The sequence below is a fragment of the Mesorhizobium sp. W016 genome (assembly GCF_054719485.1).
The window spans coordinates 6088192-6144222 of the sequence record NZ_JBTTIF010000002.1 but is presented as its reverse complement, the minus strand read 5'-3'; the positions used below and the strand labels follow the sequence as shown (position 1 = coordinate 6144222).

Annotated in this window: 52 protein-coding genes and 1 pseudogene (2 of these 53 cut by a window edge); 27 read left to right on the top strand and 26 right to left on the bottom strand. The window is 64.7% G+C overall.

Annotation, left to right across the window (positions count from 1 at the left end; translation table 11 throughout):
- The 3 genes from kdpB to ACYG9V_RS30030 form a co-directional block, all read right to left on the bottom strand.
- Positions 1-1262: the 5' portion of a potassium-transporting ATPase subunit KdpB gene (gene kdpB / locus ACYG9V_RS30040; protein WP_352762607.1), read on the bottom strand. The gene continues 832 nt to the left of window position 1, outside the view; the window shows 1262 of its 2094 coding nt (coding positions 1-1262); it begins with the start codon at positions 1260-1262; the stop codon falls past the left edge of the window.
- Positions 1263-1494: 232 nt separating this feature from the next.
- Positions 1495-3198, bottom strand: a complete 1704-nt coding sequence (kdpA, locus tag ACYG9V_RS30035) for a potassium-transporting ATPase subunit KdpA (protein ID WP_352762606.1) — start codon at positions 3196-3198, stop codon at positions 1495-1497.
- Positions 3199-3216: 18 nt separating this feature from the next.
- A complete protein-coding gene (locus ACYG9V_RS30030; RefSeq protein ID WP_023669708.1) occupies positions 3217-3306 on the bottom strand; it encodes a K(+)-transporting ATPase subunit F in 90 nt (29 codons plus the stop codon).
- Between the two features lie 402 nt (positions 3307-3708).
- Between ACYG9V_RS30030 and ACYG9V_RS30025 the strand changes: the two genes are divergently transcribed.
- Complete coding sequence (locus tag ACYG9V_RS30025; RefSeq protein ID WP_352762604.1) at positions 3709-5499, top strand: flavin-containing monooxygenase; 1791 nt, start codon at positions 3709-3711, stop codon at positions 5497-5499.
- A 154-nt stretch (positions 5500-5653) separates the two neighbouring features.
- Here the strand turns inward: ACYG9V_RS30025 and ACYG9V_RS30020 are convergent, their stop codons facing one another.
- Both ACYG9V_RS30020 and ACYG9V_RS30015 read right to left on the bottom strand, forming a co-directional pair.
- Positions 5654-6880, bottom strand: a complete 1227-nt coding sequence (locus ACYG9V_RS30020) for an amidohydrolase/deacetylase family metallohydrolase (protein ID WP_023726473.1) — start codon at positions 6878-6880, stop codon at positions 5654-5656.
- Between the two features lie 102 nt (positions 6881-6982).
- Complete coding sequence (locus tag ACYG9V_RS30015; protein ID WP_023707576.1) at positions 6983-7348, bottom strand: RidA family protein; 366 nt, start codon at positions 7346-7348, stop codon at positions 6983-6985.
- 175 nt (positions 7349-7523) lie between these two features.
- Here ACYG9V_RS30015 and ACYG9V_RS30010 point away from each other — a divergent pair.
- Positions 7524-8004, top strand: a pseudogene (locus tag ACYG9V_RS30010) (hypothetical protein).
- Between the two features lie 133 nt (positions 8005-8137).
- Here the strand turns inward: ACYG9V_RS30010 and ACYG9V_RS30005 are convergent.
- Entirely contained in the window at positions 8138-8368 is a 231-nt protein-coding gene (locus ACYG9V_RS30005) for a hypothetical protein (RefSeq protein ID WP_023726475.1), read from the bottom strand.
- Between the two features lie 146 nt (positions 8369-8514).
- Here ACYG9V_RS30005 and ACYG9V_RS30000 point away from each other — a divergent pair, with 146 nt between their 5' ends.
- From ACYG9V_RS30000 to ACYG9V_RS29990, 3 genes are all read left to right on the top strand, one after another.
- Complete coding sequence (locus ACYG9V_RS30000; protein WP_023750095.1) at positions 8515-9156, top strand: glutathione S-transferase family protein; 642 nt, start codon at positions 8515-8517, stop codon at positions 9154-9156.
- A 137-nt stretch (positions 9157-9293) separates the two neighbouring features.
- Positions 9294-10796 carry a helicase HerA domain-containing protein gene (locus ACYG9V_RS29995; protein WP_023683100.1) on the top strand — a complete coding sequence of 501 codons (1503 nt, stop codon included), beginning with the start codon at positions 9294-9296 and terminating at the stop codon, positions 10794-10796.
- Between the two features lie 128 nt (positions 10797-10924).
- Complete coding sequence (locus ACYG9V_RS29990; protein WP_023683101.1) at positions 10925-11890, top strand: hypothetical protein; 966 nt, start codon at positions 10925-10927, stop codon at positions 11888-11890.
- 70 nt (positions 11891-11960) lie between these two features.
- Here ACYG9V_RS29990 and ACYG9V_RS29985 read toward each other — a convergent pair whose 3' ends face one another.
- Entirely contained in the window at positions 11961-12404 is a 444-nt protein-coding gene (locus ACYG9V_RS29985; RefSeq protein ID WP_460222058.1) for an SRPBCC family protein, read from the bottom strand.
- Between the two features lie 393 nt (positions 12405-12797).
- Between ACYG9V_RS29985 and eglC the strand changes: the two genes are divergently transcribed.
- From eglC to ACYG9V_RS29970, 3 genes are read left to right on the top strand one after another with little or no spacing between them, the layout of a single operon-like run.
- Entirely contained in the window at positions 12798-14222 is a 1425-nt protein-coding gene (eglC, locus tag ACYG9V_RS29980) for an endo-1,3-1,4-beta-glycanase EglC (RefSeq protein ID WP_023669698.1), read from the top strand.
- On the top strand, positions 14223-15983 hold the full coding sequence (locus tag ACYG9V_RS29975) for a type I secretion system permease/ATPase (protein ID WP_023707581.1): 1761 nt from the start codon (positions 14223-14225) through the stop codon (positions 15981-15983).
- 3 nt (positions 15984-15986) lie between these two features.
- The gene (locus tag ACYG9V_RS29970; RefSeq protein WP_023710839.1) at positions 15987-17306 is read left to right on the top strand and encodes an HlyD family type I secretion periplasmic adaptor subunit; all 1320 of its coding nucleotides are present in this window, start codon (positions 15987-15989) and stop codon (positions 17304-17306) included.
- On the opposite strand, the gene ACYG9V_RS29965 is transcribed toward ACYG9V_RS29970, so the two are convergent.
- The 3 genes from ACYG9V_RS29965 to ACYG9V_RS29955 form a co-directional block, all read right to left on the bottom strand.
- Complete coding sequence (locus tag ACYG9V_RS29965; RefSeq protein WP_023669695.1) at positions 17293-17607, bottom strand: type II toxin-antitoxin system RelE/ParE family toxin; 315 nt, start codon at positions 17605-17607, stop codon at positions 17293-17295. The two genes, ACYG9V_RS29970 and ACYG9V_RS29965, sit on opposite strands and share 14 nt — an antisense overlap.
- The gene (locus ACYG9V_RS29960; RefSeq protein WP_023669694.1) at positions 17604-17885 is read right to left on the bottom strand and encodes a type II toxin-antitoxin system ParD family antitoxin; all 282 of its coding nucleotides are present in this window, start codon (positions 17883-17885) and stop codon (positions 17604-17606) included. The genes ACYG9V_RS29965 and ACYG9V_RS29960 overlap by 4 nt, the downstream gene beginning before the upstream one ends.
- Before the next feature lie 68 nt (positions 17886-17953).
- Positions 17954-18949: a GlxA family transcriptional regulator gene (locus ACYG9V_RS29955; RefSeq protein ID WP_023710840.1), complete on the bottom strand. Its 996-nt coding sequence runs from the start codon at positions 18947-18949 to the stop codon at positions 17954-17956.
- 235 nt (positions 18950-19184) lie between these two features.
- On the opposite strand from ACYG9V_RS29955, the gene ACYG9V_RS29950 reads away from it, so the two are divergent.
- The 4 genes from ACYG9V_RS29950 (at position 19185) to ACYG9V_RS29935 (ending at position 22116) form a co-directional block, all read left to right on the top strand.
- Positions 19185-19604 carry a hypothetical protein gene (locus ACYG9V_RS29950; RefSeq protein WP_352762601.1) on the top strand — a complete coding sequence of 140 codons (420 nt, stop codon included), beginning with the start codon at positions 19185-19187 and terminating at the stop codon, positions 19602-19604.
- 28 nt (positions 19605-19632) lie between these two features.
- Positions 19633-20781 (top strand): amidohydrolase, encoded by a 1149-nt coding sequence (locus ACYG9V_RS29945; RefSeq protein ID WP_023747058.1) that lies wholly within the window; start codon positions 19633-19635, stop codon positions 20779-20781.
- 88 nt (positions 20782-20869) lie between these two features.
- Positions 20870-21229, top strand: coding sequence for a protein kinase family protein (locus tag ACYG9V_RS29940; RefSeq protein WP_023747059.1), 360 nt, complete (start codon positions 20870-20872; stop codon positions 21227-21229).
- Between the two features lie 446 nt (positions 21230-21675).
- Entirely contained in the window at positions 21676-22116 is a 441-nt protein-coding gene (locus ACYG9V_RS29935; protein WP_023686526.1) for a lipid-binding SYLF domain-containing protein, read from the top strand.
- Between the two features lie 289 nt (positions 22117-22405).
- On the opposite strand, the gene ACYG9V_RS29930 is transcribed toward ACYG9V_RS29935, so the two are convergent.
- The 8 genes from ACYG9V_RS29930 to ACYG9V_RS29895 form a co-directional block, all read right to left on the bottom strand.
- On the bottom strand, positions 22406-23386 hold the full coding sequence (locus ACYG9V_RS29930) for an ABC transporter permease (protein ID WP_023733566.1): 981 nt from the start codon (positions 23384-23386) through the stop codon (positions 22406-22408).
- Positions 23387-23648: 262 nt separating this feature from the next.
- Positions 23649-24620 carry an ABC transporter permease gene (locus ACYG9V_RS29925; protein WP_023669686.1) on the bottom strand — a complete coding sequence of 324 codons (972 nt, stop codon included), beginning with the start codon at positions 24618-24620 and terminating at the stop codon, positions 23649-23651.
- The gene (locus ACYG9V_RS29920; protein WP_023714099.1) at positions 24617-26167 is read right to left on the bottom strand and encodes a sugar ABC transporter ATP-binding protein; all 1551 of its coding nucleotides are present in this window, start codon (positions 26165-26167) and stop codon (positions 24617-24619) included. The genes ACYG9V_RS29925 and ACYG9V_RS29920 overlap by 4 nt, the downstream gene beginning before the upstream one ends.
- Before the next feature lie 277 nt (positions 26168-26444).
- Positions 26445-27479, bottom strand: a complete 1035-nt coding sequence (locus ACYG9V_RS29915) for an ABC transporter substrate-binding protein (protein ID WP_023704174.1) — start codon at positions 27477-27479, stop codon at positions 26445-26447.
- A gap of 78 nt (positions 27480-27557) precedes the next feature.
- Complete coding sequence (locus ACYG9V_RS29910; RefSeq protein WP_352666658.1) at positions 27558-28472, bottom strand: sugar phosphate isomerase/epimerase family protein; 915 nt, start codon at positions 28470-28472, stop codon at positions 27558-27560.
- A 23-nt stretch (positions 28473-28495) separates the two neighbouring features.
- Positions 28496-30031: a mannitol dehydrogenase family protein gene (locus ACYG9V_RS29905; RefSeq protein ID WP_023751382.1), complete on the bottom strand. Its 1536-nt coding sequence runs from the start codon at positions 30029-30031 to the stop codon at positions 28496-28498.
- Positions 30028-30810, bottom strand: a complete 783-nt coding sequence (locus tag ACYG9V_RS29900) for an SDR family oxidoreductase (protein WP_023744114.1) — start codon at positions 30808-30810, stop codon at positions 30028-30030. The genes ACYG9V_RS29905 and ACYG9V_RS29900 overlap by 4 nt, the downstream gene beginning before the upstream one ends.
- Positions 30811-30889: 79 nt before the next feature.
- On the bottom strand, positions 30890-31777 hold the full coding sequence (locus tag ACYG9V_RS29895; protein WP_023744115.1) for a MurR/RpiR family transcriptional regulator: 888 nt from the start codon (positions 31775-31777) through the stop codon (positions 30890-30892).
- Positions 31778-32078: 301 nt separating this feature from the next.
- Here ACYG9V_RS29895 and ACYG9V_RS29890 point away from each other — a divergent pair, with 301 nt between their 5' ends.
- Positions 32079-33263 carry a Gfo/Idh/MocA family protein gene (locus tag ACYG9V_RS29890; protein WP_023737575.1) on the top strand — a complete coding sequence of 395 codons (1185 nt, stop codon included), beginning with the start codon at positions 32079-32081 and terminating at the stop codon, positions 33261-33263.
- Between the two features lie 6 nt (positions 33264-33269).
- On the opposite strand, the gene ACYG9V_RS29885 is transcribed toward ACYG9V_RS29890, so the two are convergent.
- Genes ACYG9V_RS29885 through ACYG9V_RS29875 form a run of 3 tightly spaced genes read right to left on the bottom strand, consistent with a single transcriptional unit; the run spans position 33270 to position 36312 of the window.
- Positions 33270-34133 (bottom strand): carbohydrate ABC transporter permease, encoded by an 864-nt coding sequence (locus ACYG9V_RS29885; protein WP_023710857.1) that lies wholly within the window; start codon positions 34131-34133, stop codon positions 33270-33272.
- Complete coding sequence (locus tag ACYG9V_RS29880; protein WP_023698623.1) at positions 34130-35020, bottom strand: carbohydrate ABC transporter permease; 891 nt, start codon at positions 35018-35020, stop codon at positions 34130-34132. The genes ACYG9V_RS29885 and ACYG9V_RS29880 overlap by 4 nt, the downstream gene beginning before the upstream one ends.
- Positions 35020-36312, bottom strand: a complete 1293-nt coding sequence (locus ACYG9V_RS29875) for an ABC transporter substrate-binding protein (RefSeq protein WP_023698622.1) — start codon at positions 36310-36312, stop codon at positions 35020-35022. The genes ACYG9V_RS29880 and ACYG9V_RS29875 overlap by 1 nt, the downstream gene beginning before the upstream one ends.
- Positions 36313-36628: 316 nt before the next feature.
- On the opposite strand from ACYG9V_RS29875, the gene ACYG9V_RS29870 reads away from it, so the two are divergent.
- Genes ACYG9V_RS29870 through ACYG9V_RS29840 form a run of 7 tightly spaced genes read left to right on the top strand, consistent with a single transcriptional unit; the run spans position 36629 to position 42943 of the window.
- Positions 36629-37903, top strand: a complete 1275-nt coding sequence (locus ACYG9V_RS29870) for an extracellular solute-binding protein (protein ID WP_352762596.1) — start codon at positions 36629-36631, stop codon at positions 37901-37903.
- Between the two features lie 48 nt (positions 37904-37951).
- Positions 37952-38884, top strand: a complete 933-nt coding sequence (locus ACYG9V_RS29865) for a carbohydrate ABC transporter permease (RefSeq protein ID WP_031196540.1) — start codon at positions 37952-37954, stop codon at positions 38882-38884.
- Complete coding sequence (locus ACYG9V_RS29860; protein ID WP_352762594.1) at positions 38881-39738, top strand: carbohydrate ABC transporter permease; 858 nt, start codon at positions 38881-38883, stop codon at positions 39736-39738. The genes ACYG9V_RS29865 and ACYG9V_RS29860 overlap by 4 nt, the downstream gene beginning before the upstream one ends.
- The gene (locus ACYG9V_RS29855; RefSeq protein WP_031195993.1) at positions 39735-40475 is read left to right on the top strand and encodes a PIG-L deacetylase family protein; all 741 of its coding nucleotides are present in this window, start codon (positions 39735-39737) and stop codon (positions 40473-40475) included. The genes ACYG9V_RS29860 and ACYG9V_RS29855 overlap by 4 nt, the downstream gene beginning before the upstream one ends.
- Positions 40472-41347, top strand: a complete 876-nt coding sequence (locus ACYG9V_RS29850; protein WP_352562645.1) for an ROK family protein — start codon at positions 40472-40474, stop codon at positions 41345-41347. The genes ACYG9V_RS29855 and ACYG9V_RS29850 overlap by 4 nt, the downstream gene beginning before the upstream one ends.
- A complete protein-coding gene (locus ACYG9V_RS29845; protein WP_023683130.1) occupies positions 41344-42114 on the top strand; it encodes a GntR family transcriptional regulator in 771 nt (256 codons plus the stop codon). Before ACYG9V_RS29850 ends, ACYG9V_RS29845 begins: the two co-directional genes overlap by 4 nt.
- A gap of 37 nt (positions 42115-42151) precedes the next feature.
- Positions 42152-42943, top strand: a complete 792-nt coding sequence (locus ACYG9V_RS29840) for a sugar isomerase domain-containing protein (protein WP_023686509.1) — start codon at positions 42152-42154, stop codon at positions 42941-42943.
- A gap of 60 nt (positions 42944-43003) precedes the next feature.
- Here the strand turns inward: ACYG9V_RS29840 and rsgA are convergent, their stop codons facing one another.
- Positions 43004-44017, bottom strand: coding sequence for a ribosome small subunit-dependent GTPase A (rsgA, locus tag ACYG9V_RS29835; protein WP_352762593.1), 1014 nt, complete (start codon positions 44015-44017; stop codon positions 43004-43006).
- 186 nt (positions 44018-44203) lie between these two features.
- Between rsgA and ACYG9V_RS29830 the strand changes: the two genes are divergently transcribed.
- A complete protein-coding gene (locus ACYG9V_RS29830) occupies positions 44204-44341 on the top strand; it encodes an endonuclease/exonuclease/phosphatase family protein (RefSeq protein ID WP_023691904.1) in 138 nt (45 codons plus the stop codon).
- A gap of 459 nt (positions 44342-44800) precedes the next feature.
- Here ACYG9V_RS29830 and ACYG9V_RS29825 read toward each other — a convergent pair whose 3' ends face one another.
- The gene (locus ACYG9V_RS29825) at positions 44801-46396 is read right to left on the bottom strand and encodes a GMC family oxidoreductase (RefSeq protein ID WP_352762592.1); all 1596 of its coding nucleotides are present in this window, start codon (positions 46394-46396) and stop codon (positions 44801-44803) included.
- Between the two features lie 305 nt (positions 46397-46701).
- Between ACYG9V_RS29825 and ACYG9V_RS29820 the strand changes: the two genes are divergently transcribed.
- The 4 genes from ACYG9V_RS29820 to ACYG9V_RS29805 all read left to right on the top strand — a co-directional run bounded on the left by ACYG9V_RS29820 (position 46702) and on the right by ACYG9V_RS29805 (position 51396).
- Positions 46702-47772 carry a sugar ABC transporter substrate-binding protein gene (locus ACYG9V_RS29820; protein ID WP_352762591.1) on the top strand — a complete coding sequence of 357 codons (1071 nt, stop codon included), beginning with the start codon at positions 46702-46704 and terminating at the stop codon, positions 47770-47772.
- Positions 47773-47931: 159 nt separating this feature from the next.
- Positions 47932-48915, top strand: a complete 984-nt coding sequence (locus ACYG9V_RS29815; RefSeq protein WP_352762590.1) for an ABC transporter permease — start codon at positions 47932-47934, stop codon at positions 48913-48915.
- Positions 48916-48920: 5 nt separating this feature from the next.
- Positions 48921-50423, top strand: a complete 1503-nt coding sequence (locus tag ACYG9V_RS29810) for a sugar ABC transporter ATP-binding protein (protein WP_352762744.1) — start codon at positions 48921-48923, stop codon at positions 50421-50423.
- Between the two features lie 4 nt (positions 50424-50427).
- Positions 50428-51396 carry an ABC transporter permease gene (locus tag ACYG9V_RS29805; RefSeq protein ID WP_023683139.1) on the top strand — a complete coding sequence of 323 codons (969 nt, stop codon included), beginning with the start codon at positions 50428-50430 and terminating at the stop codon, positions 51394-51396.
- 74 nt (positions 51397-51470) lie between these two features.
- Here the strand turns inward: ACYG9V_RS29805 and gloA are convergent, their stop codons facing one another.
- Positions 51471-51881 (bottom strand): lactoylglutathione lyase, encoded by a 411-nt coding sequence (gene gloA, locus ACYG9V_RS29800; protein WP_019856614.1) that lies wholly within the window; start codon positions 51879-51881, stop codon positions 51471-51473.
- Between the two features lie 161 nt (positions 51882-52042).
- Here gloA and ACYG9V_RS29795 point away from each other — a divergent pair, with 161 nt between their 5' ends.
- Positions 52043-53479, top strand: a complete 1437-nt coding sequence (locus ACYG9V_RS29795; RefSeq protein ID WP_352762588.1) for an FAD-binding oxidoreductase — start codon at positions 52043-52045, stop codon at positions 53477-53479.
- Between the two features lie 3 nt (positions 53480-53482).
- On the top strand, positions 53483-54277 hold the full coding sequence (locus ACYG9V_RS29790; RefSeq protein WP_023671079.1) for a FadR/GntR family transcriptional regulator: 795 nt from the start codon (positions 53483-53485) through the stop codon (positions 54275-54277).
- A 322-nt stretch (positions 54278-54599) separates the two neighbouring features.
- Here the strand turns inward: ACYG9V_RS29790 and ACYG9V_RS29785 are convergent, their stop codons facing one another.
- Entirely contained in the window at positions 54600-55484 is an 885-nt protein-coding gene (locus ACYG9V_RS29785; RefSeq protein WP_031197736.1) for an AraC family transcriptional regulator, read from the bottom strand.
- 270 nt (positions 55485-55754) lie between these two features.
- Positions 55755-56031: the 3' portion of a hypothetical protein gene (locus tag ACYG9V_RS29780; RefSeq protein ID WP_023728487.1), read on the bottom strand. 269 nt of this gene lie beyond the right edge of the window; 277 of the gene's 546 nt are visible here — the last part of the coding sequence; its start codon lies off the right edge, out of view; its stop codon occupies positions 55755-55757.

Here is a 56031-nt window from a genome sequence, read left to right as displayed (position 1 = left end):
ACGGTGTCGCTGCCGGGGCGCGTGCCGTGAGTGGCCGATGTCGACTGGCTGACATAGGCGAGAACCGAATCGACGGCGCCCTTGCGCACCGACGAGCCATCGATGTCGACGCCGCTCATCCGGGTCTGCGCGGTGAAGGGCACGAAACTGGCATGCAAGGTTGCCATGTCACGGGCGCGGATGGCGTATTTCTCCTTGGCCAGCACGACGATCGAGCGTCCCTCAGGCGTCTCGTCGGCGAGCGAGGCGAGCTGCGCGGCATCGGCCAGTTCCTGTTCGGTGACGCCCTTGACCGGCCGAAATTCGGTGGCCTGGCGGTTGCCGAGCGTGATGGTGCCGGTCTTGTCGAGCAAAAGCGTATCGACGTCGCCCGCCGCTTCCACGGCGCGGCCGGACATGGCCAGCACGTTGAAGCGCACCAGGCGGTCCATGCCGGCAATGCCGATGGCCGACAGCAGGGCGCCGATGGTGGTCGGGATCAAGGTGACGAACAGCGCGACCAGCACCGTCACCGGGATATAGCCGCCGGAATAGGAGGCAAAGCTCGGGATCGTGGCGGTGGCCAGCACGAAGATCAGCGTCATGCCGACGAGCAGGATGTTGAGCGCGATCTCGTTGGGCGTCTTCTGGCGCGAGGCACCCTCGACCAGCGAGATCATGCGGTCGAGGAAGGTGTGGCCGGAGGCGGCTGATATGCGCACGCGAATCCAGTCGGACAGAACCTGCGTGCCGCCGGTGACCGCCGAACGGTCGCCGCCGGATTCGCGAATGACGGGTGCGGACTCGCCGGTGATTGCCGCCTCGTTGACCGAGGCCACGCCTTCGATCACTTCACCGTCGGACGGGATGATGTCGCCGGCTTCGACCAGCACGATGTCGCCAACCTTCAGGCTGGTGCCGGGCACCAGCTTGAACCTGGAGCGGTCTTCGCCGGCAAGCAGCTTGGCCTGGGTTTCGGTGCGCGCCTTGCGCAGCGAATCGGCCTGCGCCTTGCCGCGGCCTTCGGCGACGGCCTCGGCGAAGTTGGCGAACAGCACGGTGAACCACAGCCAGATGATGATCTGCAGCGTAAAGCCGAAATCGCCGCCGCCGGTGGCGAGATCCTTGACGAACAGGACCGTGGTAAGAAGCGAGACGATGGCGACGACGAACATCACCGGGTTCCTGACCAGCGTGCGGGGGTCGAGTTTCCTGAAGGCGCCGCCGATGGCCGGCCACAGGATGCGGGCATCCATGATGCTCGCGGATTTGGACTGGCTCATTTGGTGGCTCCAGTATCTGAACTGTTGGCCGGCACCGACCGATCGGATGCCGAAAAGAGGGGCGGCGGACCATAGGCCAGCAGCCAGATCACGATCATGACTGCCGCGAGGCCGAGGAAGGTAGATACGCTGGGGAAGGGAGGGGGCGTTTCCTCCCCCTCATTGCCGGCTCGTGGGCCGGCTCGCGGCCGGGCCTTCATGCGTTTTGGGTAGAACCAGGACATGACAAGCCTCAGAATGTCTGGCCGTTGATGGCAGCCAGGTGCTCGACGATCGGTCCGATCGCCAGTGCCGGGAAGAAGGTCAGGCCGACGACGATCAGGATGACGCCGACGAGCAGGCCGACGAACAGCGGGCCGTCGGTCGGGAAGGTGCCGGCGGAAGCCGGAACCGTCTTCTTCGTCGCTAGCGAGCCGGCAATGGCAAGCGCTGGAATGATGACGAAGAAGCGACCCACCCACATGGAGATGCCGAGCGTGATGTTGTACCAGGGCGTGTTGCCGGAAAGGCCGCCAAAGGCCGAGCCGTTGTTGGCCGCCGCCGAAGTGTAGGCATAAAGAACCTCGGAGAAGCCATGCGGACCGCCATTGGCTATCGAGGCGACGGCGCTTGGCAGCACGACCGCTATTGCCGTGAAGACCAGCATGACCAACGGCAGAGCGAGGATGGCGAGCATTGCCATCTTGACCTCCTTGGCCTCGATCTTCTTGCCGAGATATTCGGGCGTGCGGCCAACCATCAGGCCGGCGACGAACACGGTGATGACGATGAACATGACGATGCCGTAGAAGCCGGCGCCGACGCCGCCGACGATGACTTCGCCGAGCTGCATGTTGAGCATCGGGACCAGGCCGCCAAGTGCTGTGAACGAGTCATGCATGGCGTTCACCGCACCGCAGCTCGCAGCCGTGGTGATGACGGCGAATAGTGCCGAAGCGGCAATGCCGAAGCGGCTCTCCTTGCCTTCCATGTTGGCGCCGTCGACGCCCAACGCATGGACCAGCGGATTGCCCGCGGCTTCCGCCCAGTAGCAGATAACGACGCCAGCGATGAACAGCACACCCATCGTGGCCAGGATCGCCCAGCCCTGGCGCTGGTTGCCGACCATGCGGCCGAAGACGTTGGTGAGTGCAGCACCCAGCGCGAAGATCGTCACCATCTGGATCATGTTGGAGATGGCGTCGGGGTTTTCGAAAGGATGCGCGGCATTGGCGTTGAAGAAGCCGCCGCCATTGGTGCCGAGCATCTTGATGGCGACCTGCGAGGCGACCGGCCCAAGGGCGAGCGTCTGCTTGGCGCCCTCCAGCGTGGTGGCGTCGACATAAGGCCCGAGCGTCTGCGGCATGCCGAGCCAGACATAGACAAGGGTGAGCACGATGCTGAGCGGCAGCAGGATGTAGAGCGTGCAGCGGGTCATATCGACCCAGAAATTGCCGATCGATTTGGCCGAGGCGCGGGCGAAGCCGCGGATCAGCGCCACCGCAATGGCAATGCCGACGGCGGCGGACATGAAGTTCTGAACAGTCAGGCCCGCCATCTGCACGAGGTAGGACAACGTGCTTTCGCCGCCGTAATTCTGCCAGTTGGTGTTGGTGACGAAGCTGACGGCAGTGTTGAAGGCGAGATTGGGTTCGACCGATGCCATCCCGGCCGGATTGTAAGGCAGGACGCCCTGCAGGCGTTGCAGAAAGTACAGCACCAGGAAGCTGGCAAGGCTGAAGAAGATGATTCCTGCCGCGTAGGTCGTCCAGTGCTGCTCCTCGCGCTCGCTGGTTCCCGAAATGCGGTAGAGGCCGCGCTCAACGGGCCCGAGTATGGGCGAGAGAAAGGTGCGATCGCCATTGAAGACGCGGTACATGTAGCCGCCGAGCGGCTTCACCAGCAAAACGACGATCCCGCAATAAACCAGGATCTGTATCCATCCGTTGAGTGTCATGGGTTTCCGTGCCTTGCTTCAGAAGCGTTCTGGGCGAACGAGGGCGTATGTCAGGTAGACGAGCAGGAACAAGGTCACGCCGCCACCGAGGATGTAATCGACAAGCATGGTGCGATCCTTCCGCTTAAAGAGCGTCGCAAGCTTTGATGTAGGCGAGGGAAAGACCGAAGAACAAAACCTCGATCCCGATGACGACGATGTCCATTTGTGTTGGTCCTTGCTTCTGCTTGTATTTGGCGCCAGCGACTGGCGAGCCAGAAATTCCATGAGAACGGCCCGCCGTAACTCTGGGGTCACGGCGTCCGCAGCGTTTTGCTCGAGATGGAATATGGACCCGATCGCCATAAAGGTTCGAGACGGGGCCGGGAGGAAAGATATAAAATTCCTATAAAGATTTCCGGGAGATGGCTCCGTTCCGGGCCGCTAGAAACCGACGCCATGATATCGCGACCCCTCTTGCGGCGGCTCCGTCTTTCGAAACAATGGGAACGCAAAACGAGGGAAAAACAGATGCTCGACATGGCACCATCGAAACAGGCGGCGACATGGCTTTGCGCGCTTGCACGGGCGCTGGAAGCTGATGACGCCGAGGCGGCCGCCAACCTGTTCGTCGAGGATTGCTACTGGCGCGATCTGCTGGCTTTCACCTGGAACATCACCACGATGGAAGGCCGCGATGAGATCCGCGACATGCTGCAAGCGACGCTGGCGGAAACGAAGCCCTCACACTGGACGCTGTCCGGCGAGGCGACCTCGGATGAGGGCACCGTCGAGGCCTGGTTCACGTTCGAAACGGCGGTCGCGCGGGGCGAAGGGATTGTGCGCCTTACGGACGGCCGCTGCCGGACCTTGTTCACGGCGGTGCGTGAGCTCAAGGGGTTCGAGGAACAAAAGGGACCGGCGCGGCCGCTTGGTATCCGTCACAAGGCCGATCCGAAGCGCGAAACCTGGGCGGAGGCGCGGGCGCGCGAGACGCGCGACCTCGGCGCCACCGAGCAGCCCTATTGCCTGGTGATCGGCGGCGGGCAGGGCGGCATCATGCTCGGCGCGCGGCTGAGGCAGCTCGGTGTGCCCACCATCATCATCGAGAAAAATGCGCGCCCCGGCGATTCCTGGCGCAACCGTTATCGCTCGCTCGTGCTCCACGATCCGGTCTGGTACGACCATCTGCCCTACATTCCGTTCCCGGAGAACTGGCCGGTGTTCACGCCCAAGGACAAGATGGGCGACTGGCTGGAGATGTACACCAGGGTGATGGAGCTCAACTACTGGGTCGCCACCAATTGCCTCAGCGCCAGCTATGACGAGGCCGAGAAGGTGTGGACTGTGGTGGTCGACCGCGTCGGCCGGCAGATCACGCTGAAGCCGAAGCACATTGTCTTTGCCACCGGCGCCTATGGCCCGCCACGCCAGATCGCGCTGCCCGGCGCCGAGACCTTCAAGGGCGAACTCCTGCATTCCAGCCAGTATGCAAGCGGCGAGAAATTCCGCGGCAGACGTGTCGCTGTCATCGGCGCGGCAAGCTCGGGGCACGATGTCAGCGTCGACCTCTGGGAGAGCGGCGCAGACGTCACCATGATCCAGCGGTCGCCGACGACAGTGGTGAAATCCGACACTCTGATGGAAGTCGGCTTCGAGATCTTCTCGGAAAAGGCTTTGGCGCGCGGCATCAGCACCGACAAGGCCGACCTGATCGTCGCGTCCACGCCGTTCGCGCTTGTACCCAAGGGCCAGCGGGATCTTTACGAGGTGATCAAGGCACGCGACGCAGACTTCTACGACCAGCTACGCGCCGCCGGCTTCGCCATCGATTTCGGGGAGGACGAGACCGGGCTGTTGATGAAGGCCTACCGCACCGGCTCCGGCTACTACATCGATGTCGGCGCCTGCGAACTGATCATCAATGGCGAGATCAAAGTGAAGAGCGGCGTCGGCATCAGTTCATTGACGCCGACCGGCATCCTGTTCGACGACCGCAGCGAGCTGGCCGTCGATGCGATCGTCGCCTGTACCGGCTACCAGTCGATGAACGAGACCGTGGCGGCCATCGTCTCGCGCGAGGTCGCCGACAAGGTCGGGCCATGCTGGGGCCTCGGCTCCGGCGTCAAGGGCGATCCCGGTCCTTGGCAAGGCGAGCTGCGCAACATGTGGAAGCCGACGGCGCAGGACGCGCTGTGGTTCCACGGCGGCAATCTGGCGCTGTCGCGGTTTTACTCGAAATATGTGGCGCTGCAGATCAAGGCGCGGATGGAAGGGATTGCGACGCCGGTGTTTGGGGCGGTGAGTAACGCAGGGCGCTAGCGATCTCCTCCCCCCTCGAGGGGGAGATGTCGCCGAAGGCGACAGAGGGGGTCGCCGCGCGTGGAGCGCTGACCTCCAGCTGCCGCGAGGAGCTTGCGTCCGGTCGAACCGACCCCCTCTGGCCTGCCGGCCATCTCCCCCTCAAGGAGGGAGATTATCCACGCCCGAAATGCCGTGCCGCGACCTCGACATGCGTATGTGCCGCATGCGGCTCGAAGCGCTCGGTCTCGTTGTGGTCGGGCGCCTCGTTCGGCCACCAGACACCGCCGATAACAATGCCTTCTGAGACCAGCCGCTGATCCGCGATCAGCGCCGCACCGACCGCATCGACGAAGGTAAAGCGCCCGGGGCGCAGTCTCAGCACCGCGACATCGCCGACACCGCCAACTTTCAGCGTCCCAAGCTCCGGCCTGGCGATCGCCTCGGCTGGCCTTTGCGTGGCGGCGCGCAGCACCTCGACCAGCGGCATGCCCAGCGCCATCAGCTTCGACATGCAGACCAGTATGTCGAAGGCCGGACCGTCGACGCAGTAGAGATGCACGTCGCTGGAGATGACGTCGGGCGCGAGGCCCTCGGCCAGCATCGCTTTCGCCACGGCGAAGTCGAACGATCCCATGCCGTGGCCGATGTCGAAGATGACACCGCGTTCGCGGGCCAGCCGCATGTCCGGCCGCACCGCGCCGGAAGCGAACACCGGCGCGTTGGGGAATGGCCGAAAACAATGGGTGAGGATGTCGCCGCGGCGCAGCCGTGGCAGCACCTCGGAACGGCCGGGCGGCGGCTCGTCTATATGCGCCATCAGCGGCAGACCGACCTGGTCGGCGGCTTCCAGCGCAAGATCGACCGGGGCGATGCCGCTGGCGCCGCCGGCATGCTTGCCGGAGCGCACTTTTACCCCAACGACGACATCGGCGTGCTCGCGCACCGCGGCCACCGTCTCGCGTGGCTCGCAGAGCCTGAGATCGCTGCATTCGCCGACCGAGACGCTTTGCGAGAAGCCGAATATGCCGGCAAAGGAGATGTTGACGTAGGCGAGAATACGCACCTTCGAGCGCTCGATGACATGGCGGCGAAAGCCCAGAAAATTGCCGGCGCCGGCGCTGCCGGCATCGATGAAGGTGGTGGTTCCGCTCTTGGCCGCCAGCCGGTCGGCGTCGACGCCCAGCGAGGTGCCGCCCCAATAGACATGGCTGTGCAGGTCGATGAGGCCGGGCGTGACGATGCAATCCCTGGCATCCACGACCTGCGTAGCATGCTCGGCGTCGATGGCAGTCTCGATGGCCGCGACGCGACCGCCCGCAACGGCGACATCGCGCGGCGCGTCCAGGCCCGAGGCCGGATCGATCAGGCGGCCGCCCTTGATCAGGAGATCGAACTGCATCGGCGCCTGCCTCTCTTCGTTTTGGGGCATGATCTCTGGACAAAACGGTTTCCGTTTGTCCGAGAAAACCGGTTTCCACTTTCGGGATCATGCCCCGACTGGTCAAACTGGCCGGTAGGCGACGGCTTCGACCTCGATCTTGATGTCGATCATCAGCCGCGATTCGACTGTGGTGCGGGCCGGCGGATTCTTCGGGAAGTGCTTGGCATAGACGGCATTGAAGGCGCCGAAGTCGCGCGCGTCCTCGAGCCAGACCGTGGTCTTGACGACATCGTCCATGGTGCAACCGGCCAGCGCGAGTGCCGCCTTCACATTCTGCAGCACCTGCTCGGTCTGCTCGGTGATGCCGCCCTTGACCACGATGCGGTCGCTGTCGACCGGCACCTGACCTGAGATGTAGACGAAATCCCCGGCGCGCACGGCCGGCGACAGCGGCACGTGGGATGTTCCAAAACACTCTTTAGGCAAAGGAAACTCCTGTTCAGAATGGCGGGCCGCGTCCCGTTTTCGCCGACCGCTCTACGCCTGTCCCGGTGATCCTCATAGGGGGCTTTTTGGAAAGCAGCATTTTTCCAAACGCGTGTTGCTTTATCGCAGGCTCGCCAGCATCTTGCGCGTCGCATTTTCCCGACAGGAGATTTCAATGACCTTCGACAAGAACCCGTTTCCAGAGGGCGATGCCGATCGCCACGCGCTCTGGGAAATGTTGGTGCGACATCGACGCCTTTATCCGTCAGGACTGGTCGATGGTCGAGGATGATTTCCTCGCCGACAGCTTCTTCGGCATGCATGCGCATTTCCTCAGCGATGCCGACGCCTGGCGTCTGCAATTCCCGAGCCTTGCCGTCTATCGCGACGAATGGCTGCGCCAGGCCAAGGAGACGGCGGCGGCCAAATTCGCCGAGCCGCTGCGCGAGGCGCTGTTTCGCGTCACCAACATGCGCGACATCGATGTCGATGGCGACCGCGCCGTGCTGCACAAGAAGTTCAACGGCTCGGTGGCCAAGGCCGATGGCAGCGTCGACAAGCTGAAATGGCAGACGCTGTATTTTTGCAGGAAGGTGGCGGGCCACTGGAAGATCGGCGGCTTCGTCGGCTACATGCCGCATCCCTTGGGGATCTGAGTCTTGCCCGCTTATGCTATTGCCGGCCTTCGCGCACGAAGACGTGCGCCTCCCGGGCTGCAGTTGTAAAAGCTCGCCAACCGAATCCACTCGAGCTCAAGCGAGTTGAACGGCACAGGTTCGTCCCACAGGGCTAGCGGGAGCGGTGGTCGAACACGACCGCCATGGTCTTACCAATTGCCGCCATGACGACGAGCTCGACGAGATCGTCGTCGCTGTCGACACAGGTTGGATCCATGCGGCGGATAGCGTCGAGCGCCGCCCTGGTCGAGACGGTATCGCCGGCGCGGAATCTGGAAAGCGCAGAGGAAACAAGGTTCTGGGTTGTCACGTCGATGACAGGTACGCTCTGCACTACGTTCATGGCTTCCTCCTGCCAAGAACCCTCTCCCGAAGGAAATAATACGCCGAACGACGGCGTGTGCCAGCGGAATCGTGGTCCGACCAGATTGCCGAGATGGCACGTTTGCGTGTTTGATAGGATCGAGCCCACAGCATCCAGGATCGGACATGAAACTGTACTTCAGCCGCAATCCCAATCCGCGCCTCGCGGTTGCAACGGCACGTCATCTGCAGGCCAAGGTCGAGTTTGAGTTTGCGGCACCCATGGCGCCCGGGCAGGCTGAGCGGTTTCGTCAGCTCAATCCCAATCTTACCCTGCCGATATTGGCATGGCCGGGCGGCAGCCTGTGGGAAGCCGACGCCATAGCCTGCCTTCTGTCGCGCGAAGCGGGTTCGGATTTCTGGCGCGGCGGCGGCGACCAACCCGACATGATCCGCTGGCTGAGCTGGGGCAAGGAAAATTTCGTCCGGGCCTGCGACACCGTGCATTTCGAGCGCGGAACCAAGCAGCGCTACGGGATTGGGCCTGTCGACCAGGGCAAGGTCGAGGAGGGGCTGGCGGAGTTCCGCATCGCGGCAGCGATTCTCGAGGCGGAGCTCGCCAAGCGGCCATGGCTTGTGGGCAAGTCGCTTTCCTATGCCGATTTCCGCATGGCGACTTTTTTGCCGTTCAACGATGCAGCCGGCCTGCCGCTGGCGGACTATCCCTATGTTCTGGGTTGGTATCGCCGGCTCGAAGCCATCGATGCCTGGCGCGATCCCTTCGACGGGCTGGACGCGCCGCTTCTGCCGCCGGTCAACTCCGCTTGACGTGCCTTCCCTTTGGGCAGATGGGCTGATGTGTGGCGCTTTGGCAGCATAGGTGTGGAACAGCGGGCGAGTTGCCATGGCGCGCTCGACGGCTCGCGGCCGGGTTGATAAGCCCTGTCCGCAAGGAGAGTCGTGACATGACCGTAGCCATCGAGATGGGACAGACGACGGCGGGTGCGTCGGCGGCGCTCGACCTTGAGGAGCTGCTGGCCACCCGGCTTCTGGTGCAGGGCAATTCCGGCTCCGGCAAATCGCACCTTTTGCGCCGGCTACTGGAGCAGAGCGCGCCCTGGGTGCAGCAGACCATCATCGACCCGGAAGGCGATTTCGTCTCGCTGGGCGACCATTACGGCCATCTGGTCATCGATGCCGAGGAGCATACGGAGCGTGGCCTGCAAGCAGCCGGCGAGCGGGCGCGCATCCATCGCGTCTCCACCGTGCTCAATCTCGAAGGGCTCGATGCCGAGAACCAGATGCGCCGCGCCGCTGCCTTTCTCGGCGGGTTGTTCGAGGTTGCCCGCGAGCATTGGTATCCGATGCTGGTGGTGGTCGACGAAGCGCAGCTGTTCGCGCCCGCCGTGGCAGGCGAAGTGTCCGACGAGGCGCGAAAGCTCTCGCTCGGCGCCATGACCAATCTGATGTGCCGCGGCCGCAAGCGCGGCCTTGCCGGCATCATCGCCACGCAGCGGCTGGCAAAGCTCGCCAAGAATGTCGCGGCGGAGGCGTCCAACTTCCTCATGGGCCGTACCTTCCTCGATATCGACATGGCGCGCGCCGCCGACCTTCTGGGCATGGAACGGCGCCAGGCGGAGGCGTTTCGCGATCTGGAGCGCGGGCACTTCATGGCGCTGGGACCGGCGCTGTCGCGCCGCCCGCTCGGCGTGCGCATCGGCCAGACCGAGACCAGCCCGCGCAACGGTACGCCGCGGCTGATGGCAATGCCGGAAACAGCGCTCGAGGACGCACGGGCCATCATCCTGGCAGCGCCGCCGCCCGAGACGATGCGCGCGCCGCGCCGGATGGCGTCGCCCGATTTGCTCGACCAGCTGATGGCGGCGAAGTCTGCGGCGATGGAGATCCGCCCGGAACCTGCGGAACCGGCGGTAAGCGCCGAGGATATCGCCGACCGGCGAGAGCGGGTGGACCGTGTCCTGCGCGCCATCCTGGCGCAGCCCGATGCGGGTTTCCGCGTCATCGGCGTGCTTTATCAGGAGTTCGTCGTCCGCTGCCGCATCGAAGGCCTCGCTTCGGTGGTGCCGGACCTCTCAGAATTCCGTCGCATGCTGACGCGTGCCCGCGCCGGGCTCGGCGCCGACATGGCAGGCGATGACGCCTGGCAGGACGTTTCCGTGCGCGCCTCGCTGCTGCCCGAGGACATGCAGGGCGTGTTCATGATGATCGCCCGCGCCGCCAAGGAGGGCTGGCCGTGCCCGAGCGACGCGGCGATCGCGCGCGCCTACGGCTCGCATTCGCTGCGGCGCGCCCGGCGGCTGCTCACCTATATCGAGGAGCAGGGCCTCATCGTCTGCCAGCTCGACGGCACCGGCCGCCGCACGGTGACGCTGGTCGAGCTCGCCTGGGCGACGGCGCCGGGCGACCCCAATGCCGCGGAGGCGGAACAGGGCAGCCTGGCGCTGTGAAAGGCGAACAGGCAGCTACCTGACTTGCTTGCGCGGTTCTGAACAAGATGTGTTTCGCCGATCGGCGCGCGACGATTTATGATGGGTTTCCGAGAATCGCAGAACGGTTCGGGCGGGAGGGTTGTCCGGTGCGGTTGAAATCTCTGGCTGTCTTTGTCTTTGGCCTCCTCGCCGTCGCCGGCATCGCCTTGACGATGTCTGCCCGGTCTTTTGCCGCGTCCTCCGATATACCGGCCTGGCTGCAGGCCCATGTCGGCAATGACGACGGCGAGATTTCGCAAGTGGTGCTGGAGCGGGCGCGCGCGCTTTACCTGAAGAAGGTCGCGCAAGGCGCGGTCCACAATGGCTGCTATTTCGCCATGGATGCGACTCGCCCCGGCGATCTCGGCAATGGCGTGCTAGGGCGGCGCTACTACGTCATTTGCGAGGCCAAGCAGTCGTTCAGGGCGATCTCGTCGGGCCATGGCGGCGGCCGCAATTTGAAAGGCGTGGTCGATTTCTCCAACGGCAAACGCTGCGCGAAAAACTTCGGCAATGCCCTGGACTCGTCCTTGACGACCGGTGGCGCCTATATGACCGGCGAGGCAAAGATCTCATTCAAGGGTTTTTACCGCATCGGCGCAAAAAAGGACCAGGCGCTGCTGCGCACCTTCATCCAGTTCGACGGTGAGGGGGAGACGGCGAATGCCAGGCAGCGGGTGATCGGTGGCCACGCGGCGCGGCTGTTGCGCGGCATGTGCCTGCGCAAGAACCCGAACAGCTCCTATGCCGACCATGACGGCTTCGTGCCATACGGCAAGCTGGTGGATTATGCCGGCGGCCGCAGCAATGGCTGCACCAGCTGGTCGCCGTCCGACGCCGACCAGATCATTTCGATGGTGAAGGGCAATCCGACGACGCTCTATATCTACCCGGAATCGCGCGACATCACCGCCGTTGGTAAATCGGGCGCCTATTGGAATGCGTCCTGCCTGAAGGAGATCGGCAAGCCGAAATTCTGGCCGCGAAAGAGCCTTGAGCCGATCATCGCGCAATACGCCAAGGACAACCCGCCACCGCCGCCACAACCGTTGCCGATCTGCACCGGGCCGTGAGGGATAAGTCCTCGGCTCGGCATTGTCGGCGGCGCGGACTGGCTGGGCGGCGCCGCCGATCCGATGGGCTCTACTGATTGATCTCGGGTTCGACGAGCTTTGCCAGATTGCGCAGCAACTCCTGCCAGCCGAGATAGCAGGCTTCGGCCGGAATAACGTCCGGAATGCCGGCCTGCGTGATGTCGAGTTCCGTGCCGACCGACACTTTCTTCAGGAGCACGGTCACTTCGATCTGGCCGGGCAAATTGGGGTCGTCGAACCTGTCGGTGTAGCGCAGGCGCTCGCCGGGAACGAGTTCGAGATATTCGCCGCCGAAGGAATGGCTGCCGCCCGTCGTGAAGTTTCGGAACGACATCTTGAAGGCGCCACCGACTTTCGCGTCGAAGCTGTGCACGGTGCAAGTGAAGCCGTTCGGCGGAAGCCATTTCGCCAGCGCGTCGGCTTCTGTGAATGCGCGGTAGACCTTCTCCGGGCTGGTCGTCAGAACGCGGTGCAAACGTACGGTGCTTGGCATCTCTTCGGTATCCTTTGTGGTTTCGTTGTTCGATGCCCCAAGGACGGGTGAACCTCACCCGGTCCGACATAGCCTGTCAAATTTTCTTGAGCCCTTTGCCGGCAGCCATCCGCCCGCGACTTCGAGTCGCCGCCTCAGGCAGGCGGTCGTGTCGCGTCATTGCCTAACCTTTCGGCGCGGATCTCACAATTTATTAAAATTGTAAGTCTCTCCTACAAAGTTGTATTAGGATCAGCTTAACGCCTTCGGCATTATCTATTAAATGATGGGCGACGATCTCCTTGGTGTACTATAGAATGATTCCCTGGAACGACGGATCAATTTAAGAGTTGATCCGAATGGTCGCTCGAAGGTTGTCGAACGACCAAGGCAGCACGCGCAAGGAGTGTCGGAATGACCACAGTCCTCAACGCCAAAGGCATTCCACTTCCCTATACCGGCGCTTCCACCCATTGGTTCTCGGCGACTGGAGGCGCGCCTTACCGCTACGGCACCTCGGGCAACGATTCCTTCTGGGGCGACACCAACGTCAAGGTCACCATGTATGGCGGCGCGGGCGACGACTATTACCATCTCTATTCGACGATCAACAAAGCGGTCGAGAACTACGGCGCGGGCGTCGACACGATCGATACCTGGATGAGCTACAAGCTGCCCGCCAATTTCGAGAACCTCGTCGTCACCGGCGACGGCCACTATGCCTTCGGCAATGCTCAGGACAACATCATAACGGGCGGCGCTGGCAGCCAGACGCTGGACGGCGGCAAGGGCAATGACGTGCTGATCGGCGGCGCCGGCGCCGACACCTTCATCATCACCAAGGGCAATGGCAGCGACCTTATCTCCGATTTCGGCGCGACCGACACGGTGCGCCTCAACGGCTATGCCTTCACCTCGTTCGAGGCCGTCCACGCCAATATGGTCCAGGTGGGATCGAACGTGCAGCTGAACCTCGGCTCGAGCGAGGTGCTGGTGTTCCACAACACCACGATCGACAAGTTTCAGCCCGGCCAGTTCGAGCTGCCGATCGACAAGACCGGCATGACGCTGTCGTTCAACGACGATTTCAACACGCTGAGCCTGTGGAACGGCCAGAGCGGCATCTGGGATTCCAATTTCTGGTGGGGGGCGCAGAACGGCAGCTCGCAGCCCCAGAACGGCGAGCTGCAATGGTATATCGACGCCAATTATGCGCCGACCAGCTCGGTCCATCCGTTCAGCGTCGCAAGCGGCGTGCTCACCATAACCGCGGCGCATGCGCCCGACGACATCAAGCCGCTGATCAACAATTACGAATACACTTCCGGCATACTGACGACGCACGACACCTTCTCGCAGACCTATGGCTATTTCGAAATGCGGGCCGATCTCCCGGAAAATGCCGGCGCGTGGCCGGCCTTCTGGCTTCTGCCCGAAGACGGTTCATGGCCCCCGGAACTCGACGTGATCGAAATGTATGGGCAGAACCCGAATGCGCTTCTCATGACCGCGCACACAAATGAGACGGGAACCCACACCACGGTCGGGTCGACGGTGAATGTCTCCAACACCGACGGCTATCACACCTATGGCCTGTTGTGGACGCCGGACAAGCTGGTCTGGACCTATGATGGCGTCCAGGTCGCGGAAGCGGCGACGCCGTCCGATATGAACAAGCCCATGTATATGCTGGTCGACCTTGCGGTCGGCGGTCAAGCCGGCGCGCCGCCCGACCATCTGGCGACGCCCGCGCAAATGAAGATCGACTATATCCACGCCTATACGCTGAACGATTTGCAGCAGAGCCATCTGAGCACGACAGCCGAGCACGCGGTTTAGATGTCACGGGACCGCGCGCCACTCAGGGATGCGGCCATCGGCCTGCGCCCGGTTTTCCTGCGCGGCATCGCCGATATCGGCATCTTTTCGTTGCTGATCAACATCCTGCTCCTGGTGATCCCGCTCTATCTGCTGCAGGTCTATGACCGGGTGTTGCCGTCCTCCAGCGTCGAGACGCTGCTTTATCTCTCGGCCATGGCGGTCCTCGCGCTCGCCTTCCTCGGCCTGCTGGACGCGGTCCGCGCCATCTACGCGCAACGTGTTGCGGCCACCGTCGACCAGAAACTGGGCGCGCGGACATTCGCCGCCTCGCTTGGCGCCAGACATGCCGGCAGCGGGCTGTCGCCGCTGAACGACCTTGCCACGACTTGCGCCTTCATCAGGTCGCGCGGCGTGGCGGTGTTGTTCGACCTGCCGTTTGCGCCCGTCTTCCTGGCCTTGCTCTATTTCATCCATCCCGTCCTGTTCTGGCTGACGCTCGCCGGCGCCGTGCTGCTGTTTCTCCTGGTCGTGGCCAACCAGCTTGCCATCGGCAGGAACGATGCCATGTCGGCGGAACGCTCGGCGGTGGCCAGCCAGGCGGAGCAGGCCTTCGCCCGCAACACCGACACGCTGCGCGCCATGGGCATGGTGCAAAATGCCGCCGCGGTCTGGGGACAGCACGTTGCTGAGGCGCTGACCCTGCATGACCGTTCCGGAAGCGCCAATGCGATCTTCAGCGCGACGTCGCGGGCGCTGCGCATGATGCTGCAACTGGCGATCCTCGGCGCCGGCGCGTGGCTGGTGCTACAAGGGCAGATGACCGCCGGCATGATCTTCGCTTCGTCGCTGGTGTCGTCGCGCGCGCTGCAGCCGCTCGACCAGCTGATCGGATCCTGGCGGCAGATCGTCGACGCCAAGCGATGCTGGAAGCGGCTGGACACCGCCCTTGCGGCGCAACCAGCGCAGGGGCGCAAGCTCGCACTGCCCGATCCATTGGGCGCGATTTCGGTGCAGGATCTGTTCTTCATCGCGCCGACTGCGGCTTTCGGCACGGAGCCCATCCTCAAGCGGTTGAATTTTGCCATCGGCGCCGGCGAAGCGGTGGCGATCGTCGGCCCGAGCGGGGCCGGCAAATCGACGCTGGCGAAATTGCTTGTGGGCGCGCTGCAGCCGACCGGCGGCGCGGTCAGGGTCGACGGCGCCGACCTGAGGAGCTGGGACGAAACCCAGCTTGGCAGGCATATCGGCTATCTCGCGCAGGAGGTGGAGCTTTTCCCGGGATCGATCGCGCAAAATGTCGCCCGCTTCGAACCCGACGCCGATGACGCCGCGATCGTCGAAGCGGCCAGGCGCGCCGAGGCGCATGAGCTGATTCTCACGCTGCGCGACGGCTATCAGACCATGATAGGCCCGTCGCATACCGTGCTGTCGGGCGGCGAGCGCCAGCGGATAGGGCTGGCGCGCGCCTTCTACGGCAAGCCACGCATGCTGGTGCTGGACGAGCCCAACGCCCATCTCGACGGCAGTGGGGAGGCGGCGCTCGAAGGGATGCTTTCGGCCGCGCGAAGTGTAAGCGTCACGACAGTCGTCATCACGCATCGCCCTTCGATCGCCGCGGCCTGCGACCGCGTCATGGTCCTGCGCAACGGCATGGTCGAAGCTTTCGGCCCTGCGAGCGAGGTGCTGAGGCAACCGGCGGCCGGCAAGGCCGGGAGCGCGGTGGTGACAGGCTCGTTCGTGCCGACCGTGCGCCCGCACAGCGTCCGCTTCGGGTCATAGACGATGATGCAGCAGAGCCTCGCCTTCGAAGGTCGACCGCGCACCGACTTCCGCCGCATGGCCGTCGTCGGCTACGTGGCCATAGCGCTCTTCGTCGGCTGCTTCGGCTATTGGGCGGCGAACGCGCCGCTCTCCGGCGCGGTGATCACCTCCGGCACGATCTCGGCGACGGGCGGCAACATCCTCATCCAGCACCCCGAGGGCGGTATCATCGAGCAGTTGCTGGTGCATGAAGGCGACCGCGTGCAACAAGGCGAACCGCTGGTCCTGCTCGACCGCAGGGCGGCCGAGACCGACCTCAACCGGCTGACCAGACAGACGATCGCGCTCAGGGCAAGTGCCGCGCGACTTGAGGCCGAGCGCGACGGATCGGACAGGCTGGCGCCGATCGCCGAAGCAGCACCCGCGCCGTTCCAGCGCGATTTCGACAATCTGGTGCACGAACAGCAGAAGGAGTTCGAGGCCAGGCTCGCCCGGTTCCGCTCCGAGCAGTCGATCCTGGCGCAGCGCGTCGCCATGCATCGTGAGTCGGCGCTGGGACTGGAGGCGCAGAAACTCGCCATCCAGCAACAGGCCGAGATCGTGAAGAAGGAACTCGGCATCAAGACCGGCCTGCTCGACAAGGGTCTCACCAACCGCAGCGAATATTCGCAGCTTCTGCGCAGCGAGGCCGATCTGGTCGGCCAGGCCGGCGCGCTGGAGGCGGATATCGCAGCGACCAAGACGCAGATCGTCGAAGCCCAGGCGCAGGTCGAGCGCGCGACCACGCAGCGCGTCGAGGACGCGCTGACCAAGCTCGACGAGGTTCGCACCAGCCTGGCCGACATCGGCGAACAGATCACCGCAGCCGAGGCGGTGCTGGGGCGCACGACGATCAAGGCGCCGGCAGCCGGCATCGTGGTATCCTCGATCTACAACTCCAAAGGCAGCGTGATTGCGCCGGGGCAGAAGATCATGGAGATCCTGCCGACCGCGTCGGGCCTCATCGTCGACGCGAAGCTGCGGCCGAAAGACGTGGACCTGGTTCGCGTCGGCCAGCCGGCGAAGCTCAGGCTGTCCGCCCTGAACGCGCGCCTCACCCCTGAGGTCCCGGCTACGGTGATGCAAATTTCCGCCGACCGGCTGATCGATGAAACCACGCATGAGGCGTATTTCCGCGCCAGGCTGAAGATCACCGACACGCTGCCGCAGGGCGTGAAAGCCGAGCAGCTTTACCCAGGAACGCCGGTCGAGGCGTTTATCAGCACCGGCGACCGAACCTTCCTCGAATATCTGGCGCGGCCGATGCTGGACTCGTTCGCGCGGGCGTTCACGGAGCGATAGGCGCCAACTCGTCCTCCCAGTTGACGCCGCCGTAGAACACCCTGAGAATCACCACCTGGTCGCCTTCTACGGTGAAGGCCACAGTCAGGCGGCGCTCGAAGCCAACGATGCGAAGCCCCGGCCGCACATCATCCCTTAGGGTTCCGCGTTCCGAGGCATAGTCGAGACCCAGGCAAAATCGCTCGATCCGCTCGATGTAGCGAAGGGCGGTGAGGTTGCCGGATGCGTGAGCGACCGTATCGTATATCCATAACAGATCCGTCTGGGCTTCCGGCAAAAGGACAACATGCCGGCGCTTCACACGTTCCCCTTGAGGCGAGCTGCGTGATGTGCGCGAATGCTGTCAAAAGACTTGTCGGCCGGGATGGCCTGGGAGGGGTCTGCCTTCCACCTATCATAGGTTGGCGCGACCTCCTCACGCAGCCAGCGCTCCACGGCGGCGTCGCGTTCCTGCAATGCGCGAAGACCGGCGCGGATCACTTCACTGCTGGTCGCGTATGTGCCGGACCGAACGAGCTGGTCGATGAAAGCAGCCTGCTCGGCCGGCAGGCTGAAGGTGCGTTTTTCGGTGGCGGACATGGATCCCTCCTATCAGGTTGGTATGATATTATCATACCAACGGCGAGATCGCACGCCCCAATATAGGCTTAGGGACCGCTCCCCTTGCCGTCGGCAAAGACACCGGACATTCGGTTCGGATGCCTGAGATGGGTCGGCGTGATACCGGTCTGATGGCGGAAGACACGGCTGAAATGGCCGGCATTGGGAAAACCGCAGCGGTAGGCGATGTCGCCGATTGCCAAGTCGCTCCCCTCCAGCAGCGACTTGGCCTGATGTACGCGCAGCGCAAGATAGGCGGCCATCGGGCCGATGCCGAGCTCGGCGCCGAACAGCCGCTCAAGCTGGCGCCGGGATAAATGCAACCGGCCCGCGATCTCGGCGACCGACAGCGTCTCCTGGAGATTGCTTTCCATCAGAAGCAGCGCCCGTTTCACCGCTCGGCTCGACGCGGCCGGAAAGAGATCGCCGACGGGCTGCACATCCAGGCTTGAGCGGATGCGGTCGAGCACGAGGATCTTGGCGGCTTTTTCCGCAGCCTTGCGGCCGATGAACTGCGACACGAAATGGCCGGCAAGGTCGGCCGCACCCGTGCCTCCGGCGCAGGTCGAGCGGCCCCTATCGACGGAAAACAGGCTGTCGGCATGGGCGTTCACATCAGGGAATTGGCTGCGGAAATCCTTGATGTGAAACCAGCTGACGGCAGCACTGTAGCCATCGAGCAGACCGTAGCGCGCGAGCACGAAGCTGCCGGTGCAGAGTGCCGTCAGCGGCACGCCCCTTTCGGCCGCCCGCAACAGGAAGGCCTCCTTTTCGGAGCTGAGGCTGCGGTTGGTGTCGAGCAGGCCGCCGACCACGACGACATTGTCGAACTTCTGCGGATTGCCGATCGCCTTGGTCGGCAGCAGCTCGACACCGCAACTCGCCCGGATCGGCAGGCCACGCTCGCCGACGATCTCCCAGTCGAACTCGATCCGGCGGCTGCGGTCGCCTTCATCGCCGGCGAGCCGCAGCGTGTCGATGAACAGCGACAGCGGCGACAGCGTGAAGTCGCGAACCAAGAGAAACGCAAACCGCCTGGCCATTGTTGCTCCGAAACCGTTCCTTCGGGTGGATGGAGCCTAGTTGCTGAAGATTGGCACGGACTCGAGCACCATGCCCCTCAGGATTGGCCGCCAGATGTCGGAGATGAGTTTGACGACCTTAGTGTGCAACCGGTCGGCCATCTCTTTTCCAATGTTTCGAGAATAGGTCCAAAAGAGCTTTGACCGATTGTTGGAGCCGAATGTAAGGATGATCTTCGGTTAGGCGGGAGGGAGCATGGGTCTCGACTTGGCGGTTTTTAAAAGCGTTTCGACCATGGAGCGGGAATTCCCCGGCTATCGCTTTCAGCGGGATCCGGAAAACGGCGAATGCGAGGTGACCCATCCCGAAGACGTGACTCTCACCTGGGACGATGTCACAACGCGTGACTGGCGTGTCGGAAACATAGCCCACATTGCGGCGCTCGGGGAGCTGATTGCCGGTCTTCTCGGCGAAGGGTCAGCGCTGGAACGGATGGTCCTCCTTTCAGCCAGCGGTGTTGGAGACGTCATCGAGGAGCCGAGCTTCGGCGAGCTTGAGCGCGAATTGCGACTGATCGAATCCAGCACCGACCCATGGGTTCGGGAATTTGCCGATGGACTAGTGGAATTGATCAGTATGGCACGGCGTGAGAAAAACCCTATCGTGTTTGTGTAACCTGCAGCACCAAAGCGGAGCCCAAGCCATGACCCTGACCAATCGCGATATCATCGAGCTGACGGCATGGCGCCGCAAGCTGCACCAGCAGCCGGAAATCTCCAACGAAGAGGAAAAGACCGCCAAGGAGGTTGTCGACTTTCTCGCCGATACCGGGCCGGACAAGGTGCTGACCGGGCTTGGCGGCCATGGTGTGGCAGCGGTGTATGACAGCGGCAAGGCAGGGCCTACGGTGCTGTTCCGCTCGGAAATCGATGCGCTGCCGATCGAGGAGCTTTCGGGCGTCGACCATGCCTCGCAGGTGCCGGGCAAATCGCATATGTGCGGCCATGACGGCCATACCGCGATCCTGGCCGCACTCGGCCGTCAGCTCGGGCGTGAACGGCCGGCGCGCGGCCGCGTCGTCTTGATGTTCCAGCCGGCGGAAGAGACCGGCAATGGCGCGGCCGGCGTCGTCGCCGATGCGCGCTTTGACGAGATCGCGCCGGATTTTGCTTTCTCCCTGCACAATCTGCCGGGCGTGCCGTTCGGCGAGGTTCGCCTCAAGCCCGGCGTGGTCAACTGCGCCTCGCGCGGCATCCGCATCGTGCTGGACGGCAAGACCGCGCATTCGTCCATGCCCGAAACCGGCGTATCGCCGATGCTGGCGGTGAGCGAGCTCATGCCGCTGCTGCCGGCGCTCGGACGCGGCACCTTTGCCGACGATGATTTCAGCATGGTCACCGTCACCCATGCGACGATGGGCGAGGCCGTGTTCGGCATCGCGCCCGGCTACGCCGAGGTGTGGGCGACGCTGCGTACAAGGCGCGACGAGCGCATGGCGGAACTGGTCGCGGCGGCGGAAGCGTTGGCCACCAGGATCGCGGCCGAGCACCGTCTTTCCGTGCACTGCGATTATCATGAGATTTTCGTCGCCAGCGTCAACGCGCCCGATGCGGTGGAGCATCTCAACCGCGCGTTGGACGAAGAGGGTGTGCCGCGCAGCGAGGAAGCCCTGCCGATGCGCGCCTCGGAGGATTTCGGCATTTTCGGCCACAAGGCGAAGTCGGCGATGTTCTTCCTCGGCGCGGGCGAGCGCACCCCGTCATTGCACAATCCCGACTATGATTTTCCCGACGATCTGATCCCGATCGGCTCGAAGATCTTCATGCGCACGGCGCGCAACCTGCTGGGGTGAGCGGCCCTGCAAAATCCGCATCCTGAAGCTGCCTTTTTCCCGCTGGAATCGTCTTGTAGTCGCCTCCTACATTAGGAGGGGCTTGCGGATGAGAATTGCAATGGTCGTCGCGTTGACTGCGACAGTGGCAGGGTGCGTATCGTCTCCGGTCCAGTATGGAGCCTCGCTCTCGCCGCAGGACCCGAAATGGGCGACGCCGGAATGCCAGCAGGCCCGCACGGATGCCTTGAACTACGACCGGCGCGAGAAGGAGCATCCGGGATGGGCCGCCGGCGTCGTGCTGGGGCCCTACAGCATGGGTCTCGTGGCGGCGATCAAGGAGCATGAGCAGCAGCAGCGAAGGCTGTTGGCGCGCCAGATGCATCTGCAGTGCTCGAGCCTGCCGCTGCCGAAGGATTTGGACTTCGATCCGCAAATCTACGCACCAAAGCCGGGGAAATATCCGTAGGGCTGGGATTGGTTTGCACAGGGACCATAGCGGAGGCTTGCGCCCTACGAATACCCCCGCCCTCAATCCCTCCCAACAAGGGGGAGGGAGACTAGGTTGGCGCTGATTTCCGCAAAACCGTCTAAGTCGACTTAAAAAAGGGCTGGGCGTGCGGCAGCGTTCCCTCCGCCTTGTGAGGGTCCGAAGGACGGGCGAAACCCTGGCTCGCCCCGGCAAGTTAGAGTGGTGGTCCTCTTCGTACAAGCTCATATGCGATAGCCCTTGCCCCGAGGCATTGGCATTGCCAGCTCTGTATGAAGCGCTCCTCCGCTCTCCCCACCAGCTTTGCGCCTTGACCCACCGAGGGCTCTCCCTGGAACCAAATCCAAGCCTAAACTGTTCAAGTTGGTTACGACGCCGACGAGCCCTGCCGGTTGGGTGAGCGGCGCACTTGAGGAGCTCCCACCATGACCATCTCGTCCAGCTTTCGTTCGCTCGCGGTTGCGGCCATCACAACTGTGTCCGTCAGCGCTGCCAGCGCCGCGCATGCCGATAGCGGCACGATCCGCTTTGCCGTCTACAAGGCGGCCTTCTTCGTCGGCGGCTCGGGCGGCGAGGGCACGCTGACCTTCCATGGCCGCTCCTATCCCATCACGATCGGCGGCGTTTCGGGCGGCTTCGCGTTCGGGGTTTCCAAGACCTATTTCCGGGGCACCGTGCGCCATATCCGCAGGGTGCGGGATGCGACCGGCGTTTATGGCGCGGCCGGCGGTGGCGGCGCGCTCGGCAAGGGGGCGCAGGTGATCGTCATGACCAACGACAAGGGCGCCCAGCTCGAGCTTACCGGCCGGCAGGTGGGCCTGCAGGTGAATGCGGATCTGAGCGGGATGGCGATTTCGTTGAAGTAAGGGGCGTTGCGTCTGGGTGGGCAAGGTCGCCCAGGATGGTGGCAACCGCATAGGGTGCTCCCCCACTCCGTCTCGGCTTCGCCGAGCCACCTCTCCCCCACATCCGTGGGGGAAGAGGAAACGCTAATCTCCGAGGTCGCGGCCTTCAAAAGTTTGGGTGTCCCTCTCTCTCGAAAAGCTTGGGTTCCTCCACGCCAAAAAGCTTGGCATTTCCTCTCCCCACGGACGTGGGGGTAGAGGGGGCTCGGCGAAGCCGAGAGGGAGTGAGGGCTGGCGCTGGCCTCGGCCCCTACCGCTCCTCCACAATCCGCAAATATGCCGCCGTCACGAACAGCACGATCAGCCCGAACAAGATCCGCCGTGCCCCCTCCGGCATCTGCAGGATGGTCAGCAGTGTTGTCAGCACGGTCAGGATCAGGGCGCCGATGATGGTGCCGGTGTAGCCGCCGCGGCCGCCGAAGATGGAGGTGCCGCCGATGACGGCGGCGGCGACCGAGGGCAGCACCAGCGGTTCGGCGAGCGACAGCGACGGCGCCTTGATCAGGCCGATATAGAGCAGGCCGGTGATGCCGGCGAGCACGCTAGAGGTGACGTAGAGCGCGGTGATGACCTGCCAGTATTGCACGCCCGACAGGCGGGTCGCGCGCTCATTGTCGCCGACGGCGTAGAGCAGGCGGCCGAAGCCGGTCCGGGCGAGCGTGAAGACGATGAGGGCGGCGAGCGGCACGAACAAAAGCAGCGCGTTGGGGAAGCCCCATGTCACGCCGGTGCCGAGCCAAGCCAAGAAGTCGGGGATTTTTGCGCCCGACGCGATCACCGTGCGCTGGTAGACCTGCAGGCAGCCGGTGCCGATCAGGCTGGTGCCCAGCGTCATGATCAGCGGGTGGACGCGGAAGACACCGACGCCGATGCCGTTGACGAGGCCGATCAGCACCGCCGGCATCATCGCCAGCAGGAACGCCACCGCCGGGTCCTGGTTGACCACTTGCGTCGCCATGATGAAGGCGCTCATCGTTGCCACCGTGCCGACCGACAGGTCGATGCCGCCGGTCAGCATGGTCATGGTCTGGCATCCCGCGAGGATCGCCAGCGGGATGGCGAATTTGATGGTGTTGGCGATCCAGCGCTCGTTGACGATGCCGGGGCGCAGGACCTGCAGGATTATAACCAGGATGGCGAGCAGGACGATCAGCGGGATGAGCGGGCGATCGGCCATGAAGCGCTTTATGCGGCGGCCGAAGGGGACCGGGGTGATGGCGGTGGTGCTCATGGGGCGGCTCTTGCTCGCGATGAGGTTTGCAAGGTGCGGCAAGTTGGCGAGGACAGTGCTCTACGGCGCCCCCCTCTGGCCTGCCGGCCATCTCCCCCACTTGTGGGGAGATTGGCAGCTTCAGCGCCTCGCTCATTCTTGCAAGGTTGGAGATTGGCGAAGGTCGTCGCGACATCCAATCTCCCCCCTTGTGGGGGAGATGTCCGGCAGGACAGAGGGGGGCGCGAAGGAACGCCGACGTCTCTCTGCGACAGCACACCCATCATTGCCGCCCCCGCATCGTGATAAACGCCCCGAACATCACCACCGCCACCATGATCAGCCCCTCGATGATGGCGGTGACATTCGGGTCGATGGCAAGCAGCGTCAAATCCGTGCGCACCAGGCGCAACACGAAGACGGCGACGATCGGGCCGAGCAGGCCGCCCTTGCCGCCGCCGAGCGCGACGCCGCCCAGCACCACGGCGGCGACGCTGGCGAGCAGATAGGGGCCGGGGATGGGGGCGCCGATGCCGGTGCTCATGGTCAGCGCCAGGCCGCCAAAGGCGGCGAACAGGCCGGACAGCGCATAGGCGATGATGCGAGTGCGCTTGACCGGCACGCCGGAGCGGAACGCCGCCAGTTCGCTAGAGCCGATGGCGTAGATGGAGAGGCCGAGGCGCGAGCGCCGCAGCGGTATCCAGATGACGCAGAGGCACACGATCAGCACCAGCAGCGCCTTGGGCAGCCAGGCGTCTATGGCGTCGGGCAGGCCGGGGATCGGTACGGTGCCAGAGATCAGCGCCTTCAGCCATTCGGCGATGCCGCCGCCCGGCGCGTCGAGTACCAGCAGGGCTGCACCCTGCAGCACGAACAGCATGGCCAGCGTCACGACAATGTCGGGCACGCGGGTGACGACGATGAGCAGGCCGTTGAGTGCGCCGAGCACGAAACCCATGGCCAGCACGAAGGGCACCACGAACAGCGCGTATTCCTCGCTCGCGCCATTCATCATCGACGCCGCGGTGACGCTGGTCAGCGCCATCATGGCGGCGACCGACAGGTCAATGCCGCCGGCGATGACGACGACGGTCTGCGCGGCGACTGCGAAGGCATAGGGCAGAACGGCTCGGGCGAGCGAGCCGAAATCATTGCTGCCATAGGCCGGCTGGATGATCCTGGTGGCGATGAACAGGACGATGAGCAGGGCGAACAGGCCGACGACCCAGCCTTGGCGGCGCAGGAAATGGCTCATGGCGCGGCCTCCGGCGAAGCCGAAGTGTTCGCGGTCGGATCAGCCAATATGCCGATATCGGCCTTGGCGCCGCGCGGCAGGCCGTAGGCGGCGCGCATCAGCGCCGGCTCGTCGGCCTCCTCGACCGGAAAAATGTCGACGAGGCGGCCGCCGAAGATGACGATGACACGGTCGCAGACGCGCTGCACCTCTTCCAGTTCGGAGGTGTAGAACAGCACCGACTTGCCGTTGCCGGCGAGTTCGCGCAGCAGCTTGTAGATCTCCTGCTTGGTGCCGACATCGATGCCGCGCGTCGGGTCGAAGCACAGGATGGTGCGGGCATCCGCCGCGATCCAGCGGGCGATGGTCACCTTCTGCTGATTGCCCCCGGACAGGCGCTGCACTTCGCCCTGGGCGCGGGTGTCGATCTGCAGCCGCTCGATGGCGCTGAGCACGGTCGCGCGCTCGCGGCGCATGTTGATCGGCCCCCAGTTGCGCAGCGCGGCACTGAAGGGCAGGGCGATGTTTTCACGGACCGAGCGCTGCATGGCGAGCGCCTCGGAGCGGTCGCCCGGCACATAGGCAATGCCGGCGCGGATGGCGTCGATCGGGTGGGAAAATTTCACGGGCTGGCCATCGACTTCGATGGTGCCGCCGGAGGGCCGGATCGAGCCGGCAAGCGCTGCGAACAACTCGTCCTGGCCCTGGCCTTCGAGCGCGACGACGCCGGCGACTTCGCCGTCGGCGAGATCGAAGGAGACATCGCTGAGCTTGGCGCCGACGCGCAGGTTTCGCACCGAAATGCGCGGCCGGGTGGTCGCGGGCGCGGCCTTCTCGGCAGCACTGCGGGCAGCGACATGGGTTTTGACGATGCGGGTGCCGAGCATCAGCTCGACGATCTTTTCTTCCACGCCCGGCACGATGTCGACGACGCCGACGGTCTCGCCGTCGCGCAGCACGGTGGCGCGGTCGCACAGCGCCGAGATCTCGACGAAGCGGTGCGAGATGAAGATCACGGCGCGGCCCGAATCGCCCTGGCGGCGCACCACTTCCAGCACCTTTTCGGCAAGGTTGGCGGGCAGGGCCGCCGTCATCTCGTCAAGCAGCAGCACGTCGGGCTCGACGGCGAGCGCCCGCGCCAGGTCGAGCACGCGCAGCACGGCGAGCGGGATGTCGCGCGCGGTGTCGCGCAGATCGAGGTCAAGAATGCCGAGCTCGCGCACCCAGGCGCGGAATAGCTCGACCGGCGTGCCGGTGAGCCTGAGGTTGGAGAGAACGTCGAGATCGGGGATCAGCGACGGTTCCTGGTAGACGGGCAGCAGCCCGGCGCGGCGCGCGGCGGCCGGCGAGCGAATGTCGCGCGCCTCGCCGCGGATCAGGATGCGGCCGGCGTTCGCCGGAATGGCGCCTGTCAGGATCTTCACCAGCGTCGACTTGCCGGCGCCGTTGGCGCCCATCAGCGCGTGGACCTCGCCCGGCAGCACGGAGAGCGACGCGTTGCGAAGCGCTGCAACCGCGCCGTAGTTCTTGGCGACGCCGGTGGCGTCGAGGAGGGGGCTGGTGGTCAAATGGTTTGTTGTCAAAATTGATGGTTCCAGAAACTAATGTCGGCGCTCTACGGCGCCCCCCTCTGTCCTGCCGGACATCTCCCCACAAGGGGGGAGATTGGCAGTTCCGGCGCCGCCCCTCGTCTTGCGACGTAGAAAATTAGCGAAAGCCGAGATGACAGCCAATCTCCCCACCTGTGGGGGAGATGTCCGGCAGGACAGAGGGGGCGCCGTAGAGCGCTAGTCTGTGTGACGAGGACGGCCGTTCGCCGTCCTCGCCAGTTCATTCAAACCAGGCTTACTCCCCCGGCCCCTTGCAGGCCACGATCTGCTCCTTCGTGTAGGTCGTCCACTCCGGGATCGAGATCGAGACCGGCCATTCCGGGCTGAGCGACGGGTCGGCGGCTGCCTTCAGCTTGGCCTTGCCTTCGTCGGTGGCGTTGTCCCACAGCTGCGGGTCGACCAGCACGGTCTGCTGCGCCGGCTTCTTGCCGTCGAGGATCTGCAGCGCGAGCGTCACGCCCGCGCCGCCGATCGAGCCGGGGTTGGTGACGGCTGCACCGACGAGACCTTTCACCGAGCTCAGCTGGCCGACGAAGCCGGCATTGTCGGCGCCGACCACCGGCACCAGCGGCGCCTGCGATTCGACCAGCGCGTCGACGATGACGTTGTCGATGCCGGAGGTCCACACACCGTTGAACGGCGTGCCGGTGGCCAGGAACGACAGCATCTGCTGCTTGGCCTGATCCTGCTGCCAGCCGGTGAAGACTTCCTGAGCCACCTTCACGCCGGGGTTTTCAGCCAGCGCCTTCTTGAAGCCTTTGTCGCGATCGCTATCGGCCGAGGCGCCGGCGGCGCCGCGCATGTAGAACACTTCGCCCTTGCCGCCCATCTGCTGGAACAGCCATTTGGCGCCGAGATAGGCATACTGTTCCTGGTTGTTGGAGATGATGTAGGCCGACGGTTCGGTCACCGCCTGGTCGACGGCAACGACGACGATGCCGGCCTTGGTGGCTTCTTCCAGGCCCGCCTTGATGCCGGCGGGATCAGCGGGGTTGACGACGATGGCGTCGACCTTGGCGCTGATCAGATTGCGGATGTCTTCGAGCTGGCCGGCGGCATCGGTGTTGCGGTGGGCGATGTTGAGCTTCGTCACTTCGCCCGAAGCCAGCGCCTGCGCCTTCATGGCGCAGACCATTTCCTCGCGCCAGCCATTGCCCTGCACGGTGTTGGAAATGCCGATCGTATATTTGGCTTCGGCCGACGACACGCCCATCGATGCCAGCAAGGCAGCGCCCGCAAGCAACGGGACCATGGTCAGTATTTTCTTCATGTCAGTACTCCTCCACATTGTTGTTTTTCGTCTCAGGGTCAGACCCTTCGGCAGGTTCAGACCAAGTCATTCACCTCGTCATTTGACGAAGGGGCGCAGCACGTCGCGGGCGAGCAGGAAGCCCCGCTTCACCGCATCGTCGTTGCCTTCAAACCGCCTGTCCTCATGTTCGATGATGACCGAGCCGTCATAGCCGGCGCGGTAGAGGCCGGAGAAGAAGCCGCTCCAGTCGACATCGCCCAATCCCGGCATGCGCGGCACCTGCCAGCCTATCCCGGCGGAAAGAATCCCGCGCTCATACAAACCATCATGATCGATCATCAAATCCTTGGCGTGGACATGCAGCATGTAGGGGCCGAACTCCTTGATGAAGCGGCCCTGGTCGATCATCTGCCAGACCAGATGCGAGGGGTCGAAATTCATGCCGACCTCGCCGCCCCAGGCCTCGAGGATGCGCCGCCAGATGTAGGGCGAATAGGCGATGTTGTGCCCGCCCGGCCACTCGTCATAACTGAAGATCATCGGGCAGTTCTCGAAGGCGAGTTTTACCCCGTGGCCGCGCGCATAGGCGACGGTCTCGGGCCAGACTTTCAGCGCGTCCTGCCAGTTGACGTCGACGGTCTTCGAGGCATCGCCACCGCAGAAGGTGTTGACCACCGGCACGCCCATATTGGCGGCCAGCACGATGACCTTCTTCAGATGGCCGATGACGGCCTCGCGATGGGCAGGGTCCGGATGCAGTGGGTTGGGATAGTAGCCGAGGCCGGAGACCGTCAGCTTCTTCTCCGTCAGCGAGGCGACGATCTCCTTGGCCTGCGCGAGCGAGGTGGAAGCGGCATCGATATGGCTGGTGCCGGCATAGCGCCGCGTCGCGCCGGAGGTCTTCGGCCAGCAGGCGATTTCCAGCGCCTCGAAGCCGGCCGAGTGCGCCCAGTCGGCAACCTCGCCAAGCGGCGTCTCCGCAAAAGGTGCTGTAAGCACTCCTAGTTTCATTCTGCCTCCCTAGACCCCGACGACTATAATGCCGATTGTTTGGATCGCTTCAACCTCGCGACCTCATCTTGTTCGAGACTGTGCCGGACAGCCGCCATCGGATCGTCCGACAGCAGGTCGCCCAGCGCCGATGTGACGGCCGCGCGGAACGTCCCGTCAACGGCAAGGCCGGGGTCGAATATCCCGTCGATGGCAAGGATGGCGGACACCAGCGCGCTGGCATCGGGACCCGTCGCGTCGGCGATTGCGGCGACCTTGCCGGCATAGGGATCCGACACCGGCCAGCGTCTGCCGAAACGTTCCGAGGCCTGTATCAGATAGGCCATCCAGCCGGCGACCGGCACCGACAGCAGGCCGATGCTCTGGCCCATCGCAAGCCGGTCGCGGATCGGGTTGAGCAGGCGCTGGACGATCTTCTGCGAACCGTCGGTTGCGACCTGGTGGTTGCGGTGGCGGATCGCGGTGTTCTTCAGCCGGCCGAGGCTCTGCTCGACATAGGCAAGCGGCAGGATGCCCGGCACCGGCATCAGCGTCGGCACAGTCTCTTCGACCAGCATGCGCCTGATGAAGTCCGACAGCAGCGGGTCGGCCATTGCATCCGATGTGTGCTCGAGACCAGCCAGAACGCCGAGCGTGGCGAGTGCCGTCTGGGCGCCATTCAGCACCCGCATCTTGAGATGCTCAAACGGCGTGACGTCGTCGACAAAGGTGGCGCCGACCAGATCCCAGCGCGGCATGCGGCCGGCGAATTTTTCCTCGATCACCCATTGCCGGAACGGCTCACCGACAGCGACGGCGGCATCGTGGTAGCCGAACCATTGTTCGACACTGTCGAGGTCATCCTGCGTCACCGCCGGCGCGATGCGGTCGACCATGGCCGCGGGGAACGCGACATTGGCCTCTATCCAGCGGGCCAGCCCTTTGCTCCGCCGTTCGGCAAACGTCCGCACGACATTGTTCAGAATAGTACCGTTGGTCGGGATGTTGTCACAGGAGAGAAACGTTATGGGTCGCTCATGTGTGGCCCTGCGCTGCTCCAGCGCCCGCACCAGCAGGCCGGGCACGCTGCGTGGCGTCTCGGGGTTGGCGAGGTCGTGGACGATGTCGGGATGGCCAAGGTCGAGTTCGCCGCTGGACGGGATGTGGCAATAGCCTTTTTCGGTCACCGTCATCGTCACCAGCTCGATATCGGGTGAGATCAGCACGCCGAGCGCCGGTGCCGCACTCTCCTGGCTGTCGACCACCCGGACGATGCTGCCGATGACGCGCGCCTCGATGTGGCTGTTCTCGCGGATCAGCCTTGTGTAGAGCCCGCCCTGCCGTCCCAGCGTGTCGGCAAGGCGGGGCGGACGGATGTTGATGCCGACGATGCCCCAGCGGTCGAAGCGCAGCGAGATGAGATCGTCGGTGTATTCGGCCTGATGGCAGCGATGGAAGGCGCCGACGCCGAGATGCGCCATGCCGGGCGCCAGCATCGTGCGGTCGTAGGACGGTGTCTGGACCGAAGCCGGCAAGCGATCGAGCAGCGCCGGCCCAAGCGTTTCGGTGGAAGCGCTCACCGGTTCGCTCCGATCACCGCCTGCTCCTGGTCGATGACCGCGCCGGTCATCGGGCCGGCGGCGTCGGACAGCAGGAAGACGGCGAGGCTGGCGATGTCGTTCGGGGTCAGCAGCCGCCCGAAAGGCTGCGCGGCATTGGCCTTGTCGAGCCAGCCGGGGCCGTTGCCCAATGTCTCCGCCTGCATGATGCGTTCGGCCGGCGTGTCGGTCCAGCCGACATTGATGCCGTTGACGCGGATGCGGTCGAAGCGGTGGGCGTTGGCGGCGTTCCTGGTCAGCGTCGCCAGCGCGCCCTTGGTGGCGGAATAGACGGCAAGCTCCGGCGAGCCGCAATGGGCATTGATCGACAGAATGTTGAGAATGGCGCCACCTTGGCCGCGCTGCTTCATGTCGGCAATCGCCGCCTGCATCAGGAAGAACGGCGCGCGCGCATTGACGGCAAACAGCGCCGCCCAATCGTCGAGGCTGGCGTCGAGGAAAGAGGCGCGATCGGTCAGGCCGGCGGCGTTGACCAGCGCATCGATGCGGCCGAAGCGCTCGATGCAGGCCTGCGCCAGAAGGGTGGGGGCGTCAGGATCGGCAAGGTCGGCGGCGACGAAGATGGTCGGCGTGCCCAATTGCGAAAGCTCGGCCGCCACGGCCTCGCCACGCGCCCTCTCGCGCCCGGTGACCAACAGCCCGGCGGCACCGGAACGTGCCAGCGTCTCGGCAATGGCGCGGCCAATGCCTTGCGTCGACCCGGTGACCAGAGCCACCTTGCCGTCAAGCCGGATCTCCATTCCTCCTCCCGGGAATAAAGTTTCTATTTTGAGAAATATGGAACGGCAATTCCCGATAGTCAATTGGACCAGTGACGCCTCATTCGCCGCGCAGCGTCGCCACGCCATGGACCAGCGCCATCCCAACGGCGAGCGAGGCCGCCAGTGAGCGGAAGCCGGCAAAGTCGGATTCCACCACTTCCAGCCAGCTGTCCGAGAGCGGGGTCAGCGGGCTGAAGGTGCTGTCGGTGACGGTGACGATACGCGCCTTGCGCTCATGCGCCACCGCGACGAGATCGGGCGTGATCGAATTGTAGGGGCTGAAGGAGACAGCGAGCACGGCATCCCGGCCGCCGATGCAGCCGATCTGGTCGAGTGCGGAGGAGCCGACATTGTCGACCAGCACGTTGCGCACGCCCTGCTGCGAGAGCGTCAGCGAGAGATAGGCGGTGACGGGAAAGGCGCGCTTGGAGCCGATGACATAGATCAACTCGGCCGCTGCCAGCAGCGCCACCATCTTGTCGAAACTCTCGACATCGAAGCCGGCCTCGATGCGGCCAAGCGAGGCCTGCGATGCGCCGACCATGCCGTGCAGGAAATGCAGATTCGGCTCGGTCTCAGTGCGCGGCTCGCCGCGCCCTTCCGGCCATGAGCCCTTGATGTGCTCCTTGAACAGGCCCTGGAAATCGGAAAAGCCGGAATAGCCGAAGATCTGGGCAAAGCGCACCAGAGTCGAGGGCTGCACGCCGGCCTGTGCCGCAACCTGCGCGATGGTGCCGAGCGCGACGTCGCTCGGATGCTGCCACAGGAAGATTGCCACCTGGCGCAGCCGCTTGGGGAAATGCACCGTGCCCGACGACAGCACGGCGCGCAGCTCCTCGTAGGTCTGCGGCTGGATATAGCCGAGTGCTGCCAGGGAGCGCCCGCGCTTGCGCGTCGCCGCCTCGTCGGTGCTGGACCGTCCGGATGCCTTGCTTGCCCCAGTCATGATTTCAGGCTAGCGCGATACGATCGTTTTACAATATGAAAATTGGAAATCATGTTCGAAAGTGTGACTGATGCGAGCGGTCAAAAGCAGCGCTCTACGGCGCCCCCCTCTGTCCTGCCGGACATCTCCCCCACGGGTGGGGAGATTGGCAGTTTCGCCTTCGGCGCCCTCTTGCGACGTCTGAGATTGGCGAAGGCCGCTGTGGTGCCTGATCTCCCCCCTCGTGGGGGAGATGTCCGGTAGGACAGAGGGGGGCGGGACAGAACTCGACGACGGCAAAACTGTCTTCCCAGGAGGAAACATGGTCTACGCAACATCGGACGGATCGGCGGGCAAGCGGCTGCGGGTCGGCATGGTCGGCGGCGGCCGCAACGCTTTCATCGGCGCGGTGCATCGGCTCGCCATGCGCCTCGACGACCAGATCGTGCTGGTCGCCGGCGCGCTGTCGTCGGACCCGGAAAACGCCGCCGCATCGGCCGCCGTGATCGGCATCGCGCCCGAGCGCAGCTATGCCGATTATCGCGCCATGGCACGAGCCGAAGCGGCGCGGCCGGACGGCATCGAGGCGGTGGTCATCGTCACGCCCAACCATCTGCACGCGCCGATCGCCACGGCCTTTCTCGAGGCCGGCATCGACGTGATCTGCGACAAGCCGCTGTCGACGACGCTGGCCGACGCAGAAGCATTGGTGGCGCTGGCGCGGGAGAAAAAGCGACGCTTCGTCGTCACGCTCAACAACACCGGCTACGCCATGGTCCGCCAGGCGCGCGAGATGGTGGCGGCGGGCGCGCTTGGCCGCATCGTGTCCGTGCATGGCGCCTACATCCAGGACTGGCTGACCAAGCCGATCGACGCCGAGGGCCAGAAGCAGGCGGAGTGGCGCACCGATCCGGCGCGCGCCGGGCAGTCGGCGGTGCTGGCCGATATCGGCGTGCATGCCTTCAACCTGGCAAGCTATATCTCCGGCTGTGAGGCCGAGGCGGTGTCGGCCGATCTGTTCACCGCCGTCCCCAGACGCCGGCTCGACGACAATGCGCATGTGCTGGTGCACTGGACGGGCGGGGCGCGCGGCACGATCCTCGCCAGCCAGACCTCGCCCGGCCACTACAATGATCTCTCGGTGCGCATCTATGGCGACAAAGCCGGGCTCGAATGGTCGGGCGGCCGGCCGGAAGAACTGCGCTTCTCCATCTACGGCGAGGAGACCCGCACGCTGGTGCGCGGCGGCCATGGCTCGACCACTGAGAGCCAGCGCGTGTCGCGCATGCCGGCGGCGCATCCGGAGGGATATATCGAGGCCTTCGCCAATTTCTACCGCGACGCCGCCGACATCATTCGCGCGCACCGTTCGGGCGGGTCGGTTGATCCGGCGCGCGCGGCACAGGTGCCCGATGTCGTCGATGGCGCGCGCGGGGTGAAGTTTGTGGCGGCGGCGGTGGAGTCGAATGCTGCGGGTGGGGCTTGGACGGCGGCACGGTTCGGGTGAGGCGAGCTATCCCTTGATGGCCGAGCCGACGATGGAATCGACGAAGAAGCGCTGCAGGAAGACGAACAGGATGAGCGGCGGCAGCACGGCCAGCGTGGCGCCGGCCATCACCAGGCCGGTGTTGACCGCACCTCTGTTGTAGCTGAGCAGGCGGCTCAGGCTGATGACGATCGGATAGGCGTCGGCATTGCCCTGCAGCACGGTCAGCGGCCACAGATAGCTGTTCCAGTGGTAGACGAAGGCGAAGAGGGCCAGAGCCGCGATTGCGGGGGCGATGCTGGGCGCGACGATCTTGTAGAGGATCAAGAACTCCGAGGCGCCGTCCATGCGCGCGGCGTCGATGAGCTCGTCGGGAACGCCGGAGATGAACTGGCGCATCAGGAAGATGCCGAAAGCATTGGCGAGATTGGGCACGATGATGCCGGCGAGGCTGGCGTTGAGGCCGATCGAGCCGACCAGGCGATAGAGCGGGATCAGCGTCACGATCGGCGGCAGGAACATGGTGGCGATCAGCACAGAGAACAGCAGCGACTTGGCGGGGAAGTGGTATTTGGCGAAGGCGTAGCCGGCCATCATGCTGGTCAGCAGGATGCCGGCGGTGGTGATCGAGGCGATGACCAGGGAATTCCACATCGAGCGGCCGACATTGACCACGCCCGACACCTTCTCATAGGCGTCGAAGCTCGGCGTAAGGGGGATCCACACCGGCGGCACCTGCATGCTCTCGGCCGGCGTCTTGAGGCTCGACAGCACCATCCATACCAGCGGGAAGGCCGAGGCGACGGCGACCAGCAGCATCAGCGTCGCCAGCAGCGCCTTGCGGCCCGACGGGCGCCGGCGCGACAGCCGGCTCGACGATCCCGCGCTCATTCGTCGTTCTTCCGGTTGGCGAAGGCAAACAGCGCGCAGACGACGACAATCAGCGAAAGCATCAGCATCACCGCCATGGCCGAACCCAGTCCACCCTGCGCACGCTCGATGCCGACGCGGCGGATGTGGTAGGTCAGCACATTGGTCGAGCCGACCGGCCCGCCCTGCGTGATCAGGGCAACCGGCTCGAACACCTGCACGGCGTTAATGATGGCGATGACGGCGCTGAACAGAAGCGTGCGCCGTATCAGCGGCAGGGTGATGAAGCGGAACTGCTCGAAACGGTTGGCGCCGTCGAGCTTTGCTGCTTCATACAGGCTGCCGGGGATTTGCGTCAGTCCGGCGATCGCCAGCACGGTGAAATAGCCGACCTGCTGCCAGACATTGAGGAAGACGATCGAGATCAGCGCCGAGCGCGGCGACGACAGGAAAGGCTGCGGGCCGATGCCGATAAGGCCGAGCATCTGGTTGAGAGGGCCTTCGCTCGGCGAATAGAGTTTCGACCACACCAGCGCGACAGCGATCATCGGCACCATGTAGGTGGCAAACAGCACCGTGCGCAGCGCCGTGCCGCCGGCGACGTCGCGCTGGTAAACCATCAGGCCGAAGGCCACCGACAGAGGCAGGATGAGGACGACGGAGAGCGCGGTGTAGACGGCTGTGTTGGCGAGCGCGGCCTTGAAATCGCGGCCGACCGAGGAGACCCCAAAAATCTCGCGGAAATTGTCGACGCCGACGAAGCCGGCGCTGGAAAACGGTGTCTGCGTCGACCAGTCCTGGAACGACAGCCAGACGGTGAGCAGCATTGGCAACAGGACGAAGATGCCGATCAGCGTCACGGCGGGCGCCAGCATGATGCCCGCCGAGGCACGGTACCTCTGAATCATTATTTGGCGGCGCGCTCCAGGATCGAAATGGCGTCGGCCTGCGCCGTCGCCTGCGCATCCTTGGCCGAGACCTGGCCATACTGCAACGCCTCGAGCGTCTGCTGCAGCGATTCCGAGAATTCCTGGCCGCCCGGCACCACCGGGAACGGCTTGGCGTCGGTGAGCACGCTGACATAGCCGGAGAGGAATTCCGAGCCGAGCTTGTCCTTGTGCGCCTCGATGTCGGAGAGGCGTGAGGGCAGGATGCCCATCGACATGAGGATATCCGACATCGCGGAAGCGCCGTTCTTGCCGGACTTTGGATTGTTCAGCCAGGCGAGGAAGTCCCACGCCGCCTTCTGCTCGGCGGCACCTGCATTGGCGTTGACCACGGTCATCCAGGAGTAGGAGATCGAATGCGGCTTGTCGCCGCTCGGGCCGACGGGAATCGGCGCCGTTGCAATGTCGGCGAATCTGTCGCCCATGCCGGCCTTCAGCGCGCTCTCCCACCAATTGGCCATGATGATCATGCCGGTCTTGCCGGAGACGAAATTGTCGAGGAAGGGGCCGGTGGTGTTGGCGTCGGCTGTCGCCATCGACGGCACGCTGGCGCCCGACTTGATCAGGTCTTCATAGAGCTGGAAAGTCTCCGCGGCCTGCGGGCTGTCGAGCACCGGCTTGCCGTCCTTGACCAGGTCGCCGCCATTGGAGACCAGCAGCGAGGCGAAGGGGTGGACGACGCCGGCCGCCCAGGAGTTGATCATGCCGAAGCCTTGCTGTCCCGCATCCTGGTTGGTCAGCTTCTTGGCCGCATCCTTGAACTCGTCCCAGGTCTTGGGTGGCGCCGCGATGCCGGCCTGCTTGAGCAGCGCCTTGTTGTAGTTCAGCGCATAGACGTCGATTTCGTTGGGGATGCCGTAGAGCGTGCCGCCGACCGAGGCGGCGCTGGTGATGCCCGCCGGCCATGCGGCCTTGACCTCGCTGGCCACCGCATCGGGGGCGGGCGCGACCAGCTTGTCGCGCGCCAGTTCCGGCAACCAGAGATCGTAGATGCCGCCGATCGTCGGGCCGTCCGCGCCGCCGCCTTGCGAGCGCAGCGTGGTCAGGAGGTCGCCGAAGGGGACGGCGCGCACGGTGACGCTGACATCCGGATTGGTCTTGGCATAATCCTTGGCCGCCGCTTCCAGCAGCGCGACCGTCTCCGGCGACCAGTGGGTGAGATAGGAGATGTTGACCGATTGCGCCCAGCCGGTGGTGGGCAGGATGGCGAGGCCTGCGGCCAGTGCCAGTTTCGACGTCCAGGCAAACGACATTCCTCATCCTCCTATCGGTTCACAATGACGTTATGACAAGTTAGCGCGGCGACGCAAGGGCTTGCTGGCGAAAAAGTCTCACATGGCACGGTCACAGATTTCTTTGCAGCGCTGGAATGTGGATATTTATCGTTATATAACAAACGGATGCGGGTACTGCAATGTCGTGAGGGGGCCAACGCCGCCATTCCTGAGGCGCAGCAGACCTCTTGCGAATGCCGCTATGTCATTATAATGACTTTTCCCGAGCCAATGACTCTCTCACGGCAGGAAATGCCGCGGGACGCCAAGGACAGAGAACAATGGGAGACTGGCAATGAGCATGCTTTCACTTGACCGGCGCGCAGCACTTGGCCTGATCGGCGGCCTTGCCGCCGCCTGCGCCGGTGTCTTCGCCTCATTGCCGGCGCGAGCCGCCGACAGCACGGTGACGCTGTGGAGCTGGCGCACCGAGGACGAGGCAGCGATGCGCCGCATCTTCGATGCCTTCGAGGCGAAGAACCCCGGCATCAAGGTCGCCATCCAGTTCACGCCCGATGCCGACTACCAGAACCGGCTGAGCACGGCGCTGCGCGGCGGGCGCGGGCCCGACATCGCCCAGCTCAAGGCCTATGGCGAATTGCAGCCCTTCGTCGAGGCCGGCTATCTCGACGCGCTGGACGACAGCGTGCCGGAGCTGAAGGACATGGAGGACGCGGCGCTTGGCGGCGCGCGCGGCCGCAGCGACGGCAAGCTCTATGGCGTGCCCTATTCGGTGCCGATGATGGGCGTCTTCTACAACCAGGATATCTTCGCCGCCCAGGGCATCGAGATACCGAAGACCTACAAGGATTTCACCGCTGTCTGCGAGAAGCTGAAGGCGGCCGGCATCACGCCGATCGCCACCGGCGGCGCCAACGGCTCGGCCTGGGAACTGGAGATCGCCGTCGGCGTCGTCGGCCCGACCGTCTATGGTCCTGAATTCTACGACGAGATGATGAGCGGCAAGGCGACCTTCGAGGATCCGCGCTATGTCGCGGCGCTGAAGCGCTTCGCCGAGCTGAAGCCGTATTTCCCCGACGGCTTCGCCGGCATCGACTACACCACCGCCACGCAGCAGTTCATCGGCGGCAAGGCGGCGATGTTCCTCGGCGGTTCGTTCGAGAACGGCAGCTTCAAGGCGCAGAACCCGAAGCTGAAATTCTCGATCTTCCCGTTCCCCGCCGACGATGCCGGGGCAAAACTCTACACCTCGGCCTTCTCCGACGGCTCCTATGGCCTGGTCTCCGAGAGCCAGAACAAGGAAGCCGCGACCAAGGTGCTGGGCTTCATGGCTTCGGCAGAGTTCGCGCAGATGTTCGCCGACGAGCTCGGCTGGCCGCCGGCCCGCACGGATGTGACGGTGAAGGATCCAGTGCTGGCCTCGATGATGGAGATGGCGAAGAATTCGACGCCCTATCTGACGCTGGTCGGCTTCCGCTGGCAGTCGCCGACGGCGTCTTCGGTGCTGCAGTCGGAGATCATCGACATGGTCGAAGGCAACATCGCGCCGGAGAAGCTGGCGGCCGACATGCAGGCCGCAGTCGCCACCTGGTTCAAGCCGAAGCAGTAGGCGCGGCCGGTCGCAAAGCGGCCGGCCTCTCACGGACCAGAAAAGCGCATGAGCACCCTTCGCCGCACCAGCAGCCTTCGCCGCACGCAGCAGCGCATGGCCGTGCTGTTCATCCTGCCGGCGCTGGCGGTCTATGCGCTGTTCGTCCTCTATCCCCTGGGGATGTCGCTCTGGGGCAGCTTCTTCGTCTGGAAGGGGCTGCGCATGGTCGAGTTCGCCGGCCTGTCGAATTTCTCAAGGCTGTTCGTTTTCCCCAGCGGCGCGCGGATCTACGGCGCGCTGTGGCACAACACCGCCTGGTTCTTCGGCATCATGGTCTTCCAAAATGGCCTCGGCCTGTTGTTCGCCTGGCTGCTGTTCCTGCGCGACAAGGGTGCGGCCTTCTTCCAGTCGGTGTTCTTCTTTCCGGCGGTGCTGAGCCCGGTCATCATTGGCGCGCTGTGGCGGTTGCTTTTGGCACCGGGTGGCGTCGTCGAATGGGCGCTGAACGGGCTCGGCCTGCACCAGGGCAGCCTGACTGTGCTCGGCAACAGCCACACCGCGCTCGCCATGCTGATCGCCGTCGATGCCTGGAACTGGATGGGCCTGCCGGTGCTGATCTACACGGCAGGTCTGCGGCAGATTTCCGGCCAGATTTTCGAGGCGGCAAAACTTGACGGCGCCGGCAATGCGCGCATGCTGTTCTCGATCGCGCTGCCGCTGCTGATGCCGGCGCTGGGCACGCTGACGACTTTGTCGTTCATCAACACCTTCAACCAGTTCGACCTCGTCTATGTCATGCAGGGCGTGCAGGGCAATCCGAGCTATTCGACCGACACGCTGGTGACGTACTTCTACCGGCTGGCCTTCGGCGCGGAAGGTGCTGTCGGCATCACCGATATCGGTCTGGCTTTGGCGCTCGGCACCGTGCTGTTTTTGATCCTCAGCATCGGCACGCTCATGATGCTGCGCTTCTTCGACCGCCGCACGGTGCAGCTATGAGCGCGCTGGCGATTTCACAAAGACCGGCCATCTCTCGGCAGCTGGCGCGGCTGCCCGGCTGGACGGTGCTGGTCGTTTGGACGGCGGCCGTGCTGTTGCCGCTCTACATCCTCATCGTTTCCTGTTTCAAGACCACGGCCGAGATCTACGACAACAGGCTCGGCCTGCCGCAAAGCTTTGCCTTCGACAATTTCATCAACGCCTGGACGCGCGCCGATCTCGGCCAGAATTTCATCAACAGCCTGATCGTCACGGGCGGCGCCGTCATCCTCACCATCGTCGTCTCGGCGATGGCCGCCTATCCGCTCAGCCGCTACAAGCTTGGCTGGAATGCCATCATGCTCGGCCTGTTCCTGTCCGGCATCATGCTGCCCATCCGGTTGGCCTCGGTCGAACTGTTCACGCTGATGCGCAGTCTCGGCCTGCTGGATTCGCTGACCGGGCTGATCCTGGTCTATTCGGCGATCCGCATTCCCTTCGCCGTCTTCATCTTCGCCAATTTCATGCGCGTCTTGCCCTCCGAGTTGGACGAGGCGGCGCGCATGGACGGCGCCGGCGAGGTCCGCATCCTGTTCCAGATCATCCTGCCGATGGTCAAGCCGGCGGTGTCGATCGTGGCAATCTTCACCGCGATCGCGGTGTGGAACGATTTCTTCTTCCCGCTGATCTTCATCTTCGACGACCGCTACAAGACGGTGCCGCTGGCGATCAGCGTCTTCGTCGGCCAGTTCCGCACCGACTGGGGCCTGGTGTTCGCCTCGCTGGCGATATCCATGGCGCCCATCCTGATCATGTATTGTCTGCTGGCGCGGCAGATTCGCGAAGGCGTCGGCACCGGAGGGGGCATGAAATGATCGAAGACAGGATTTATGCGGCGAAATCCATCCTGGTGGTCGGCGCACACGCCTTCGATGCCGAGGTGATGGCCGGGCCGCTGGCGGCCGCTGCCGTCAAGCGCGGCGCCACGGTGACCTTCCTGCATCTGACCATGGGTGAGCAGGGCCATCCGTACCTGGTTCCCGCGCATTATTGCGTGCAGAAGGAAGAGGAAGCAGGCAGCGCGGCGGAGCGGCTCGGCGTCACCATGCGTGGCTTTGGCCTGCGCGACGGCTTCCTGCCCACAGACGATCAGACGGCGCTCGAAGTGGGCGACATCATTCGCGAGCTGAAACCCGAGATCGTCATCACGCATTGGCATGGCAGCTGGCACAAGGACCATCGCGCCGCCGCGCATTTGACGAAGACCGGTATCTTCTTCGCCGGACTGCCGACCGTTGCCAGCGACCATCCGGCGCACACGCCGCAACTGCTGCTGTTCGGCGAGAACTGGGAGGACGATGACGGCTTCCGGCCCGAGCATCTCGTCGATGTCAGCGACGGGTTCGAGGCCTGGCGCGACGCGGTCATGGAGTATGAGCTGGCGCGCGGCCTGAGCAGCTTCCCCTATGTCGACTATTACAGTTCGCTCTACCGGCTGCGCGGCTGCCTGCGCGGCACGCGCCATGCGCAGGCCTTCGCGGCGGCGTCGCATTCGTGGAATGCCGGCAGCGGCCTGTTCTCGCTCCCCTTCGGCAAAGGGTCCGGTCGATGAGGCGGGTACTCGCCATCGACCTCGGCGGCACCAATCTGCGCGCTGCCGTGTCTACGGGCGATGTCGGTGCGTTGGAGGCGCTGGGCAGCGAGCCGGCGCCGGCAACCCTTGATGCCTTCATTGCGCGCATCGACGCGCTGTGCGCCGAGGCCGGGTCGGCCGAAGCGCTTGGCATCGCGGTGCCGGGACTGGTCGAGGGCTCGGTCTGCCGCTGGATCCCCAACTTGCCGTTCCTCGACGGCGTCGATATCCAGCCGCTGTTTCCCAAACTGCGCGTAGCGCTCGGCAATGACGCGCAGATTGCGCTGCTGGCGGAGGCTGTCGAAGGCAGTGCGAAAAACATGTCGGATGCGATCCTGCTCGCCATCGGCACCGGCATCGGTTCGGCGGTGCTGGCCAATGGCCGCATCGTTGCCGGCGCGCATGGCGGCGCCTGCTCGTTCGGCTGGGCCTGCGCCGACGTCAAAGATCATGGCGAGGAGCGCAGCGGCTGGCTGGAGCGCGTCGCGTCGGGCCGGGCGCTTGATGCCCTTGCCGGACAGATCGGCCTTGCCGACGGCCGCCAGCTGATCGCCGCTGCCCAGGCCGGCGAACTGGCCGCACTCACCTTGCTTGAACTGCCGGCGCGACAGCTCGGCACCGCGCTTGCAGGCGCTGTCGCGCTGCTCGATCCGCAAGCGGTTCTGATTTCGGGTGGTTTGGCGGAGGCGCTGGATGTGATCCGGCCGCCGCTGCTTGCAGCGCTGCGACGCCAACTGCCGCCGCATCTGCGCGGCATCGACGTCAAGCCCGGAAAATTTGGTCCCCGCGCCGGCCTCGTCGGCGCGGCGCTGGCCGGCGCCGTTGGGCAAGGGTGGAGGCAGGTGCGATGAGCGAAGCAAGCTTTCAGCAGCCGGACCGCAGACGGCCGGAGCCGCTCTGGTATCAGGTCGAAGAGGCGATCCGCGCCATCGTCAAGAGCGGCGAATGGGCAACGGGCGACCAGATCCCGGCGGAGGACAGGCTGTGCGCCCTGTTCGGCGTCAGCCGTATCACGCTGCGCCACGCCTTGCGCAATCTCGAGGAGGCAGGACTGCTCAGGCGCGAACATGGCCGCGGCACGTTCGTGCGCTCGACCACGCTGGTCGCCGGCACGCGCGAACTGACCAGCTTCACCCAGGAGATGGGCAATATGGGCGTGGTCGCGGGCTCGCGTCTGCTCGACTGCAGCCTGACCACCGCCAACGCGGCGGCTGCCGGCGCGCTGGAGATCGAAGAGGGCGATCCGGTGGTGCGCATCCGCAGGCTGCGGCTCGGCAACAACGAGCCGATCGGCATCCAGACGGCGCAGCTGTCGGCCGTGCGCGTGCCGGGCTTCCTCGATGCCGGCCTGCTGCAGGGCTCGCTCTACGAGGCGCTGGAGCGCCATTACGGCATCGTGCCGGTGGCCGCGCGGGAGAACTACCGGGTCGGCGCGGTCGGCGCGGCGGACGCCGAACTGCTCGACCTCGCTGTCGGCAGCCCGGCCTTCGTCGTCGAACGCATCACCACCGACGAGCGCGGCCCGTTCGAATTCACCGTCTCGATCATGCGCGGCGACCGCTACGAAATCCGCTCGACGCTGCGCGCCGGACGCGTGCCGCTGAACCCGAGAAGCTGATCCATTCCAGACCGACACAGCAAACAGGAGTACCCACGTGTCCGATCTCTACATCCACCGTCTCGCCGCCCTCATCGACCAGGCTGCGAAAGCCAATGAAGAGGCCTTTGGCCAGGCCGCCAGCCGCTTTGCCGACTCGCTCGAGGGCGGCGGGCTGGTGCATCTCTATGGCTCCGGCCATTCGGTGCTGCCGGTGCAGGAAGTGTTTCCGCGCTATGGCAGCTATGTCGGCTTCAACCCCCTGACCGACCCGCGCGTGATGTGGCACAATGTGCTCGGCGCCGGCGGCGTGCGCGAGCTTTTGTGGCTGGAGCGTACGGAAAGATACGCCGAAAAATTCCTCGACCACCAGCCGCTCAACAAGGGCGATTCGATCATCATCTTCGGCCATAGCGGCCGCAACTCGTCGGGCATCGACACCGCGCTCTACGCCAGGAAGCGCGGCATCTTCGTCGTCGCTGTCACCAGCAAGAACAATCTGGACAAGCCGGCGACGCACTCGTCCGGCAAGCGGCTGGCGGATGCCGCCGACCTCGTCATCGACACCTGTTCGCCGATCGAGGACGCCATCGTGCCGGTCGAGGGCTGGAGCCGGCCGGTGTCGGGCTCATCGACGGTGCTTGCCATGATCCTGGCGCATGAGCTGATCGCGCGCACGGCCGAGCAGCTCGCCAAGCGCGGCATCGAACTGCCGGTCTTCGCCTCGCCGACCATTGCCGGCGTGACGCTGCACGACACCGACGTCATCTACGGCGTCTACCGCGAGCGCATGCTGGAGGCGCAGCAGAAGCACCTGCCGACCTTCCAGGCAACGATGCGCGGAGAGTGAAAAAAGGGAGGCCCGGCACATGCCGGGCCTCCGACGTCTCGTTCCGCAATTCCTATCCTCTCAACGCCGCTTCGGGCGCCCGGCAGGCGATTTGTTGCCGCGCGGGCCGCTCTGAACCGGCGTGTTGCCCTGGTTTTCCTCCGACAGCTTGCGCCAGCGGGCAAGGCGCTCAGGGTCGAGCGTACCCGCCTTCAACGCAGCCTGCACCGCGCAGCCCGGTTCGTGGACATGGGTGCAGTCGCGGAACTTGCACAGCGGTGCGAGCTCGGTGATTTCGGCAAACAGCGTGTCGATGCCGGATGCGACGTCGCTGACATGCAGCGTGCGCATGCCCGGCGTGTCGATTACCCAGCCGCCACCGGCGATGGGGTGCAGCGACCGCGCCGTGGTGGTGTGGCGACCCTTGGCATCGTGCTCGCGAATGCCCGCAGTCTGTTGCGGCGATTGCTGCGCCGCTCCGGCCAGCGTGTTGACCAGCGTCGATTTGCCCACGCCGGAGGAGCCGACCAGCGCCACCGTCTGCCCTGCGCCACACCAGGGAGCAAGCGCCGCTGCGGCATCGGCGACGCGCGGGTTCAGCGTCACTACGGGCAAACCACGCTGAAGGGCGGCAGCCTGGCTTTGGTATCTCTCGACATCGTCAGCGGTGTCGGCCTTGGTCAGCAGGATCACCGGCGTCGTTCCGGCCTCGTTGGCCAGCGCCAGATAGCGCTCGAGCCGGGCGATGTTGAAATCGGCATTGCAGGACGTCACGATGAACAGCGTGTCGACATTGGCCGCGGCCAGCTGCGGGATCCTGCCTCCCTGTGTGCGGCGCTCCAGCACCGTCTTGCGGGTCAGGCGGCGGCGCAGCAGATGCGTATGCGGCTCGACCAGCACCCAGTCGCCGACGGCATAGTCGCCGGTGTTGGCATTGGCCGGCAGCGTCAGATCCACTGGCCCTGCCCGGGACAGGCCGGCCAGGCGGTCGCGGTGCACCGAGGCGATGCGCGTCGGCACGAGGTCTGCCTCATCGGCTTCAAGCTGGTCGCCGAAGAAATCCGTCCAGCCCAGGCTTGCGAGGGAGGCCGTCACGGCTTTGACCAGGGGGACGGCGTCACAGACATCGGAGAGTATCCTTTGGCAAAATGGGCGCGGACCCTCGGGGCGGTTGTTCAAGCCGTGTATGGGCGGCATGGCGGCATTTGGCAAGCCGAACCGCGCCGATGGCCGAGCCGTTTCGCGCACCACGTTGGAACGCATCGCGGCGGTGGTTCGCTGATGCGCTTACGCGTCGTTACTCTCAATGTCTGCAACACGGAAGGCGAACCGGAGCGCCTGGCGGCCATCAACCGGGAGCTGAGGCGGCTCGACCCCGATCTGTCGCTCTCCAGGACGTCGTCCAGACAGCCGATGTGAAATCCCTCGATACGCTGCCGATGGTCTTGATTTGCATGCCACGCATCAGGCCTCGTCGTCGACCTCGAAGTTGGCAGCGACGGCTGAGGATGGCAGGTCGAGAAGCCTGCCAAAAGGGGGAGGGGGATGGCCGGTACCGCAGGGGGCGGGGGGTTGGGATGGGGTTGCCTGAAGCACCGGCCAAAGCGGGACAAGTCCCACGCCCACAAGCTAGCAGAGCTTGGATCGGTTCATATGGTGTGATCGCGGAACTGGCGCAAAAGCGCTTTCACATCCCCGCGCAGGCGTCGGCAACGAGCCCGCAACCGGGGGTTTCCGGTCGGTTGGTGGATTGCGCAAGCGTCGGTTGAAGGCGCTGCGTGAGGCTGTCGTTTTTAGTGCGGTTCGAGTGCTATGCGCTCAGCGACAGGTGCTCAAGGCAGGGCAATCGCGTGGCGCCACCACATGCGATTGTCCTGCTTACGCCACCGGCAGCGTTCGCCCCGCAATCAGATCCGCAGCCTTCTCCGCAATCATGACCACGGCGGCGTTGGTGTTCGACGACACGATGCTTGGCATGACCGAGCTGTCGCAGACACGCAGGCCTTGCAGACCGCGCACGCGCAGCTCGGGATCGACGACGCTGTCGGCATCGCCGCCCATCCGGCAGGTGCCGACTGGGTGATAGGCGCTGCGGCCATGTTCTCGGGCGAAGGCTTCGAGTGCTGAGCGCCCCTGCATCGCCTTGCCGGGCAGATGCTCGCGGCTGATGTATCTGGCGAAGGCTGGCTGCGACAGGATTTCGCGGCTGATCTCGATGCCGTCGATGGCGCGTTCGAGATCATAGCGCTCGGCGAACGGGTTGGGGTCGATGATGGGCGCATCGCGCAGGTCCGCGGACTTGAGCGTGACGCTGCCGCGCGAACGCGGGCGCACATGGTAGGAGTTCAGCGTGCAGCCATTGCCGCCGGGAACCGAGCCGATGCCTTCCTCGACGCCGGCGCCGGGCAGGAAATGGAACTGGATGTCCGGCGTCTTCTCCGCGCGGTCGCCCCACCAGAAGCCGCCGGCCTCGACGATGTTGGAGGCCGCCGGCCCCTTGCCGAACAGCGCATATTCAAGACCGGCGACCGCCTGCCAGCGTTTCTTCTTGTAACGGTCGATGCCATGCGGGCCGTTGAGTTCGGCGACGACGTCGACGTCCATGTGATCGTGCAAATTCTGGCCGACGTTTTTGGAATCGTGGATCACCTTGATGCCGTGCTGGCCGAGATGCGCGGCCGGGCCGATGCCGGACAGCATCAGCAATTTCGGCGAGCCGATGGCGCCGGCGGTGACGATGACTTCGCGCTCGGCGCGGAGCAGTTCGGTGCGGCCGTTGACGATGATCTCGACACCGATGGCGCGGCCGTTCTCGACCACGATGCGGCTGACGGAGGCGTCGGTGCGTAGCGTCAGATTCTTGCGGCCGAGCGCCGGCTTCAGATAGGCGACCGCCGTGCTCGAGCGTTTCCCCCGACGCGTCGTCGTCTGGTAGAAGCCGGCGCCCGCCTGCTCACCGGCGTTGAAGTCGGCGCGGAAAGGAAGGCCCGCCTGCTGCGCCGCCTTGACGAAGATGCGGGTCAGCGGATGCGGCGCACCGCTGGAGACGCCGAGCGGGCCGTCAATGCCGTGCTGCGCATCGGCAAACGTGTCGTTGCCCTCGGAGCGGACGAAGTAGGGCAGCACGTCGGCATAGCTCCATCCGGCACAGCCATCGTCGGTCGCCCAGCCATCGTAGTCCTGCGGGCAACCACGGGTGAACACCTGGGCGTTGATCGAGGAGCCGCCGCCGAGCACACGCGCCTGCGGATAGACCATGGTGCGGCCGTCGATCTCCTTGCCGGGCGCGGTGTCATAGCCCCAGATCAGCGGCCCCGACGTCATCTTGAAGAAGCCGACCGGCAGATGGATGTAGCGATCGGTGTCGGGCGGACCGGCCTCGAGCAGCATGACGGACACGTCCGGGTCCTCGCTCAGCCGGGCGGCCAGAATGCAGCCAGCCGAACCGCCGCCGACAATGATGTAATCCGTCATTTCCACTCCCGGGTTCTCTTTGTTGGAACATGATCTCCGGACAAAACGGTTTCTCGATTTGTCCGAGAAAACCGGTTCCCACTTCTAGGGATCATGCTCCGGCGGGCGATGAAAATCACCGCCCCTTCCTCTTGCGCGCGACGATCTCAAGTCGCTTGTGCCACGTCAAGAGAAAGGGTATGGTTATCGTGTTGAAGGGTTGTCGTACAAGTGGAGGAGCTTGACGATCCTCACCAGGAGGTCCCGGCCGCGCTCCCTGCGCAAGATGCCGGGCGGAACAGAATTCAATCGGGAGGTTTCGAGGTATGAACGACACGAAGAATTTTGCGGTCAACCGGCGCACGCTGATGATGGGCGCCACCGCCGGCGTGGCGGCACTCGCCATGCCGAGCGTGCTGCGCGCGCAGGACAAGCCGACACTGGTGACGTCGATCCGCTCGCTGTCCAACCCCTATCACGCGGTGTGGAAGACCGGCGCCGAAGCGTATGCCAAATGGGCCGGGCTGGAACACGTCACGCTGGTTTCGGAAGGCAACAGCGAGAAGGGCATTGCCGACATCAAGGCGATGCTGGCCAAGACCGGCGGCAACATGGTGCTGAATTCCGATCCCAACGACACGCCCGATGCGCGCCCGATCGTCGAGGCCTGCGCCAAGGCCGGCGCCTATGTGGTGACCCAGTGGAACAAGCCTGGGGATCTGCACCCGAAGGATTTCAACCCGAACTATGTCTCGCATATCGAGTTCGACGGCATCGACAGCGGCAAGACCATCGCCGAGATCCTGTTCAAGACCATTGGCGGCAAGGGCGGCATCGTCGCACTCGGCGGCCTGATCTCGACCACGGCGGCGATCGAACGCAAGAAGGGCCTCGATGCGGCGCTCGCCGCCAACCCGGACATCAAGCTGCTCGACTTCCAGGTCGCCAACTGGAAGTCGACCGAAGCCTTCGACCTGATGGGCAATCTGCTCACCCGCTTCGGCGACGACATCAAGGGCATCTGGGCGGCCAATGACGATATGGGCTCGGGCGCTCTGGAAGCGCTGCGTGCCGAAAATCTCGCCGGCAAGGTGCCGATCGTTGGCGTCGACGGCATCAAGACGGCGGTCGATGCGGTGCGCACCGGCGAGTTCGCCTGCACCGTCACTTCGGATCCGTTCTGGCAGGGCGGCATGGGTCTGGCCATCGGCTACAACGCCAAGATCGGCAAGTTCGACCCAACCAAGGAGCCCACGGAGCACCGTGAGTTCTACGGCAAGGCGGTGCTGATCTCGCACGACAATGTCGAGGAATATTACAAGACCAATGTCGATGCGAAGCCCGAGATCGACTGGAACGATCTGTGGGGCCGGGTCACCGGAGCAATCCGCACCTGATCCATCGGAGTGGGCTGCAACTCCCTGGCGGCCCGCTTCCTCCCGCAGCCGTCGCGATCCCCTTGTCGCGACGGCTGTCACCAGCAGACGGGAAGCGGTTTCTTGACAATCCATACAGAACCCCTGAAGTCCGTTTCGGACATCGAGCGGACGACGCCCATGACACCGTTCCCCGGCCGCATCGCGACATTCCTGGGCGGCAGGCGCTGGCGCAGCCTGGCGCCGCTGGCGGTGCTGATTGTACTCTGCGTACTCATCGCCATTGCCAACCCCAATTTCATCGAGCTGCGCAATCTGGTGCGGCTTGCGAATTCCGCCGCCGTGCCGCTGACGCTGGCCATGGGGCTGACCTTCATCATCCTGATGGGCAGCATCGACCTCGCAGTCGAAGGCACGCTTTCGGTGGCGGCGATGGTGCTTGTGCTGCTCGCCGCCAATGACGGCAACGGCAACGACTATGGCTGGTGGGCGGTGCTCGCTGCCATCGCCGCCGGCACCGCCATGGGCTTCGTCAGCGGTCTCGTCCAGACCATGCTGCGCATCCCGTCCTTCATGGGCACGCTCGGCATGTGGTTCATCGGCCTGGGCCTGTCGGTCTATATGCTGGGCGGCACGGCCATCAAGCTGAACGACGCCTCGATCCGCGACCTGGCCTTGCACCGTTTCCTCGGCCTGCCGGTGGCGGTCTGGGTCGCGTTCGGCGCCTTCCTGCTCGCCACCGTCATCCAGTACCACACCAAGCTCGGCCGCCACATATTGGCGATCGGCGGTGATGAGGATGTCGCCAAGCTCTCCGGCGTCAATGTCGTGCGCGTGCGCATCATCGCCTTTGCGCTGGCCGGGTTCTTCTTCGGCATTGCCGGTGTGCTGGCCGCGGCACAGCTCGGCCAGTCGCATGCCGTCATCGGCGACGGCAGGCTGTTTGCCGCGGTTACCGCAGTGGTCGTCGGCGGCACCGCTTTGACCGGCGGCGAGGGCGGTGTGGTCAACACGCTGATCGGTGTGCTGATCGTCACCGTGCTTGCCAATGGCATGATCCTGCTCGGCATCTCGCCCTACATCCAGCAGACGGTGCAGGGTCTGATGATCATCGCCGCGGTGGCGCTGTCGCTCGACCGTGTCCGCCTGAAAATCGTCAAGTGAACGCCATGCTGCAGGCGTCCAACATCATCAAGAATTTCCCCGGCGTCCAGGCGCTGCGCGACGTCTCCATCGAGGTGCGGCCCAATGAAGTTGTCGGGCTGATCGGCGAGAACGGCGCCGGCAAGTCGACGCTGATGCGGGTGCTGGCCGGCGGCTACCGGCCGGATGGCGGCTCGCTCACGCTGGATGGCGAACAGCTGCGCATGCGCAACGCCCGTGATGCGGCCAGGCATGGCATCGGCATGGTGTTCCAGGAGCAGTCGCTGGTGCTGAACCTGACGGTTGCCGAAAACATCTATCTCGGCGAAGAGGACCGCTTCACCCGCTTCGGCATCGTCCATTGGCGCGCCATGAACGCGGCGGCGCGGCGGCAACTGGCCAAGATCGGCATCGACATCGACGTCACCGCGCGCACCTCCGAACTCACCTTCGCCGCGCGCCAGATGGTCGAGCTCGCCAAGGCGCTGACCCTGGAGGAAGTGGTCGAGCGGCAGTTGCTCATCCTGCTCGACGAGCCGACCTCGGTGCTCAACGCCGCCGACATCGAGGTGCTGTTCGCGCGGGTGCGCTCGCTCAAATCCCGGGCCAGCTTCGTCTTCGTCTCGCACCGCCTCGACGAGGTGCTCAATATCTCCGACCGCGTCTACACGATGAAGGATGGCGCCGTCGTTGCCGAACATCGTGCAGCCGAAGTCACCGCGCCTGAGCTGCACGAGATCATGGTCGGGCGCGGCCTGCAGGCCGAGTATTATCGCGAGGCCCGCCAGCTGGCGCCGCGACATACCGTGATGGTCGAGGCCAAGGGCCTTGGCGCCAACGGTTTCTATCACGGCGTCGATCTCTCGATCCGGGCGGGCGAGATTGTCGGCATTGCCGGCGTCGTCGGCTCCGGCCGCGAGGAGGTGACGCGCACCGTTGGCGGCTTCGTCCAGCATGATGCCGGCGAGATGAAAATCGCCGGCGATGCCGTGCGCTTCTCCTCGCCGGAACCGGCGGTGCGCAAGGGCATCGGCTATGTCCCGCGCGAGCGCCGGCTCGAAGGGCTGGTGATGTTCCTGTCGATCGCGGAGAACATTTCGCTGGCCGATCTCTCCAGCGTCATGCGCCATGGCGCCATCGATTATGGCAAGGAGCGCCGGCTTGCCGCCGACTGGATCAAGCGGCTGCGCATCAAGGCGCCCGGCCCCGATGCCGCCTGCCGCAAGCTCAGCGGCGGCAACCAGCAGAAGGTGGTGCTGGCGCGCTGGATGACGGCGGGCTCGCGCATCCTGGTGCTCGACCATCCCACACGCGGGCTCGACGTCGGAGCCAAGGAAGAGGTCTACGAGCTGGTGCGCGATCTCTCCGCGCAAGGCGTGGCGATTCTTTTGATTTCCGACACGCTGGAGGAAACGATCGGCCTGTCGCACCAGGTGCTGGTGATGCGCGATGGTGCAATCACCGCGCGCTTCGATGCCAGTCCGGGCAACAAGCCGAACCAGGTCGATCTTCTCAGGGCAATGGTGTGAGCCGATGAATGAAGCGTTCTCCATCAGGCGGGTTTTCGAAGGCAAGTGGACGCAAGGCGCCATTCCACTGGTGCTGCTTGTCGGCCTGCTTTTGATCATCGAGATCGCCGCGCCCGGCTTCCTGACCGGCGAGACCGTGGCGCTTTTGTTTGCCAACACCGCCGTGCTGTTCATCCTGGCGACCGGCGTCACCTTCGCCATTCTGCTCGGCGGCATCGATTTGTCGATCCAGGCGGTGGCGTCACTAGCCAGCGTCATCCTGGCGCAATTGCTGCCGTCGCTCGGCCTCGCCGCCTTTCCGGTGGCGATCCTGTCGGGGCTCGCCTTCGGCGTGTTGAGCGGCGTCGTTCACGTCAAGCTGCGCGTGCCGTCCTTCGTGGCGACGCTCGCCACCGGCGGCGTCGTCACCGGCCTGGCGCTCTGGGTCTCCAATGGCCGCGCCATCACCATCGAGGAGGCTGGTCGCGAAAACACCGCCTGGATCAACGCCACTGTCGCCGGCATTCCCGTGGTGGTGCTGATTTCGACGGTGATCGGCATCGCCGCCTTTCTGGCGCTGCGCTACACGCGCTTCGGCCGCCAGGCGATTGCGGTCGGCGCCGGCGAACCGGCGGCGTGGGCGGCGGGCATCAATGTCGACCGCACCAAGATCATCGCCTTTGCCGCGTCGGGTATGCTCGCGGCCATCGCCGGCGTCGTGCTGGCGGCCAGGCTGTCGAGCGGCTCGCCAGTGCTGGCCAACCAGCTGCTGCTGCCGGCCATCGCCGCCGTCATTGTCGGCGGCACGGCGATCACCGGCGGGCTCGGCGGCGTTGCCCGCACGGCGGTCGGCGCGCTGATCATCTCGATCGTGCGCATCGGCATGACCTTTGTCGGCGTCAATATCTTCCTGGAAAACATGGTGTTCGGCGCGGTGCTGATCGCTGCCGTCGCCATTACCATCGACCGCAGCAAGATCGCGGTCATCAAGTGATCCCGCCTCCCAGGCAAGCGCGGACAGGACGGGACCGCATCGGCGCGAGGCCGATGCGGTCCGGCCCGATCGGATCACATCGTGTCGAGGCCGATCAGCTCGATCTTGTAGCCGTCGGGGTCTTCGACGAAAGCGATGTGGGTGGTGCCGTGCTGCATCGGGCCGGGCTTGCGCGGGATCTTGGCGCCGCGCTTTTCCAGTTCGGCGCAGACGGCGTAGATGTCGTTGACGCCGAGCGCCAGATGGCCGAAGCCGGTGCCGATCTCGTAGGGCTCCTCGCGGCCCCAGTTCAGCGTCAGCTCGACGACGGCTTCCTTGTCCTCGGGGCCGTAGCCGACAAAGGCGTTGGTGAACTTGCCGCCGGGGTAGTCGTCGCGGCGCAGCAGGGTCATGCCGAGCACCTCGGTGTAGAAGGCGATCGACTTGTCGAGGTCGAGCACCCTGATCATGGTGTGCATATAGCGAAATCCCGGGGCGTCGCTCATTGGGGAAGTCCTCCGAATTCTGTGATTTGCGGGTCTGATCATCCACATCGAACACTTGGCGGCAAGACGGCCTCGCTTGATGTTCTCAATCAGGGTTGTATGATAACACGACAACGTCGGTATTTGTCCAGTCGTTTTGCCGAGGGGCCCAGAGCCAATCCATGAATGCCGCGCCCTCCGCATCGCAGATCGCAGCCCTGGCCGGCCTGCTGCCGAATGGCGGGCTGCTGACCGAGGAAGTGGATCTGGCGCGCTACAGCCGCGATTGGTCGGGCGATCATTTCGGCCGGCCGCTGGCGGTGGCGCGGCCCTCTTCGGTTGAGGAGATGTCGGCGCTGATGCGGTTCTGCCATGCCGAGCGCATTCCGGTCGTGCCGCAAGGCGGCCTGACCGGGCTCGTGGGCGCCGCAGTGGCGGCGGATGGCGGCGAGATCGTCATCTCGCTGGAGCGCATGAACCGTATCCGTTCGATCAGCCCGATCGACTTTGCCATGGTGGTCGAGGCCGGCTGCATCCTCGAGGACGCCAAGCGTGAGGCTGAAGCGAGCGACTGCCTGCTGCCGATCACCTTCGGCGCGCAAGGCAGCTGCCGCATCGGCGGCAATGTCGCCACCAATGCCGGCGGCTTCAACGTGCTGCGCTACGGCATGACGCGCGACCTGGTGCTTGGCCTCGAAGTGGTGCTGGCCGACGGCCGCATCTGGAACGGGCTGAAAGTGCTGCGAAAGGACAATCGCGGCTATGATCTGAAGCAGATCTTCATCGGCTCGGAGGGCACGCTCGGCATCGTCACCGCGGCGGCGCTGAAACTATTCCCCAAGCCGACGCAGATCGAAACCGCGCTGGTTGGCCTGCGCTCCGTCGAGGACGCGATGGCACTCTATGCAAGGGCGAGGCGCGATTGCAGCGATTTGCTCACCGCCTTCGAACTGATCCTGCGCGGCGGCATCGAGATCACCATGCGCGAAGGCCAGGATTTTCCCGATCCGCTCAGCCAGCCCTATCCGGTCTATGTGCTGATCGAGGTGTCGTCGGGCGGGCTGATCGACCTCTCCAATATGCTGCTGGGGTTTCTCGGCAGCGTCGAGGACATCGTCGAGGACGGCGTCATCGCTTCGACCAGGGCTCAAGGTGAGCGGTTGTGGCTCTACCGCGAGATCATGGTCGAGCGGCAGGGCAGGGGCGGGCGCTACTTGCGCACCGATGTGTCGGTGCCGATCTCCAGGCTTGCCGATTTCGTCACCGATGCGCTGGCCGCCTTGGAGAAAGCCCGGCCCGACGCGCTGGCCGTCACCTACGGCCATGTCGGCGACGGCAACATCCACCTCAACGTCGTGCCGCCGGAAGGCATGGGCACCGAGGCGATGGAACATCTGTTCGAGCAGGCGGAAGCCGAGATCTTCACCGTCGTCGATCGCTATGGCGGCTCTATCAGCGCCGAGCACGGCATCGGCCGGGTCAAGCAGAAGGCGTTCCTCGAACGCATCGATCCGGTGACGCTCGACCTCGCCGCCGGCATCAAGGACGCATTCGACCCGCGCCACATTCTCAGCAACGGCCGCATTCTGGCGTCCGCACCCGCCGTCGACTATAGGTGAGCGATGACGCTGAAACTCGACAAGGTCAATCGCGGCCCACACCTCTCCACTCTGGTGGCCAGTTCCATCTCGCGCGAGATCGCGCAAGGCCGGCTGAAGCCGGGTGACCAGCTGCCGACCGAGGCGGCGCTGGCAACCACTTTCGGGGTCAGCCGCAACGTGGTGCGCGAGGCGATCGCGCGGCTGCGCTCGGAAGGCCGAATCTGGTCGCAGCAGGGGCGCGGCGCCTTCGTGGTCGAGAGCAACAACCCGACGGTGCTGACCATCGACCATGAGACGCTGCAGCGCGCCGACTCGTTTCGCAATCTGTTCGAACTGCGTGGCATCCTCGAAGTGCAGGCGGCGGCCCTTGCCGCAAAACGGCGCAGCGACGCCGATCTCAAAGCCATGGGCGATGCGCTGTCCGGCATGCGCGCCGCCCCCTATGGCAGCGTCGCCTGGCTGCGCAGCGACCTCGAATTCCACCGCACCGTCGCCGAGGCGACGCGCAATTCCTACATGGGCCAATTCCTGGTCTTCGTGTCCGAGCGGGTGCGCGAAAGCATTCTCGCCGCCGGCAACCAGCAAAAGTCGGACGACATGGCCCGCATCACGCTCGGCGAACATGAGCGCATCCTGAGAGCGATCCGTGCCGGCGACGCCGAAGGAGCGCAAGCGGCGATGCGCGACCACCTGGCGGGTGCGGCGTTGCGGGTGGGGTTGCATGAGGGGGAAGCTGCGGAGATAGCGCCGGGGCCCGAGGCAGCGTCTCCGGTACGGCATTCGCGGTTGCGGAAGGCTGTGCGCGGGCAGGCTTAGGGATAGCCTTGCCTTGTCCGCGCGCTGGGCCAATCGCCTATGGCAGCGCTGACCTCCACTCCGTCTCGGCTTCGCCGAGCCACCTTGCCGGGGCGAGCCACGGGTCTCGCCCGTCCTTCGGACCCCCCATTTCATGGGGGATGAGGAAATGCCAATCTCCGAGATCGCAGCCCTTCAAAAGCTTGGGTTTCCTCTCCCCCACGAATGTGGGGGTAGAGGTGGCTCGGCGAAGCCGAGACGGAGTGGGGAGCGCCATATCAGATTTCACTCGGTCGTCGGCTCAACCAGCTCAGGGCCGGAGATAGGCCGCCACCCCACCGCGCTATTTCAGCGGCAGAAACAGCTCAAGCACCACCTCACGCACCGGTCCGTTCGACGAAAAGTGCCGCTGGCAATAGATCGGAAAGTCGCGCGCCTCCTCGCCGCTGGCCGGAAGCCATTCGCGATAGAGGTAAAGCGCGGCCGGCTCGAGATTGTTGGTGTTGCCGGGGTAGCGCAGCACCGCGCAGCGTCCGCCGGGGATCACGCCGGCCTTCATCTGCGCGCCCTCGATCGGCCCATCCTCTACCGGCAGCTCGGTTCCGGCGCAGATGTCCATGCTGTAGTCGGCCGGGTTCGCCGGCTCCCTTTCGGAACGGAAGATGTTGAAGGTCGAGCTTGTCTCGGGCGACAGGCCGGCGGCCTTGCGCCAGGCGATGAAGCGCTGGATGGTGTCAGGAAGCGTCGCCCGATCGCCGCGATGCTCCAGGATCGCCACCGGCGTGGGCGGCACATCCCGGATCATCACGTCGCCGGGTTCAAAAATTATCTGCATGAGCGTGGTCCTTGCTTTGTCGAGCGGCCCGAAGGCCATGAGCCACGCCCCCCAGTCGGGAGACTTCCGGAACGACGAAGGCGATTGTCCGAACCGCTGCCGAAAAGCGCGGGCGAAGGCATCCGGTGCGTCGTAGCCGGCATCCATCGCTATGTCGGTGACGCTGTGGGCGTCGCTCTCGGCCAACCGGTACGAAGCGCGTTTCAGGCGGGCGAGCTGGACATAGCGATGCACGGACACCCCGAAGGTGGACGTGAACTGCCGGTGAAAATGGAATTTCGAGAACGCCGCAACGCCGCTCAACGCTTCCAGGCCCAGATCGTCGTCGAGATGCTGGTCGATATGATCCAGCACCCGCCGCATCCGGGCATGGTAGTTTTCAAGTGGCGTCATCAAACGTCTCGTCCTGCGTGGCGACACCAGATAGGCGCGTCAGGGCATTTCGCGCTCGACCGATATTGCGGTTTGACACGGATGGACGCGTGCCGCATCTCCGGCGCGCATTAACGACTGCGGATGGCTGCGGGCAGGTCGCAAGATAGGCAGTGGCTCAGTCTGTCCGGTCGGCGGACTGTTCCAACACGACATCGAGAGTGATCATCGCAGGGCTAAGGTCGCTGGCGGCAGTGTGAATGACCTGCCGTACCCGTCGGATTGGTGAAGCTAAGCAGAAGGCGACGCGTCTTTTGCTTTTACGTCAGAAACGAAGGGAAACTCCGCGCCGTTGAATGCCCACCAGTAGCGATTAATAATCTGCCACCAAGTCAAGTAAATGCGCTTTGACTTGTCGCTGCCTAGGCTTTCGGCAGCAGCATTGTAGGCTATGGCGTCCATTGCGCGCATCGGAGGCGGCTCCTCTGCGTAGAGGCGTTTAAGGGTCGCCTCCCAATCTCTGACCGTTGAGGGGCTAGGCTTGTCGGCCTCAGCGATTTCCGCCGTT

Excerpts from the sequence above, each read along its gene's own strand:
- kdpA (WP_352762606.1), bottom strand. The coding sequence starts at position 3,198 with ATGACACTCAACGGATGGATACAGATCCTGGTTTATTGCGGGATCGTC.
- ACYG9V_RS30030 (WP_023669708.1), bottom strand. The coding sequence starts at position 3,306 with ATGCTTGTCGATTACATCCTCGGTGGCGGCGTGACCTTGTTCCTGCTC.
- ACYG9V_RS30025 (WP_352762604.1), top strand. The coding sequence starts at position 3,709 with ATGCTCGACATGGCACCATCGAAACAGGCGGCGACATGGCTTTGCGCG.
- ACYG9V_RS30020 (WP_023726473.1), bottom strand. The coding sequence starts at position 6,880 with ATGCAGTTCGATCTCCTGATCAAGGGCGGCCGCCTGATCGATCCGGCC.
- ACYG9V_RS30005 (WP_023726475.1), bottom strand. The coding sequence starts at position 8,368 with ATGAACGTAGTGCAGAGCGTACCTGTCATCGACGTGACAACCCAGAAC.
- ACYG9V_RS30000 (WP_023750095.1), top strand. The coding sequence starts at position 8,515 with ATGAAACTGTACTTCAGCCGCAATCCCAATCCGCGCCTCGCGGTTGCA.
- ACYG9V_RS29995 (WP_023683100.1), top strand. The coding sequence starts at position 9,294 with ATGACCGTAGCCATCGAGATGGGACAGACGACGGCGGGTGCGTCGGCG.
- ACYG9V_RS29985 (WP_460222058.1), bottom strand. The coding sequence starts at position 12,404 with ATGCCAAGCACCGTACGTTTGCACCGCGTTCTGACGACCAGCCCGGAG.
- eglC (WP_023669698.1), top strand. The coding sequence starts at position 12,798 with ATGACCACAGTCCTCAACGCCAAAGGCATTCCACTTCCCTATACCGGC.
- ACYG9V_RS29975 (WP_023707581.1), top strand. The coding sequence starts at position 14,223 with ATGTCACGGGACCGCGCGCCACTCAGGGATGCGGCCATCGGCCTGCGC.
- ACYG9V_RS29970 (WP_023710839.1), top strand. The coding sequence starts at position 15,987 with ATGATGCAGCAGAGCCTCGCCTTCGAAGGTCGACCGCGCACCGACTTC.
- ACYG9V_RS29960 (WP_023669694.1), bottom strand. The coding sequence starts at position 17,885 with ATGTCCGCCACCGAAAAACGCACCTTCAGCCTGCCGGCCGAGCAGGCT.
- ACYG9V_RS29955 (WP_023710840.1), bottom strand. The coding sequence starts at position 18,949 with ATGGCCAGGCGGTTTGCGTTTCTCTTGGTTCGCGACTTCACGCTGTCG.
- ACYG9V_RS29950 (WP_352762601.1), top strand. The coding sequence starts at position 19,185 with ATGGGTCTCGACTTGGCGGTTTTTAAAAGCGTTTCGACCATGGAGCGG.
- ACYG9V_RS29945 (WP_023747058.1), top strand. The coding sequence starts at position 19,633 with ATGACCCTGACCAATCGCGATATCATCGAGCTGACGGCATGGCGCCGC.
- ACYG9V_RS29940 (WP_023747059.1), top strand. The coding sequence starts at position 20,870 with ATGAGAATTGCAATGGTCGTCGCGTTGACTGCGACAGTGGCAGGGTGC.
- ACYG9V_RS29935 (WP_023686526.1), top strand. The coding sequence starts at position 21,676 with ATGACCATCTCGTCCAGCTTTCGTTCGCTCGCGGTTGCGGCCATCACA.
- ACYG9V_RS29930 (WP_023733566.1), bottom strand. The coding sequence starts at position 23,386 with ATGAGCACCACCGCCATCACCCCGGTCCCCTTCGGCCGCCGCATAAAG.
- ACYG9V_RS29925 (WP_023669686.1), bottom strand. The coding sequence starts at position 24,620 with ATGAGCCATTTCCTGCGCCGCCAAGGCTGGGTCGTCGGCCTGTTCGCC.
- ACYG9V_RS29915 (WP_023704174.1), bottom strand. The coding sequence starts at position 27,479 with ATGAAGAAAATACTGACCATGGTCCCGTTGCTTGCGGGCGCTGCCTTG.
- ACYG9V_RS29910 (WP_352666658.1), bottom strand. The coding sequence starts at position 28,472 with ATGAAACTAGGAGTGCTTACAGCACCTTTTGCGGAGACGCCGCTTGGC.
- ACYG9V_RS29900 (WP_023744114.1), bottom strand. The coding sequence starts at position 30,810 with ATGGAGATCCGGCTTGACGGCAAGGTGGCTCTGGTCACCGGGTCGACG.
- ACYG9V_RS29895 (WP_023744115.1), bottom strand. The coding sequence starts at position 31,777 with ATGACTGGGGCAAGCAAGGCATCCGGACGGTCCAGCACCGACGAGGCG.
- ACYG9V_RS29890 (WP_023737575.1), top strand. The coding sequence starts at position 32,079 with ATGGTCTACGCAACATCGGACGGATCGGCGGGCAAGCGGCTGCGGGTC.
- ACYG9V_RS29885 (WP_023710857.1), bottom strand. The coding sequence starts at position 34,133 with ATGAGCGCGGGATCGTCGAGCCGGCTGTCGCGCCGGCGCCCGTCGGGC.
- ACYG9V_RS29880 (WP_023698623.1), bottom strand. The coding sequence starts at position 35,020 with ATGATTCAGAGGTACCGTGCCTCGGCGGGCATCATGCTGGCGCCCGCC.
- ACYG9V_RS29875 (WP_023698622.1), bottom strand. The coding sequence starts at position 36,312 with ATGTCGTTTGCCTGGACGTCGAAACTGGCACTGGCCGCAGGCCTCGCC.
- ACYG9V_RS29870 (WP_352762596.1), top strand. The coding sequence starts at position 36,629 with ATGAGCATGCTTTCACTTGACCGGCGCGCAGCACTTGGCCTGATCGGC.
- ACYG9V_RS29865 (WP_031196540.1), top strand. The coding sequence starts at position 37,952 with ATGAGCACCCTTCGCCGCACCAGCAGCCTTCGCCGCACGCAGCAGCGC.
- ACYG9V_RS29860 (WP_352762594.1), top strand. The coding sequence starts at position 38,881 with ATGAGCGCGCTGGCGATTTCACAAAGACCGGCCATCTCTCGGCAGCTG.
- ACYG9V_RS29855 (WP_031195993.1), top strand. The coding sequence starts at position 39,735 with ATGATCGAAGACAGGATTTATGCGGCGAAATCCATCCTGGTGGTCGGC.
- ACYG9V_RS29850 (WP_352562645.1), top strand. The coding sequence starts at position 40,472 with ATGAGGCGGGTACTCGCCATCGACCTCGGCGGCACCAATCTGCGCGCT.
- ACYG9V_RS29845 (WP_023683130.1), top strand. The coding sequence starts at position 41,344 with ATGAGCGAAGCAAGCTTTCAGCAGCCGGACCGCAGACGGCCGGAGCCG.
- ACYG9V_RS29830 (WP_023691904.1), top strand. The coding sequence starts at position 44,204 with ATGCGCTTACGCGTCGTTACTCTCAATGTCTGCAACACGGAAGGCGAA.
- ACYG9V_RS29825 (WP_352762592.1), bottom strand. The coding sequence starts at position 46,396 with ATGACGGATTACATCATTGTCGGCGGCGGTTCGGCTGGCTGCATTCTG.
- ACYG9V_RS29820 (WP_352762591.1), top strand. The coding sequence starts at position 46,702 with ATGAACGACACGAAGAATTTTGCGGTCAACCGGCGCACGCTGATGATG.
- ACYG9V_RS29815 (WP_352762590.1), top strand. The coding sequence starts at position 47,932 with ATGACACCGTTCCCCGGCCGCATCGCGACATTCCTGGGCGGCAGGCGC.
- ACYG9V_RS29810 (WP_352762744.1), top strand. The coding sequence starts at position 48,921 with ATGCTGCAGGCGTCCAACATCATCAAGAATTTCCCCGGCGTCCAGGCG.
- ACYG9V_RS29805 (WP_023683139.1), top strand. The coding sequence starts at position 50,428 with ATGAATGAAGCGTTCTCCATCAGGCGGGTTTTCGAAGGCAAGTGGACG.
- gloA (WP_019856614.1), bottom strand. The coding sequence starts at position 51,881 with ATGAGCGACGCCCCGGGATTTCGCTATATGCACACCATGATCAGGGTG.
- ACYG9V_RS29795 (WP_352762588.1), top strand. The coding sequence starts at position 52,043 with ATGAATGCCGCGCCCTCCGCATCGCAGATCGCAGCCCTGGCCGGCCTG.
- ACYG9V_RS29790 (WP_023671079.1), top strand. The coding sequence starts at position 53,483 with ATGACGCTGAAACTCGACAAGGTCAATCGCGGCCCACACCTCTCCACT.
- ACYG9V_RS29785 (WP_031197736.1), bottom strand. The coding sequence starts at position 55,484 with ATGACGCCACTTGAAAACTACCATGCCCGGATGCGGCGGGTGCTGGAT.